Source organism: Janthinobacterium sp. GW823-FHT06H09, from assembly GCF_058794735.1.
This window is the reverse complement of sequence record NZ_JBXAHC010000018.1, coordinates 55,743-98,400: the sequence shown is the minus strand read 5'-3', so window position 1 is coordinate 98,400 and position 42,658 is coordinate 55,743. Positions and strand designations below refer to the sequence as shown.

Sequence of the window (42,658 nt, the reverse complement as noted above, 5' to 3'; positions counted from 1 at the left end):
CTGGTGGCGCCGCTGCTGTTCGACAGCGCGCTGAACCTGGCGTATGGCGTAATGGCGGGCCTGCTGGTGAGTTTGGTTTGCTGGGTGTTTGCGCAAGGGAAGGCAGAAGCGTAGGTCGGATTAGCGCGCAAGCGCGTAATCCGACTGCATCTGCCAACCATGTTGTCGGATTACGGCCCTTCGGTCCTAATCCGACCTACAACCAAGATAGAGGCACGATGACGGCCAAGGTTACGGCCACGGTGCCGGCGTCACATCCTGGTATTGCGCCCCGCCCTGCTCCGGTTCCGCTTCATTGTTCAGCGATGGCTGGTTCAAGGAACCAGCCGACGAACGCAAGCTCAAGATTTCCTTGCGCGTCTCGACGAAGTCGGCGGAACTCAAGGGGTGCTGCTGATCGGGCCAGTGGCTGACGGCCCATTCCTGCAAGGCTTCGAAGCGCCGCCACAGTTCGGCGATGAATTCGCGGCGCGCCTCTTCCTCCTGCTGCGGCGTCTTTTCGGCGCCTTCCCCGATATGTACTTGCATGGCTGCTCCCTGGCTGATCAATCGTCCTGCCAGCCTACACAGGGACCAGCCTATCGTCTGTTCGCGAACGAACAAAGAGCTTATTCAGGCATCTTGCGAAAGCCCACGGCCAGGCGGTTCCAGGTATTGATGGAGCCGATGGCCAGAGTGACGTTGACCATCTCGGCCGGCGTCAATTGCTGCGCCAGCGCCGCATAGTCTTCGTCGGACGCATGATTTTGCGGCAGCAGGGTCAGCGCCTCCGTCCAGGCCAGCACGGCCCGCTCGCGCGGCGTGAAGAACGGCGTTTCGCGCCAGACGGAGACGGCATACAGGCGGCGCTCCGTTTCGCCCGCCTTGCGCGCATCACTCGTGTGCATGTCCACGCAAAAGGCGCAGCCATTGATTTGCGACGCGCGCAGGCGGATCAGCTCGAGCAGCGAATGTTCCACGCCCAGTTTGGCGATGGCCGCTTCCAGCGCATACATGGCCTTGACGGCGTCGGGCGAGGCTTGTACAAAATCAATACGTTGCTGTGTCATGATGCATTCCTTGATAATGAGAGATGCATCATTGTAGAAGCGCAGGAAGTACGCGCGGCAGGCCAATCCCCCCGAAAAACAGCAGACCACCAACAGATACTCCATGGAATTACATATCCTGATCGACGGCACGCGCGACCTGGGCGGCCAGCTGTACCGCCAGCTCAGCGAAGCCATCCGTTCGGGCCGGCTGACGGATGGGCAGCAATTGCCGCCCTCGCGCCTGCTGGCCAGCCAGCTGGGCCTGTCGCGCAAGACGGTGTCCGACGTATATGAAAAGCTCGGCTATGAAAAGCTGCTGGTCGGCAAAGTGGGCGTGGGCAGCTTCGTGCAGACGCCGCATGCCTCACCGCAGCGCCGCCATGCGAGCACGCTGCTGGCCAGCGCGCAGCGCATCGCCCGCTGGGAAGCGACACCCACGCCCCTGCGCCGCGCCAGCCAGGAAACGCCGGCACGCTACGCCTTCATCGGCGGACGTGCCACGCCCGCGCATTTCCCGCAGGATGAATGGCGCGCCTGCATGCTGCATGCACTGCGCCAGGGCGGCCAGGCGCGCGGCCGCTATGGCCCCGCGGAAGGCTTGCCCGCCTTGCGCGCGGCGATCGCCGGCCATGCCGCCTTCAGCCGCGGCATCCATTGCACCGAGGAACAGGTGCTCGTCACCAGCGGCGCGCAGCAAGCCTTGCACCTGCTCGCGCTGACCCTGCTCGAGCCGGGCGACACGGTTGCCGTGGAAGAACCCGGCTACCCCGTGGCGCGCGCCGTGTTCGCCAGCCAGGGCGCGCGCGTGGTGGGCGTCGAAGTGGACGAGGATGGGATCATCGTCGCGCAAATCCCGGACGGCACGCGACTGATCTATGTCACGCCCGCCCATCAATTTCCGCTGGGCATGCCGATGAGCATGGCGCGCCGCCATGCCCTGCTGGAACGGGCGCAGCAGCTGGGCGCCATCATCATCGAGGACGATTACGACAGCGCTTTCCGCTACGAGGGCCGGCCCGAGGATGCGCTGCAAAGCATGGACCGCTACGGCATCGTCGCGCACGTGGGCAGCTTTTCCAAGATCATGCTGCCGGAATTGCGCCTGGGCTATGTCGTGCTGCCGCAAGCCATCGTGGCCGCCATGCAGACGGTGAAATACCTGAGCGATTGCCATACGGCCAGCCTGGGCCAGCATGCGCTGGCCAAGTTCATCGGCGATGGCCATTTGCTGCGCCATATCCGCCGCTGCCACGACATCTATGCGGGGCGGCGCGAGCGGCTGCAGCACTGGTTCAACGGCCCCTTGGCCCCATGGTTCCGCCTGGTGCCGGCCAGCGCCGGCTTCCACGTGGCGGCGCTGGCGCAGGCGCCGTTCGATATCGCGGAATTGCTGCGCCGCGCGCGCCTGGCCGACGTCAGCCTGTATGCGCTGGCCGGTTTTTACCACGGTCCAGCCCGCCATGAAGGCCTGTTCCTCGGCTATGGCGCCATCGACAAGCTCGATATCGACACGGCGCTGGCCAGGGTGCTGGCGATCCTGCAAGAGATCGCGCCCCTGCCCCTCAGCGGGGTTGCCAACGATAGTGCCCCGTAATCGGATAACTGAATAAAATATTTTCCTCGCGCGCGCCCTCGCCGATGTTGTGGATGATCAGCGGCACGCCGCCCCACGACTGCTTGTCGCTGACGATGCCGATATGGGTCAGGTTGCGCGGCAGGCGCCAGGTGACGATGTCGCCCGCGCGGTAAGCGTTCGCTTCTTTGCTTGGCGGCAGGCTGGTGCCGTGGCGGGCAAAGTAGGTCCCCAGGTTCGGCACGCGCCGGTGATCGATATTGCGGTCCGGCCCCTTCATCTGCCAGCGTCCCTGCTGCTGGTACACCTGCCACGCCTTGCGCATGTCTTCGTGCACGAGCACCTGCAAATCCTGCCCAAGTTTACGGTAGGCACGCACGACCACGTCCGTGCACACGCCGCGCTCGAGCGGCACGTCGCCGCCCGGATAGGCGAGGCGCTCGTAGCGCGGGTCGTACTGCACGGTCACGCCCACCTGGCTGCGGGCGGCGACGACGAGGGCTTGCGGGCCGGGTGCCGGCGCGGCGTGCAGCGCCAATGGCAACAGGGCAAATAACACAGTGGACAGCAGTTTGAACGGCATGACAGTCAGGTAATTGTGGCAATACAGCAAACTTTACCCTATGCGCGGGAAAAGCGCCGCTTCAGCGCCAGGCAATCGGCTTGGCGCTGAAACGTCAGGCCAGCGAGCGCTGCGCCCGCTTGCAGATGCGTCCCGTGGCGGCAGCGGGGCTGTCCAGCAGCCATTGCGCGCACAGGCTGCGCACCCAGTCCGGCTGGCTCTTGGCCGCATCGTTGAGCCAGTTGGCCACGGAATCCTGCACGTAGACGGCCGGGTCGGCGCGCAAGGCTTGCAGCAGGGGCAAGGCCAGCTGCGGCTCTTCCTTTAGCCGGGCGATATGCGTGCACCACACACCGCGCGGGCGCAGCGCTTCGCAGGCAAAGCGGCGCACTCTTTCCGACGGGTCCGCCGTCCATGGGACCAGCAAGGCAATGGCCGCGTCAAGACGCGCCGCCAGATGGGGACGCAGCGCCAGCCAGGCCCATTCGCGCACGCCGAAATGGCCATCGTCGGCCAGCGGCCGCATGGCGGCCAGCTGTTGCGGCAAGGTCAAGCCCGCTTGGGCGGCGATGGCAAAGCAGGCCCAGCCCCGCACCGTGTCGGACGGGTGCGCTTGCAGCATCGCCAGGTCGGTGCCGGCATCGAGCAGCAATTGCGCCGCCAGCGCCATGCGCCCGGTGATGCCGGCGGCGGCCTGCGCGCGCATCCGCTCCAGGCGGGCCACACCGATAGCGGGCACGACTGCAGCCAGCAACTGGGCAAAATCGATGGCCAGCCCTTCCGTCAGGGTGGCGCTGGCCACCGCTCCCTGGTTCAGCAGGGCCAGGCGCGCGGGCGCGATGTCGGCGACGCCACGGCTCATGCAGCACCCTGCATTTCACCCTTATCCGTCTTGCGCCAGGCTTTTTCCAATAGTCCACTCAACAACTGCATCTCGTCCGGCGTGAAATCGGCAAACAGGCTGGCGATCCATTGCGCGTGCTCATCGACCAGGGTGGCGGCCGCCGCTGCTCCCTTGGCACTGAGGCGCACCAGCAGCTTGCGCCGGTCGAACTGGTCCGCATGGCGCGCCAGGAAGCCGTCGCGTTCCAGGCCGTCGAGCAAACCCGTGATGGTGCCGCGCGTCACGCCGGCCCGCTCGGCCAGTGCGTGCGGCGAGAGTCCATCGGGCACGTCGCGCAGCAGGGCCAGCAGCACAAACTTGCCTTCCGACAAGCCATGCCGGCCCAGGCGCGCGGCGCAATCGCCATCGATGGCCGATGCCAGGCCCAGCACTTCAAAGCACAGGCGCAGGCGTTCGACGGATGCCGGCATGTCGGGGCCGGGCGCGCGGCGCTGCACGTCACCGAGCAAGGCCGTGTATTTCTGTTCGAGTTTTATCATATGGCGCAATATAATATGGCGCCGTAGTAAATGTCAAATGGAAAACCTGAACGGCTTTCCCTCGTGCCTAGAAACGCGCCTTGTCCCTCGCCCACGCAACGATGGCATTGGCATCGATGGCGCCCGGCTGGCGCGCCACTTCCACGCCGCGCAAAAACAGGGCCAGGGTGGGAATGCTGCGGATATTGAAACGGCTGCCCATGTCCGGCGACGCTTCCGTATTTACCTTGACGACGCGAAAAGCCGGTTCCAGGGTCCTGGCGGCTTGCACATAGAAGGGCGCCATGCTGCGGCACGGGCCGCACCATGGCGCCCAGAAGTCCACCAGCACGGGAATGTCGCTGCGTTCGATATGCTTGAGGAAACGGGCGCTGGCCAGGTCCACTGGCTGGCCCGTGAATAGCTCCTTCTGGCACTTGCCGCACGTGGGCTGTTCCGTGAGCCGGGCCGCCGGCAGGCGGTTGACGGCGTCGCAATGGGGGCACACGATGTGCAGGGAGTCTGGCGTTGTCGAGGTCATGGCATTCCTGGAAAGCGTAGCGTCAAGTTGACGGACATTTTACGGGGTATCGCGCGGCAGCGTCGGCTCGCTGGCGGCACATTTGCCAATACTCGCCTATAGTGCGCTGGAACGGCGCGCGTATTGCCCGGCCGGCCAAGGAGCAACATGCCTGATGTCGCAAACAACATGGAACTGAAGCACGCCGAACTCGCTGCCGCCCTGGCCTTGCAGCGCGCCGCCTGTCTGGCCCACCCCGTGCCGCCCCTGGCCGAGCGCAAGCGCGACCTGCAAACCCTGCAGCGCTACATCCGCGACCACAAGCTGGCATTGTGCGAGGCGATCAGCGCCGACTATGGCAACCGTTCCCACCATGAAACCTTGCTGGCGGAGATATTCCCCGCCATCGACGGCATCGATCACGTACTGAAAAAGTTGAAAAAGTGGATGACACCGCAGCGCCGCAGCGTGGACTGGCGCAATTTTCCGGGCGCCCGCAACCGCGTGCTGCCCCAGCCCTTGGGCGTGGTAGGCGTCATCGTGCCGTGGAATTTCCCCGTCAACCTGAGTCTGGTGCCCCTGACTTACATTTTTGCCGCCGGCAACCGCGCCATGGTCAAGATGAGCGAGAACTCGCGCCACCTGGCGCGGCTGCTGATCGAGACCATGCCCGCCTATTTCCCGCCGGAAAAGCTGCAGTTTGTTGACGAAACGGGCGGCGTGGGCATGGCGTTTTCGCAACTGCCGTTCGACCATCTGCTATTTACGGGTTCCGGGCAGACGGGCCGGGCCGTCATGGCGGCGGCCGCACGCAATCTGTGCCCCGTCACGCTGGAGCTGGGCGGCAAGGCGCCGGCCATCGTCTGCGCCGATTTCGACGTGCGCACGGCTGCCGAGCGCATCCTGTTCGTCAAGTACCTGAATGCGGGGCAAATCTGCACCAGCGTCGACCACGCCTGGCTGCCCGAAGCCAGCATCGCCGCCTTCGTCGAGCATGCGCGCCGCATCATGCCCACGCGCTACCCGCGGCTGGACACGCCCGACTACACCTCCATCATCGACGAAGCCGCCTTTGAGCGCCTGCTGCAGGCCCTGGATGAAGCGCGGGAGCGGGGCGCGCAAGTGATTTCGCTGCTGCCGGGGCCCGCGTACGACCGGGCCACGCGCAAGATCGCGCCGCACATCGTGCTCGGCGCGCCCGCAGACAGCCTGCTGCTGACACGGGAAATCTTCGGCCCCATCCTGCCCCTGCGCGGCTATGCGAAGCTGGAGACCGTAGTCGCCAGCATCAACGGGGGACCGCGCCCGCTGGCCATCTATCCGTTCAGCAACGACAAGCAGACCGTGCAGATGCTGATCGACACGGTAATGTCGGGCGGCGTGTCCGTCAACGACGCGCTGTTCCACGTGGGCCAGCATGATCTGCCCTTCGGCGGCGTGGGCGAGTCCGGCATGGGCCACTACCACGGCGTCGAAGGTTTTCACACTTTCAGCAAGCTGCGGCCCGTGTTCTACCAGGCACGCTACAGCCCTTTGACGCTGCTGCGGCCGCCTTACGGCAAGCTGGCCAGCCGTGTATTGAACTTCCTGACCCGCTGATTACAGGAACAGCGAGGCGGCGATGGCCCACATGACGAGGGCGATGATGCCGTCGAGCACGCGCCATGCCATGGGCTTGGCAAACACGGGCGCCAGGTAGCGGGCGCCAAAGCCCAGCAGGAAGAACCACAGGGCCGAGGCCATGATGGCGCCGCCGGCGAAGTAAAAGCGTCCCACGCCTTCATGCTGGCCGCCGATCGAGCCAAGCAAAATCACCGTATCGAGGAAGGCGTGCGGGTTCAGCAGGCTGAACGCCAGCGCCGCGCCGATCACGGCCCAATAGCCTTCGGGCGCCTTGGCGGCCGATACCGTCAGGGCCGTCGGGCGCCAGGCCGACTTGGCCGCGCGCAAGCCGTAGGCGATCAGGAAAGTGGCGCCGCCCGCCTTGGCCCACAGCAGGAAATTGGGGTTGTCGGCAATGAAGGTGCCCATGCCGGCCACGCCGGCCGTGATCAGGATGGCGTCGCACAGCAAACATACAAGAATGCAGGTGAGCACGTAGTGACGCTTCAAGCCCTGCTTGAGCAAGAAGGCGTTTTGCGTGCCGATGGCCACGATCAGGCTCGCGCCGAGCCCCATGCCTTTCAAGAAAATTGCGCTGTCCATATCGATTCCTTTCCATTGCTTTCCATCACGCGCACGGCCGCCCACGCTCTGCCGGCAACGGCAAAGTCATCAGAGGTAGGTGGAGGGTGGTGCGGAACCAGGAGGACCGCGCGGGAGAGTGGAGTTGTTACCCTATTTCAACAGTGTAAAGAAAAAGTAAATATAAGTATAATGAATGATTCTAAACATATATAAGAGAAACTTATGCGCGTCGTCGATTACCGTGGATTGGCAGCCCTCGACGCCGTGATCGGCCTGGGCAGCTTTGAAAAGGCCGCGCAGGCGCTGGCGATCAGCCAGCCGGCCGTGTCGCAGCGCATCCGCACCCTGGAAAACCTGGAAGGCACGTTATTGATCATCCGCAGCCACCCGCCCCTGCCGACGGAAGCGGGCCAGCGCCTGATCGCCCACTACCGGCAAGTCAAGCTGCTCGAAGCGGCGCTCGACGCCCAGCCCGGCCCCACGACGCAATTGCCGGCGCTGGCCATCGCCGTCAATGCCGACAGCGCCGCCACGTGGATACCGGAAGCGCTGGGGCCGCTGCTGTCGCCGCCGTCCTGCCTGCTCGATATCCGCCTCGACGACCAGGACCATACCTTGAGCCAGCTGCGCGAAGGACGCGTGTTTGCCTGCGTCACCAGCGCCAACGACCTGGTGGCCGGCACCACGGCCACGCCGCTGGGCGGCATGCGCTATCTGTGCGTGGCGTCCCCCGCATTCGCGCAGCAGTGGTTTCCCCATGGTTTTACGGTGGAAGCCGTCAGCCAGGCGCCCGCCATCACCTTTGGCAGCAAGGATGCGCTGCACGAACGCTACCTGCAGCACCGCCTCGGCTACACGGGCCGCTATCCGCACCATGTGCTCGGTTCGGCGCGCGACTTCGTACGCTTCATCGAAGCGGGCTATGCTTATGGCATGGTGCCCTTGCTGCAGGCGGAAACGGCGCTGGCCGCTGGCAGGCTGGTCGACGTGGCGGCCGGGCAGGCGCTCGACGTGCCCCTGACCTGGCATGCCTGGGATATCCAGACCCCCCTCACGCGCACCCTGTCGGACGCCGTCATCGCCACGGCGCGCAAATGGCTGTTACAGGATTGATTGACGCATGCAACATTTATCTATACCAAACAGCAACTTCCCCGTGTGCACCCTGCCCAGCCTGGCCTACACTGCAAGCATCCACCATCACCATCGGGAGCCCGCATGACGATCCTGCGCACCACCCTGCTCGGTTTGCTGGCGGCCATCCCGCTCGCTGCCGGCCTGGCCGCCTGCTCGCCCTTGACCGCCATCAATGCCTTGTCATCCGGCAGCACCTCGCACGTGACGCGCGGCCTGGCCTACGGCCCCCTGCCACGGCAGAAACTCGATGTGTACGCGCCCAAGACCCGCACGGGACCCGTGCCCGTGGTCGTGTTCTTTTATGGCGGCAACTGGACGACGGGCGAGCGCGCCGACTATGCCTTCGTCGGCCACGCGCTCGCGGCGCGCGGCTACCTGGCCGTGATCGCCGACTACCGGCTGTATCCGGACGTGCATTACCCCGAGATATTGCAGGATGCGGCCCGCGCCGTGGCCTGGGCCGCGATGGAATCGAGCCGCCATGGCGGCGACCCGACGCGCTTGTTTGTCATGGGCCATAGCGCCGGCGCCTACAATGCGGCCATGCTGGCGCTCGACGCCAGCCTGCTGGCGCGCCATGGCATGCGTCCGCACGACTTGCGGGGCTGGATAGGCCTGGCCGGCCCCTATGATTTCCTGCCGATCGAAAACACCATCACCCGGCCCGTGTTCTTTTACCCGGACACGCCCGCCGCTTCGCAGCCCATCCACCACGTGACGGCCGACGCCCCTCCCGCCCTGCTGATCGCTCCAAAGCCCGGCAAGGACAAGCTGGTCGATCCACAACGCAACACAGGCGGCCTGGCCAGTGCCTTGCGCGCGCTGCACCGGTCCGTGACGGAAACCTATTTCGACCATGTGGGCCACGCCACCCTGGTCGCCACGCTGGCCGCCCCGTTGCGCAGGCTGGCGCCCACGCTGGACGCCGTCAGCGCCTTCATCGATGCGAACAGTGGCGCCGGCAACGCGGTCTCGTCAGCGGTCTTGCCCGCAGTCTTGTCAGATACTGGCTCGCCGGCAGGGCCAGCCTTGCCGCCCCGCTCACCTGGCTCAGGCACGCCAGCCCCGGAGCTGCACGCATACGACAAAACGCCCGCCCCGTGAAGGGCGGGCGCTCTGCCCAAACCAATACGCACAATGCCGCGTGCCGGCTGGCCGCATAGCAAGGCTCGGCCCTCGCGATGCGGCTCAGCTGCAAGCAGCTTCGTACTTACTCTTTACGGCTGGCGCTGCTGCTCTTGCTTTGAGCGGAGCCCGCTTGCGATGCGCTGCCGCTGGCCGAGCTTTCGCTGCCGGACGACTGCTGGCTGCCCTGGTGGCTGGCGCTTTGCAGGCTTTGACCGTCACGGCTTTGCGCACCGCGCTGCTGGTCGCGGTTAGCGCCGTTTTGCTGATAGGCCTGGAACGGTTCGGCCATGCGCTGCATCGCTTCCTGCTGCTTGCGCACGTTTTTCTCCGTTTCTTCCGAAGCGGTGCGGGCCACTTCTTCAGCCAGTGCCTTGGCGGTACGGCTCGTTTCATTCACATGACGCTCTGCCACATTGGCCAGTTCGACCTGCGTATCGGCAGCCAGGCGCGACACCTGTTGCTGATACTTGCGCAGTTGCTCGGCGGCTGGCTGGCCCGAGGCGGCGGCCACCTGGAATACATCTTCGGCGCGCTCGACCGTCAACAGGTTCTGGCTGGTGACCGTGCTTTCTTCCAGCAAGCCTTGCGCCAGTTGCATGTTCAGGTCACTGAAATGCTGCATCGATTGAAACAGCGACTTCGACAGGCCATTGAAGAAAGCCAGCTGCGCTTCCAGGTGATTTTTGGCGGCGGGGGTAACACTACGGGAATATGGATACATGGAGTTCCTCATTAATAGCGGTTGGGTGGACATAAACAGATGGCGATACCACCGGCTGTCGAACGGTGAGACAGACAGCCGGGCTACGCCACGAAACGCGAAAAAACATATCCGATTGGTGGGAAGATGCTTTGCAACGCGAGTCCCAAGGCTACGTGAGCACCGCAGGTGAGGCATGATCTGGATCAAAGGTGCGCTAGGCTGCGCAAAAAGTTTGGGCTGGACGGCTTGCTCTTGGCAAACGTCAGTAACGGAAAGGGAAATCTGTGTCAGGCAAGCTCAGCCAGCGGCGCCCGTGCCCGGCACGACGGGCTTGTAGCCATGGCTGCGCAGCGACGCTTCCAGCCAGCGGTTGCCGTACCAGCCGCGCGCCAGCAGGTAACTGAGTTCCGCGCCGGCCATCAGCAGCATCATCGGGCCGATGCGCATTTCGGTGGCGAGATGGCTGCCAAACCACAGGCACGCATCCATTGCCAACATGAGCAGCACCAGCCACCAGCGGCGCTTGGCGACGGCCCAGAACGAGCCCAGGAACAGGGCCGGCCAGGAGAAACCCGCTTTGACGTAGGCATAGCGGCCGGCATCATCGGCAAACAGGGTGGCGCTGTGCTTCATGCTGCTCTCTTCAGGTAATGCCCGGCATCAAGGCTCGGGACGGTGGCAGACGGCTTCGACATTGTGGCCATCGGGCCCCAGCACGAAAGCGCCATAGTAATTCGGGTGATAGATGGCGCGGATGCCGGGCGCGCCATTGTCCTTGCCGCCCGCTTCCAGCGCGGCCTTGTAGAACGCGTCCACCTGGGCGCGGTTGTCGGCCGCGAAGGCGAGATGCATGCCGGCATGCGCCGCGCCGCCCACGCCGAACCAGAAATCGGGCTTGCCATCCTTGCCCATGCCAACCCAGCCCTGCTCTTCCATCACCACCGAGACGCCCAGGGGCGCCAGGGCGGCGGAAAAGAAAGCCTTGCTGGCCTGTGCATCGCTGACAGTCAAACCGATGTGATCAAGAATCATGATGGCGCTCCTTGCAGGTAGTGGGAAAGGAAGCACAGTATGCGCCAGCATTGCCTTTTAGGCAAGCAAAGCTACAGATCCTGCGCGTAGCGGGCAAGCATCTGCTCCTGTGTTTCCAGCGGGCCAATACTGCCCGTCTGGTCCCCGATCATCCGGCCCATCGTCGGCAAGACGGAGCGTTCGACCTGGGCCGTGCTATCCCATAGGCGCGAACGCATGAGGGCCTTGGCGCAGTGCAGATAAGCCTCGGCCACGCGCAGGCGCATGAGCAGGCGCGGCGGGTTGCGCTCGCCGGCAAAATACGCCAGCAGCGCCGCATCGTCGCTGAGGCTGGCCTCGCCATTCACGCGCAAGGTTTCATCGACGCCGGGAATCATGAACAGCAGTCCCGCCCTGCCCGTCTCGGCAATATTGCTGAAACTGTCCAGGCGGTTATTGCCCTTGGCATCGGGCAGCAGCAGGGTATGGGCATCGAGCACATGCACGAAACCGGGCGCGCCGCCGCGCGGCGAGGCGTCGAGCTGGCCGCCAGCCCCGCCCGTGGCCAGCACGGCGAACGGCGACAGCCCGATGAAGGCGATGCAATGCGGGTCGAGGTGGTCGAGCTGCTTGCTCAGCGCCCGCCCCTGCGCGGGCGGATAATGCGCGCGCAGTTGCTCCAGCGAATCGATTTCCATGCGCCCCCCGCTTAGCGCAGATTGCCCGTATGGCCCAGCGAATAGCGGCCCGGCTGCGGCCAGACGGTCAGACCGTGCGGTTCCTGGCCGACTTTCACTTTGGACACGTCGCCGCTGTTCGTATCGATGCGGTACACCACGTCGTCAAAACGGCCGGACAGCCACAGATACTTGCCGTCGGCGCTCACATTGCCCATGTCGGGGCTGCCGCCGCCGGGAATCGGCCAGTTCGACACGACTTTTTCCGTGGCGAAATCGATCACGCTGACGCTGCCCTTACCCTTCGGCTTGCCGTGGATGCGGTGCGTGCCGCGGTTGGCCACGTACAGCTTTTTACCATCGCGGCTCGGGTACAGGCCGTGCGCACCCACGCCCGTCTGGATGAAGCCGATTTCCTTCAGGGTGGCGCCATCGACGATGTGCACGCCGTCGGCGTCCATGTCGGCGATAAAGAATTTCTTGCCGTCCGGCGAGATGCGTATGTCTTGCGGCATGCCCTTCTTGACGCTGCAGATTTCATTCGCCGGGCCGCCCACGGGGCCGGACTCGGCAAAGCGCTTGGCCGGCATCTGCAATTTCAGGTAACCGTCGACCTTGCGGCCCACCAGGTCGATCTTGGCGATGGTGCCGTCGAATTCGCAGGTGAACATGGCGTAGCGGCCATCGTTCGAGAAATCCGCATGGTTGATGCCGCCGCACTGGGGCGTATCGATCGAATACTGCACCGCCATGGTTTTCGGATCGCGGAAATCGAGGCGGTGGCGCGCTTCGGCCACGACGATGGCCGACTTGCCGTCCGGCGTGAAATACATATTGTAGGGATCATCGACGGGCACTTCCTTGCCCGGCTTGCCCGTCAAGGGGTCGACTGGCGTCAGGCTGCCCTTGTCCGTGCGCTCGGCATTGTTCGCCACCCACAGGGTGCGCAAGTCCCACGACGGCACGACGTGCTGCGGGCCGCTGCCGACCTTGAACTTGTCGACCACTTTCAGGCTGTCCTGGTCGATCACGTAGACGTCGTTCGAGCGCAGGTTCGGCACATAGACCCGGCGCAGGTGATCCTTGACGACGGGGCTCATATTGCTGCTGGCGATGCTGCCGTACACGTTTTTCGGGTCCACCAGCGGCGGCATGCCCGGCAGCGGCGAATAGGCGGCCGCCGGCGCCGCGGCGACAGCGGCCGGGGCCGGCGTGCTGGCGCCGATGACCTGGCTGGCCACGCCCAGGCCGGCCAGTGCGGCAGCCAGGGCGGACAAGGTGACGATGGTGCGTCGTTGAGATTTTTTCATGTGTTTTCGCGTCATTTCGTTGCAAAAGCCGGAAGTTCAACACGTCCAGCGGAAGATTTACTTATTTCGTTGCAGCAATTGCTTGATGGCGGCCACCGAGGTGTCCACCTGCAGCTTGATACCGATCTGGCCCAGCTCCTTTGTTGCCCGCGTCGCGTCGCCGCGCACGCCGTCCGCCACGCCGGGCTTCGGTCCGTGCGCCATGGCCTCGCTGCGCACGAGCGACGGGTCCGTCGCCAGCATCAAGGCCGCGTCCGCCAAGCCCGCATGCAGGCCGATCTCGGCGCTGCTGTGGCCGCGCTTCTGCAGTTCGGCAATATAGGCCGATTGCGTGATGTCATAGTAATCGAGCAAGGCGTAGGCGCGCGCTTCCTTGCCCGCAGGTGTCTTGCCCCAGGCGCGGTTGAGTTTATTCGCCACGTTTTGCTCGTTCTTCTGGTAACCACCGTGATCGCCAAGGAAAATGATGTCGCGGAAGCCATGCTGACGCAGGCTGGCGGCGGCCCCTTCCAGAACGGCTTCGAAGGCGGCCGGCGGTATCGAAATCGTGCCGGCAAAGCGCATATGGCCGGCCGGTGGCGAAATCGCGCCTTCCGGCACGTAGGAAACGACGGGGGCGACGATGGTGTTACCCAGCTGCTGTGCGATCTGGCGCGCCAGCAAGCCGGCGCGCACATTGTGCTTGCCCAGCGCGATATACGGCCCGCTCTGCTCGACGCCGCCGATCGGCACGAGCACGGTGGTGGCGCCGTGGTCGATACGGCTGCGCAACTCCGTGCTGGTCAGTTCTTCCAGCATGACGCTGCTGCTGGCAGGCGCGGCCGCCATGACGGGCGCCATGACCAGCAGAGACGACAACGTCAGGACGAACAGGGAAACGAGGGGCTTGCGTGAAATACGGAGCGTGGATGGCGCACACGGCGCCGTTCGCTGGGGGAACTGCAGAGTCATAAGCCAACATCTTTCCGAGGTCAAAGGCGCCGTGCCCGGCCTTGCCAGGCAAGCTGGCTGCCACGCAAGAATTGTATTCCATCATGACGGGAAGGGCACGTTAATTTGACGCGGCAGTTTGCGAGGAATTGACCTGGGGCAGCGAATGGCGCAGCGTCGTCCGCATGAACAGCGAACGCCGTGCCTGATCAGGAGGGCCATGCCGACGCGCTAAGTAACCCCCAATAAATTATTGTGATTTCTGACTGCCATAACCGGCGCTCTGCGGCGTTGCTCACTGCTAGCAGTGCCCGCACTGCGTCGCAGCGAGCGCCTTGCACAGCATCCGGTTCTGTTTGTCATAAATTCACACTAATTTCCCGAGGATTACTTAGAAATTGCCGACAAGCCGTTTGCTTCTTACGTTTGCTTATTACGTTTGCTTATTACGTTTCACGACATCGCCGCTACCCGTCAAGAACAGCCGCAGGTAGTTCGCTCGAATTTACTCAAGCGTATTGCGCCTGCGCCATGCAATAAAACGGCCCAGTGCGGCGCCCGTCATGACCGAGATCAAAAGCCAGCCTTTGACCTCTGCCTCATCCTGAGAAATAACCATCCAACTGCCCATGCCAACGACGAAACCTGCCAAGCCGCCGTAGCCGATGTACATGCGCCGATCCAGATTGTCCACGGTTTGTTGCAACGCTTCAGGACGGGCAATTGCTTCCTGTATAAGGATGGTTCCACATTCGAGGCAACGTGCACTCATGGCTGAATTTTGGGCATTACACACTGGGCAGGTCATCGGCGGCCGGAAAAGAAAAGTGGTTAATTGATATAACGTGGCCGAGGATAAAATTTCCAAGAGGCAACTTATATAATATAACATGCCTGTTAGCTGTTTTTCAAAAAATGGTCCGCCAACCGTAATGCGATACCGATATCTGAAACTTTGGCATGGCACCATATTTATTTCCACATCAGCTTGAATAACCCAAGCTTGCACCCTGGCGCTTACGCGAATGTGACAATGTGTGATGTTTCCATGTGGAAAATTTGCTATCGTTGATGGCATTCCTTCCTTATCTTCAGATTGAATCTGATTAAAACCATCCTCTCAATGAAAAGAATATCGACTGCTTTCCTTATTTATCTGACCTTCTGCTCCGCTCTGGCCTTTGTTGACTTCGATTGGGATGCGGAAAACGAACAAGCTGCAAAGTCATCAATCTATAAGCAGACGCTCTACATGAACAACGTCCAACGACAGGCATATATAGACGACCTCGAAACCATCCATTCTGCGGGCATGATGGGGGGAGTAAACGGCAGACGCCTGCATGGAAATGAGGCCAGCGATATTCACGATTTGGCGAACCTGATTCGTCAAAAAACAGGGAGGAACATCGTTGAATTTCCCTCCAAACCGTTTGGCGAGGCCATTTCCAGCTTTTTCAAAATCCCATTTATATTATTGATTAATAAATAGAAAAAACGTTTACTTGGGAATATGGCGTCGATGCGTCAAAGCAGGTGTGGAAGCCTTCCAGCACCTGCTTTGACATACGGCATGCCCGAGTTCATCCCAGCATGCGGCGCGCCGGTTGCGCAGCGCGGCGCGGGGCCGTTGCCGGGGCCGGCAAGCCGCCCGCCACCTTCAATGATTTTTCCTTGGCATCGCCGCGCAGGCGGAATACGGCCACCACATCGACCAGTTCGACGGCGCGGTCCTGCAGCGAGGATGCGGCGGCGGCCGCCTCTTCCACCAGGGCCGCGTTTTGCTGGGTGACCTGGTCCATTTGCGAAATGGCCTGGTTCACTTGCTCGATGCCGGCGCTTTGCTCGTGGCTGGCGTTGGCGATGTCGCCCATGATGTCCGTCACGCGGCGGATGCTGGCGACGATTTCTTCCATTGTCGCGCCCGCCTGGTCGACCAGCGCGCTGCCCGTGTTGACTTTATCCACGGAATCCTCGATCAAGCCCTTGATTTCCTTGGCGGCCGCTGCCGAACGCTGCGCCAGGTTGCGCACTTCCGTTGCCACCACGGCGAAGCCACGGCCCTGCTCGCCCGCGCGGGCCGCCTCGACGGCCGCATTCAGCGCCAAAATATTGGTTTGGAAGGCAATGCCGTCGATCACGCCGATAATGTCGGCGATCTTCTTCGCCGATTCATTGATCGAGCCCATCGTACCGACCACTTGCGCCACCACGGCGCCGCCCTTGCGCGCCACGTCCGAGGCGGACACGGCCAGCGAGTTCGCCTGGCGCGCATTGTCCGTATTCTGGCGCACGGCCGAGGTCAGCTCTTCCAGGCTGGAGGCCGTTTCTTCCAGCGACGACGCCTGCTGCTCCGTGCGCACGGACAGGTCCGCGTTGCCGGCGGAAATCTGCGCAGCCGCCACGCTGACCGTATCGGCCGAGGCGCGCACGGTGGCGATCACGCCGACGATGCGCTCCAGAAACTTGTTGAAGGCGGTGGCCGTGCGGCCCACTTCATCCATGCGCTCGACGGGCATGGCGGCGGACAGGTCCAGCGAGGCGCTTACTCTCTCCAGCGTATGTTCGATATTGCCCAGGCCGCCACTGATGGTGCGGTAGATATGCCAGGCCAGCGCGCCCGTCAACAGCACGGCCACGCCCAGCACGGCCAGCATGGTGTTGAACGCCGTGTCGTAGGCGGCCAGGCTTTCCGCTTTGACATCGTCGACCAGCTTGTTGTTGTAGGCGATATGGTCATCCATGCTCTTTTTCGCGGCGGCGGCCGTGATGGCCAGCGGCGTGCCGGCCAGCAAAGTGGCGCGCACGCCATCCATGTCGCCCGCGTAGGCGGCGGCAAAGAATGGCACCAGCGCGCGGCGGTACGCTTCCATGGCGGCCTGGTCGGCGTCAAGCATCTTGCTGTCCGTCGCGTCGTACAGGCGCTCGGCGCGGTAGGTGGCGATGACCTTGTCGAAATTCGTGTTGGCGTCGGCCACGGCCTTGTCCAGCGCCGTCTTGTCGGCCAGGTTAGAAAACACGGACAGGCGATAGCCGGCCAGGCGCGAATCGGCCAGGAAACCCTTGGCCGCATTCAAGCCCTGGATGCTGGGAATGATGCGGTTTTGCACGGTGTCAAAACGTTCCTGGGCGCGCTGCAGCTGGATGGCGCCGCCGGCGCCCAGCAATAGCAGGGCCAGCAAGGCGATGGTGAGGGTCAGGATTAATTGCTTGGTGATATTCATGGTGTTTCACAGTAAAAAGGTGGCCTGGCAAGGCCAGGCGGGATGAGTAGCTGCCGATCAGGTGGCCAGGACCGGTTGCAGGCGGCGCGGGCTTAGGCCGCCAGCGGGGCTGCGTCAGGCGTGCGGCGCAGCAAGTCGCCGTGCTGGCGGCAAAACGCCAGGCCCGCCTTGTGGCCCACGTCGAACAGCAGTTGCATGTTCGAGCTGGACCAGTCCAGGGTGTCGGGCCAGTGCTGTTCCGGGATGCCGCCCATCAAGTCGAGCTTCAGCAGACGCCGCTTGGGCTGGCCCGTGCGCGCATCCGTGTTGTGCTCAAGCTCAAACAGGCGCAGCTCGCTCTTGGAAATCTTCACCAGCGGCGTGATGATGGAGCGCACCCAGGCGTCGTACAGGTTGCGCGGCTTGCGCAACAGGCGCTCGTCGCCGAGGATGTCGAGGATGACCAGGGTGTCGGCGTCATGGTGCTCGCCCTTGCCTTCGATAAACGGGTCGAAATTGAGCGTGTCGAGGGCCGCGCCTTCGATGTAATCGTCGCCGTCGATGGTCGTCGGCGCATACAGGAAGGGAAACGACAGCGCGGCGCGCACGTGGATCGGCTCGATCTCGTGCTTGCCCCAGATTTGCATGCGGTGCTCGCTGAGGTTGTAGGCATTGATGTAGAAATCGGGGCGCATGCGCGCCACGCCCGAGAAGTCGACGGCTTTTTCCAGGAAGGGCAAATGCGCGCACAGGCCCAGGCTTTTCGCGGACAGGTCCGATGGCGACAGCGACGACACCATCAGCTTGCCCCAGTCCGACCAGGCCGTGGGCACGCCCGCAAACGTTTGCTGGAACGCCTGAAAAAAAGGATTGTTGGCCGGCGGCTGGAAAGCGTCGCGGAAGGTGCTCGCGTGCATGCCCGGCTTCTGGAATACCTTGTAGTTGATCGGGATCATCTTGTAGATGCTGTCGGCCACGCCCGTGTCGGCCCAGCTTTGCAAGGCCTGGCGCGGCGTGGCCTCGTGCGGCGTCGTGTAAAGCAAACCCATCAGCACTCCCGCGCCGGACGCGGAAATGACGTCGAACTCGATGCCCTCATCGAGGAAAGCGGCCAGCGCGCCGGCGATCAGGGTGGAATTTGGTGCACCGCCACCCAGCAGCAAACCCGTTTTGCGGGCCGGTTTCGCGGTCGCGGCTGGCGCCGGATCCGGCGGCGTCGTCATCACTGTCTTCATGCACACTCCCTGAACGGAACGGGGCAGTCACCCCTTAATTGTTGGTTACTACACGCTTATGGCGCCTAATCCTGCACATGTCCCGGCAACCGCCGAAGCGATGCAATGTTGCAGAAACAGATATGAAATTAACATAAATAAATTCCTTATGGCAATTTCAATAACGTATGACTGATATTCAGGAAGGGCATAAGCTGATGCTGTGCGGCATTGCTTGATGCGGCGCAGCAAATATAAATTTAGCGGATTAGGATTAATCGCTTTGGGGTAGGAATATTCCCCAACCCGCCGCCAGCGCGGGGGCCAGGGGTATCAGGCGATGGATGCAGGGTCGGGAGGGGACGCGGAAAAATGCAGGTGGGTACACAGATGGTCAACAAAGACACGGATTTTGGGCGACAGGTGGCGGCTCGACGGCCACAGCACCCAGAACTTGCTCGAGTACAGCAAGCTGTCGGCCAGCACGGCTTGCAGTTCACCGCGTGCGATGGCGTCGCGCACGATAAAGTCAGGCAAATAGGCGAGACCCACGCCCTGCGTGGCGGCACCGATCAAGGCTTCGATATTGTTGCAGGTCAATGCGGTCGGCAAGCGCAGCTCGCCGCCGCTGTCGCCCTCGGCGCGCTGCAGCGCCCATTCCTGCAACTTGCCCGTGGTGGGGAATTTATAGCGCACGCAGGCGTGCCCTTCCAGCGCGCGCGGCGAGGCCGGCACGCCATGGCGGGCGAAGTACGCGGGAGAACCGACGATGGCAAAGGCAAACGGCCCCAGTTCGCGCGCCATCAGCCGCGAATCCGTGAGCGTTCCGCTGCGCACGGCCACGTCGACGCCCTCGGCCACCACGTCGACCAGGCGGTCGTTGAAATCGAGGTCGAGCTCGATCTCCGGGTACTGGCGCGTAAAGTCGGCCAGCAGGGGCAGGATGATGCGGTAGCCGATCACGGGCAGGCTGACGCGCAGCTTGCCGCGCGGCGCCTCGGCCAGGTGCGACAGTTCCGCCTCGGCATCGCCGAGGTCGGCCAGGATGCGCTGGCAGCGCTCGTAAAACAGCGCGCCCTCGTTGCTCAGGCTGATGCGCCGCGTGCTGCGGTTGAGCAGGCGCACGCCCAGCTTTTCTTCCAGCCGCGCCACGCTCTTGCCCACGGCCGAAGCCGATACGCCGAGCAGCCGCCCGGCCGCCACATAACTGGAAGTTTCCGCCGCGCGCACGAAGGCGGCAATGCCGTTCAAATTATCCATGCGACCTCAATTAGGGAATATTTGTCCGTTATGAGTGGATTTTCAGCCACTTTCTCATGGATTGCATCCATATTATCATCGAATTCCCTCTTTCTGGAATCATTCCCATGGATACGAATCACCGCATGCAGCCTGCCTCCGCGTCCCGGCGCGCCTTCGTGCTGGCCGCCGTCTGCCTCGCTGCGCTGTGCATGCCGCTCAGTTTTACGGGGCCGGCCATCGCCATTCCCGCCATCGCCGCCGACCTGCACGGCACGCCGCTGGCGCTGGCATGGATCACGAATGCCTTCATGCTCAGCTTTGGCGGCTGCCTGATGGTGGCCGGCGCGCTGGCCGACCGTTATGGCCGCAAGCGCGTGTTCTTGCTGGGCATGGCTGTGTTTTCCGCCGCCGCGCTGGCCTTGGCGGCCGCGCCCGCCATCCTGTGGCTCGACGTGCTGCGCGCCGTCCAGGGCCTGGGCTGCGCCATGGCCCTGTCGAGCGGACTGGCGGCCCTGGCGCAGGAATTCGACGGCCCGGCCCGCGCGCGCGCCTTCAGCCTGATCGGCACGGCCTTCGGCGCGGGCCTGGCCTTCGGCCCCTTCCTGGCCGGCACCTTGATCACGCATACGGGCTGGCGCGCCATCTTCATCGTCACGGCCGTGGCCGGCCTGGCCGCCCTGCTGGCCGCCGCGCGCGCCATGCGCGAAACGCGCGACCCGCAAGCGCAAGGCGTCGATTGGCCCGGCGCCCTGACGTTTACGGGTGCGCTCTCCCTGTTTACCTATGGCTTGCTGCAGGCGCCGCACAAAGGCTGGGCCAGCGCCGCCAGCCTGGGGCTGTTCGGTGGCGCGGCCTTGCTGCTGGCTGCGTTCATCCGCGTGGAACGGCGCGCCGCGCGGCCCATGCTGGACTTGACCCTGTTCCGCCTGCCCGCCTTTGCCGGCGTGCAATTGCTGGCCGCCGCGCCCGCGTTTTCCTTCGTCGTGCTGCTCGTATTGCTGCCGGCCCGCTTCATCGGCATCGAAGGCTACAGCGCGCTGGAGGCGGGACGCATGATGATCGCCCTGTCCGCGCCCATGCTGGTGCTGCCGGTCCTGGCCGGCCTGGCGGCGCAGCGCCTTGCCGCCGCGCACATTTGCGCCAGCGGCCTGCTGCTGGCGGCGGGCGGCTTGCTGTGGCTGTCGACGTGTGCGCCGGGCCAGTCGCCCACTACCTTGATCGGGCCGCTGCTGCTGATCGGTTGCGGCATCAGCCTGCCCTGGGGCTTGATGGATGGTCTGGCCATCAGCGTCGTGCCCGTCGAACGGGCCGGCATGGCGGCCGGCATCTTTAACACGACGAGGGTGGCGGGCGAAGGCCTGGCGCTGGCCATCGTCAGCGCGCTGCTGGGCACGTTTACTGTCGCGGCGCTGGGCCACGCCGACCTTGCCGGCATCGGAGCGGAACAGGCGGCGCACGCGGGCTCCTTCCTGGCGCTGGGCGAGCTGCGCCATGCGGCCACCCTGCTGCCGCAGGCTGGCGCCGCCGAACTGGCGCAAGCGTACGGCACGGCCTTCCGCCACTTGCTGTATGTGCTGGCCAGCATTACGACGACCTCGGCCCTGCTGATTCTGGTCTTCCTGCGGCATCCTGCCCTTGCCGCAACGGACTCGACCACCCTGCCCGCCTGCGACACTCCCTCCTGATCTCCTCCTGCCATACACGGCGGCGCCCACGCGCCGTCGCCCGCCTTTGATGTTTCTCCGCAACACCCACAAAGTTTCCGAACGACGCCAAGAACAAAACGAGTTTACTTATCAAAGCGCTTTGAACTATACTCAAAGCGCTTTGAAACATAGTTAAAGCGCTTTGGTTGTGCAAAGTGATGCGCGCCGATCCCACATCTATAAAAACACTGGAGACACAATGAACAAATTTTTCTTGAAAGCGTTGCCAGCGGCAGTGCTCATGGCCTTGAGCGCGTCGGCCCAGGCAGCCCTGCCGATCGACTTCGGCGGTTACATCCGCTCGGGCATCGGTACCAGCAGCGAAGGCGGCAAGGAAGCGTGTTTCGGCCTGGCCGGCGCCTCGTCCAAATATCGTCTGGGCAATGAGTGCGAAACCTACGGCGAGCTGAAATTCGGCGGCGAAGCCTTCAAGGCAGCGAACGGCACCACCTTCCGCATCAATACCCTGGTGGCGTTCTCCGTCAACCAGAACCAGGACTGGGAACAATCGGACCCGTCGTGGCGCGAAATGAACGTGGTGGCGGACAAGATCGGCACGGGCGCCTTCGCCGAAGCGCGCGCCTGGGTCGGCAAGCGCTACTACGACCGCCAGGACGTGCACATCACCGATTACTACTTCTGGAATAACAGCGGCCCTGGCGCCGGCCTGGAAAACATCGACCTGGGCGCGGCCAAGCTGGCCTATGCCATCGTGCGCACGGCCGACGATGGCGACAGCAAGCGCATGGGCCTGTCCCACGACTTGCGCTTTTCCGGCATCAAGGTCAATCCGGACGGCGAACTGACCTTGGGCCTGCAATTCAACCAGAAACGCAACGCGCAAGGCGCAGCCCCCATCGCCAGCGGCCACTTGCTGACCATCATGCATACGCAAGGCAATCTGCTGGGCGGCTTCAACAAGGTGGCACTGCAGTACGGCAAAGGCAGCGCGGCCAACACGGGCGGCTTCAGCCTGGGCGCCAGCAAGGATGACAAGGTCGTGCGCCTGACGGAACAAATCATGATCCAGCCCAAAGGTTCCTGGTCGGGCATGGGTACCTTCGTCTACGAAGACAAGGAAACGGCAGGCGTGAGCAGCAAGTGGACGTCGATCGGCGCGCGCCCCGTCTACCACTTCACGGACAACTACAGCCTGGCCGTGGAACTGGGCCACGACATCGTCAAGCCGGAAGGCGGCGAAAGCCGCAACCTGACCAAGCTGACCTTCGCGCCGCAACTGTCGGCCGGCAACAGCTTCTGGTCGCGCCCCGTGCTGCGCGCCTTCTACACCTACGCCAAATGGAACAAGGCAGCCCAGTCGGCCGCCGCGGCGGAATCGGCGCTGTCGTCGACGGGCGTGTTCGGTGGCAAGACCAATGGCAGCTCGATGGGCTTCCAGGTGGAAAGCTGGTGGTAATCGCCGGCATCTAGAACGTCGGCAAGCGTCCCCGGACGCTTGCCGGTGGCAGCAACACCGCCCGCTTTTTCAGGGGCAAGTCATATCCGGACCCACCATTTCGCCGCTGCACGCGATGGCCGGCAGCTTCAATGTAGTGATTCAGCAGTATCCTCTTTTAGCGCGGGCGCCCCTGGGTTTGCCCGCGTATTTTTTTGGGCGCCGCCGCCGCAGGTCATACCCCTGATCATTCCGGCATTTATCAGATAAACTACCCTTCATCGCACCGCATCGCTCCCGACCCACCCCATACGCAGCATCCATGAACCTCAAAAATCTCGCCAGAACGCTAGGAATATCCGAAACCACCGTCAGCCGCGCCTTGAATGGCTATCCGGAAGTGAGCGAACGCACGCGCGAGCGGGTGCTGGCCGCCGCGCAGGCGGCCGGCTACCGCCCCAATCCCATGGCGCGCAGCCTGGCCGTGGGGCGTACGAACATCGTCGGCATCATCTACCCGCTGATGCCGAACGACCTGGCCGACCCCATGTTCATCGACATCGTGGGCGGCATGTCCGAAGCGCTGGAAGCGCAGCAGATGGACATGATGATCGCGCCCGCCTCGGCCACCAACGAATTCCACACGTATGAACGCATGGTCAAGGGCCGCCGCATCGATGGCTTGATCGTCGGGCGCACGAAACCGTTCGACGAGCGCATCGCCTACCTGGCGCAGCAGGGCATGCCGTTCGTCGCGCATGGCCGCACGCAGCTGAACCAGCCGCATGCGTGGTTCGACTACGACAACGAAGCGGGCATGCGCCTGGCCGTCGAGCGCCTGGCGCAGCTGGGCCACCAGCGCATCGGCCTGATCAGCGCCACGCCGGACCTGAACTTCGTGCGCCAGCGCGTCGAGAGTTTCCAGCACGCCATGCAGGCGGGCGGCCTGGCCATCGATCCCGACAACCTGGTCGACAATGCGCACGACCGCCGCGCCGGCTACCAGGCCATGCAGCGCCTTCTGGCCCGCTCGCCCCGCCCCACCGCCGTCATCGTCGACAACCACATGTCGGGCGTGGGCGCCGTGCGCGCCCTGCTCGACGCGGGCATCGCCATCGGCCGCGAAATGTCGCTGATCGTCTGGGGCGTGATGGAAGATTCCCTGGCTGGCCACAACGTCACCACCGTCGTCCAGCCCGACCCGCGCGGCGCCGGCGCGAAGATGATCCACATGCTGCTGGCCCTGATGGACGGCACGCCCGTCACCGACCTGCAGGAACTGTGGCCGTGCGAACTGTTGCCGGGGGAATCGGCGGGGCCGGTAATCCACGCCTGATTTCCCCCTAGAGCAAACTACAGGGGTCGGTCACTGCATTGGAATGCATCCCATTGGGACGCATTCCCCCTCAGGGTCCGACCCCAGCCTCCGCTTGGGGTTTCGTAAAACGCCCTCTTCCGCTCTGTTTTGCCCTCCTGAATCACCCTCATAAAAAAATCGTATGTCTGGCGCGTGTATCGCTTTACTTTTCAAAGCGCTTTGAACTATACTCATTTCATACCCAAAGCGCTTTGAATTTTAAAATAAGACGTTCGCCTACCAACCAGCAGCGCCGCCCTGATAGCCACGGCTACAGGCACTTTTAAGAAATCATTCATGCCGACCATCCAGAACAATCTCGCCCACCTGCCCGCCGACTGGTGGCGCAGCGCCGTCATCTACCAGGTCTATCCACGCAGCTTCCTCGACAGCAATGGCGACGGCATCGGCGACTTGCCCGGCATCACCTCCAAGCTCGATTACATCGCCGCCCTGGGCGCCGACATCGTCTGGATCTCGCCCTTCTTCACGTCGCCGATGAAAGACTTCGGCTACGACGTGGCCGACTTCTGCGACGTCGATCCCATGTTCGGCACCCTGGCCGATTTCGACCGCCTGGTGGCGCGCGCCCATGAACTGGGCCTGAAAGTGATGATCGACCAGGTGCTGTCGCACTCGTCCGACGTCCACCCGTGGTTCGTGGAAAGCCGCTCCAGCCGCGACAATCCCAAGGCCGACTGGTATGTGTGGGCCGACCAGAAACCGGACGGCACGCCGCCAAACAACTGGCTCTCCGTGTTCGGCGGTTCCGCCTGGCAATGGGAGCCGCGCCGCGGCCAGTACTACCTGCACGATTTTCTCGTCAGCCAGCCCGACCTGAACTTCCACAACCCTGCCGTGCAGCAGGCGCAGCTGGACAACCTGCGTTTCTGGCTCGAGCGCGGCGTCGACGGTTTCCGCTTCGATTCCTGCAATTTCCCCTACCACGACCAGTTGCTGCGCGACAATCCACCCGCCGCGCAGCGCGATGCGAGCAGCGTGTCGGCCATCAACCCGTACGGCATGCAGGCGCACATGTACGACAAGACGCAGCCGGAAAACATCGCCTACCTCCAGCGCGTGCGCGCCATCCTTGATGAATACCAGGCCATTTCCATCGGCGAAGTGGGCGACGACAATGCGCTGGCCACGATGGCCGCCTACACGGGCGCCGACAAGCTGCACATGGCTTACAGTTTCAACCTGCTGACGGCCGAGTTTTCCGCCGCGCATATCCGCAAGCAGGTGGAAGAATTCGAGGCGCAAGTGGCCGACGGCTGGGCTTCCTGGTCCGTGGGCAACCACGACAGCGTGCGCGTCATGACGCGCTGGGGCGGCCAGAACCCGTCGCCGTCGCTGGCCAAGGTGGTGCTGGCCGTGCAGGCGGCCTTGAAAGGCACGCCCTGCCTGTACCAGGGCGACGAGCTGGCCCTGACGGAAGCGGACATTCCTTTCGAAGCGCTGCAAGACCCGTACGGCATCCCGTTCTGGCCCCAGTTCAAGGGCCGCGACGGCTGCCGCACGCCGATGCCATGGGTGGCCGATGCGCCGCATGGCGGCTTCAGTTCGGCAAAACCCTGGTTGCCCGTGCCGCCCGAGCATCTGGCGCGCGCCGTCGATGTGGAAGAAAACGATGCCGGCTCGCCGCTGTGCTTTGCGCAAAACATACTCGCCTGGCGCCGCACCCTGCCGCAGTTGCTGCGCGGCGATATCGTCTTCTTCGATGCGCCGGAACCCGTGCTGGCCCTGCGCCGCGACTTGCCGGGACAGCCGTCCGTGCTGGCCGCCTTCAACCTGGGCACGGAGGCGGTCACCTTCGCCTGGCCTGACTCGGGGCCAGCAGCCGGCCTGGCCGGTCACGGCTTGCCAGGCAGTAAAGATGGCCAGCAGATCAGCCTGCCCCCGCATGGCGGCTGGTTCGGCACGCACGCTTAAACAGTACCCTTTGGCGGCCATGCCGCCAATTACAATAACGAGCCCCGCGCATCAGCGGGGCCAAATTGAGAGAACGAGGACGACATGGCTGGACTGAAGTTAACAGGCCTGAAGAAGGCATATGGCGACGTGCAAACCCTGCACGGCATCGACCTGGAGATCGCCGATGGCGAATTCATGGTCTTCGTGGGCCCGTCGGGTTGCGGCAAATCGACCTTGCTGCGCAGCATCTGCGGCCTGGAAGAAATCAGCGGCGGCGACTTGTTCATCGGCAAGACGCGCATGAACGACGTGCCGCCCGCCAAGCGCGGCATCGCCATGGTCTTCCAGAGCTACGCCCTGTATCCGCACATGAGCGTGGCACAGAACATGGCCTTCGGCCTGAAACTGGCCGGCATGAGCAAGGTACAAATTGCCGACGCCGTGCAGCGCGCCGCGCAAATCCTGCGCATCGAACCTTTGCTCGAACGCAAACCGAAAGACTTGTCGGGCGGCCAGCGCCAGCGCGTGGCCATCGGCCGCGCCATCGTGCGCAAACCCGACGTCTTCCTGTTCGACGAACCGCTGTCGAACCTGGACGCCTCCTTGCGCGTGCAGATGCGCATCGAACTGGCGAATCTGCACCGCGAATTGCGCTCGACCATGATTTACGTCACGCATGACCAGGTCGAGGCGATGACCCTGGCCGACCGCATCGTCGTGCTCAACGCGGGCCGCATTGAGCAGGTGGGTGCACCGCTCGAGTTGTACCACCATCCCGCCAACCTGTTCGTGGCCGGCTTCCTCGGTTCGCCCCGCATGAACTTCCTCAAAGGCAAGATCCACAGCTATATCGACGGCGTGGCCACCATCGCCACGAATGCGGGCGGCATGCTGCAGGCGGCGTTGACGCAGCCGCTGGCCAGCGGTATGCCCGTCACCGTCGGCGCGCGCCCCGAGCACGTGCAGGCATGCGCGCCCGGTGCCGCTGCCGCCATCACGGCCACCGTGCAGGCGGTGGAAAAACTGGGCGACATCAGCTATCTGTATGTGCACGTCCCGGGCGGCGACGAGCCGCTGGTGGTGCGCGCCGATGCGGATACGGACTGGGCGATTGGCCAGTCCGTATCGCTGCAGGTGTCGCCCGCCCGCGTCCACGTGTTCGACGAGCACGGCCAGACCCGCACCTGATCTATCCGCTTTAGGGGCCAGGCGCTACAGGCGCCGCCTGGCCTGGTTGCATCGTTTCAGCCTTGATACTCAACATAAACTTAGCATAAAAAAAGATACTGGAGATTGACATGTCCTTCACGCACCCGAAACGCAGCTTCATCAAAACCACCCTGATCGCCGCCGCCCTGGCCGGCATCGGCAACCTGGCCGCCGTCAGCATGGCGAACGCGGCCGAAGCAGGCACCCTGTTGATCTGGATCAATGGCGACAAAGGCTACAAGGGCCTGGCCAAGGTCGGCGAAGAATTCACCAAGAAGACGGGCGTCAAGGTCGTCGTCGAGCACCCGGAAGATGCGCCGAACAAATTCCAGCAGGCGGCCGCCGCCGGCAAGGGCCCGGACATCTGGATCTGGCCGCATGACCGCATCGGCGGCTGGATCGACGCAGGCTTGCTGCAACCAGTGACGCCAAGCAAGGAAGCGCGCGCCGCCATCCTGCCGCTGGCCTGGAATGCCTTCACCGTGGGCGGCAAGACCTGGGGCTACCCGATCTCGATCGAAGCCGTCGCCCTCGTCTACAACAAGGACCTGGTGCCGACCCCGCCTAAGACCTTCGAGGAAATCGCCGCGCTGGACAAGAAACTCTCCGCACAAGGCAAGAAAGCCATCCTGTGGGATTACACGAATACCTATTTCACGTGGCCTTTGCTGGGCGCGGGCGGCGGCTTCCCGTTTGAAGTCAAGTCCGACGGCCGCTACGATGCAGCGAAAACGGGCGTGAACAATGCCGGTTCGCAAGCCGGCGTGAATGCGCTGATGACTCTGATCAACAGCGGCGCCATGCCGAAGGGCGCGGGCTACGCGGAAATGGAAGCAGGCTTCAACCAGGGCAAGATCGCCATGATGATCAACGGCCCATGGTCGTGGGACAATGCGCGCAAATCGAAGATCAATTACGGCGTGGCGACGATTCCTACCGTGGCAGGCAAGACGGCCACCCCATTCGTGGGCGTGCTGGGTGCGATGATTTCGAAAGCCAGTCCGAACAAGGACCTGGCGACGGAATTTCTGGAAAACCAGATGCTGCAGCTCAATGGCCTGAAAACCATCAACGCCGACGTCCCGCTGGGCACGCCAGCTAATAAAGTGCTGTTCGCGGAATTGAAAGCCAATCCGAACATCCAGGCGACGATGGAAAGCGCCCAAGCGGGCCGCCCGATGCCGAACAATCCGGAAATGGGCCGCTTCTGGTCGTCGATGCAATCGGCGCTGGAAAACATCACCCAGGGCCGCCAGACGACCAAGGATGGCTTGGATGCGGCGGCGAAGCGGATTACGACCGCCAATTAATTAGCTTTAGGTAGGTCGGATTAGGCCCGAAGGGCCGTAATCCGACAACATTGTTGGCGGCTGATGTCGGATTACGCGGCGCAGCCGCTAATCCGACCTACGCCACCACGCTTGACATCCAGCATCCATCTTCACAGGTATCCCATCGTGCGCAAGTTTATCGGCCCTACGGTATTGACCATCAGCATGGCGCTGGGTCTGTATCTGCTTTTCATGTTGTACATATCCGGCCAGACCATGCTGGCCGCCGTCTTCCTCGGCTTGCTGACCCTGACGACGTTTGTCTTCACGTCGCCGCGCGCCTATGCCTGCCGTTATCTGTTCCCCGGCATCACGGCGGTAATCGTCTTCGTGCTGCTGCCGATGGTGTACACGGTGTCGATCGGCTTTACCAATTTCAGTTCACGCAACCTGCTCACTTACGACAGGGCCACGCAATACCTGCTCGACGAGACGCAGCGCGTGGAAAGCGCCGGCTATGCCATGACCGTGCATGCCGACAACAAGGAATACCGCTTGCGCCTGGAAAGCCCGGACACGGGCGAAGTGCTGCTGACGCCGCCGCTGGCCCTGAAGCGCGCCGTCCCGCTGAAGGTGGACGTGGCGCCGGCTGACCCCGTGCAGGCGCCCGTGCTAGCCCCTGCCCTGCCTATCAAGGACATCATCGCCCTGCAAAAGGATTTGAAGCTGCTGACGCTTATCCTGCCGAACAGGATCGAGCTGCGCATGGTGGGCTTGCGCGAATTCGGCCCCGTCGCGCATGTCTACAAACAATTGCCGGACAAGACCCTCAAAAAAGTCGCCACGGGCGAACTCGTGACGCCGAACTTCAAGACGGGCTTTTATGAAATGCCGGACGGCAGCAAACTGGAACCGGGCTTCAAGGTCAATGTGGGCTTTGCCAACTTCGTGAAAATCTTCTCCGATGAAGCGTTCCGCGGCCCCTTCCTGCGCATTTTCGTCTGGACCATCGTCTTCGCCCTGATCAGCGTGGCCACCACGACGGGCCTGGGCATGGTGCTGGCCGTGCTGCTGAACTGGGATGCGCTGCGCTTCCGCGGCCTGTACCGCACGCTGCTGTTCCTGCCCTACGCCGTGCCGGGCTTTATCTCCATCCTGGTCTTCAAGGGGCTGTTCAACAACAACTTCGGCGAAATCAACCTCGTGCTCGACGCCCTGTTCGGCATCAAGCCCGCCTGGTTCTCGGACACCACCCTGGCCAAGGCCATGATCCTGATCGTCAACACCTGGCTCGGCTATCCCTACATGATGGTGGTGTGCATGGGTCTCATCAAGGCGATCCCGTCGGACCTGTACGAAGCGTCGGCCCTGGCCGGCGCGGGACCGCTGACGAATTTCTTCAAGATCACCCTGCCGTTGATCATCAAGCCGCTGACGCCGCTGATGGTGGCCAGCCTGGGGTTCAACTTCAATAATTTCGTGCTGATCAGCTTGCTGACGGGCGGGCGTCCCGATTTCCTCGATACAACGTTACCGGCCGGCACGACGGACTTGCTCGTGTCCTACACCTACCGTATCGCGTTCGAGGATTCCGGCCAGAACTTTGGCCTGGCCGCCGCCATCTCGACCCTGATCTTCTTCCTCGTGGCCGCGATTTCGCTGGTCAACATGCGCCTGACGCGCATGAACAAAGCATAAAGGACAGCATATGGCTATCGTTGTCGACCGTTCCAACCGCTGGCGCATCCTGGCGGCCCATGTCGCCGTGATCGCGCTGATCGCGCTGGTGATGTTCCCCTTCCTGATGATCCTGTCGATTTCTTTGCGACCAGGCAATTTTGCCTCGGGCAGTTTGATCCCGCCCGAGATCAGCTTCGAGCACTGGCGATTGGCGCTGGGCATGTCTTACCAGGCGCCCAACGGCGCCCTGGTCGAGCCGGACTTCCCCGTGCTGCTGTGGCTGTGGAATTCCATCAAGGTGGCCAGCATGAGCGCCACCGTCACCGTGCTGCTGTCGACCACCTGCGCGTATGCGTTCGCGCGCATGCAATTCCGCTTCAAGTCGCAGACGCTCTCCGCGCTGATGCTGCTGCAGATGTTCCCCGCCGTGCTGGCCCTGGTGGCCATCTACGCCATCTTCGACGTGCTGGGCAGCTACGTGCCGTGGCTGGGCATCGACCACCACGGCAGCCTGGTGCTGGCCTACACGGGCGGCATCGCCCTGCATATCTGGACCATCAAAGGCTACTATCAAACCATCCCCGTCGAGATCGAGGAAGCAGCCAAGGTCGACGGCGCCACGCAGTGGCAGGCCTTCGTCTACGTGCTGCTGCCGATGACGGTGCCCATTTTGATGGTGGTGTTCCTGCTGTCCTTCATCGGCGCCATCATCGAATACCCGATCGCTTCCGTGCTGCTGCATGAGCAGAACAACCTGACCCTGGCCGTCGGCTCGAAACTGTTCCTGTACGAGCAAAAATACCTGTGGGGCGACTTCGCCGCGGCGGCCATTTTGTCCGGCTTGCCGATCACGGCCGTGTTCCTGCTGGCGCAAAAATGGATGATCTCCGGCCTGACGGCCGGCGGCGTGAAGGGCTGACATGAAGACCGTGCTGACCGCCCTCGCCGCTTTGCTCGTCAGCCTGCCGGCGCAGGCGGGCAGCTTTGCAGAGAACCCCATCGTCTACTTTGCCGTGACGGACCGTTTCGCCAACGGCAATCCCCGCAACGACCACAGTTACGGCCGCGCCGCCGACCCGCAAGGCGGCGACGTGGGCAGCTTTCACGGCGGCGACATCGCTGGCATCACGCAGCAGCTCAAAGCCGGCTATTTCAAGGAACTGGGCGTCAACGCCCTGTGGATCACGGCACCGTACGAGCAGATCCACGGCTGGGTGGTGGGCGGCAAGCAGCAATTCCAGCACTACGCCTACCACGGCTACTGGGCGCTCGACTACACCACGATGGACGCCAACATGGGCACGCGCGACGAGCTGCGCGAGATGATCGCCACGGCGCACGCGCAAGGCATCCGCGTGCTGTTCGACGTGGTGCTGAACCACCCCGGCTATGCGGACTTGCGCACCCTGGCCGAATACAAGGTGCCCGTGCTGTGGCCTGGCCATGACAAGGCCGCGCTGCGCGATTATCACAGCTTCATCGACTACAACAACTTCGAATTCAAACAATGGTGGGGGCCGGACTGGGTACGCGCCGGCCTGCCCGGCTATTCCGATGGCGGCAAGGACGATTACACGATGCAGCTGGCCTACCTGCCCGACTTCCGCACGGAAAGCGGCAAGGCCGTGGGCTTGCCGCCGATTTTGCAGCGCAAGACGGACACGCGCGCCGTGGCCCTGCCCGGCACCACGGTGCGCGGTTATCTGGTGCACTGGCTGGCCGACTGGGTGCGCGAATTCGGCGTCGACGGTTTCAGGGCTGACACCGTCAAGCACGTGGAGCCGGCCAGTTGGCTGGCCCTGCGCGCAGCGGCCACGGAAGCATTGAAGGACTGGAAGACGCGCCATCCCGAACAGAAGATCGACGACGCACCATTCTGGATGACGGGCGAAGCGTGGGGCCATGGCCCCGAGCGCAGCAGCTGGTTTGATGCCGGCTTCGACTCGATGATCAATTTCGACTTTCAACACCGCGCGGGCGGCGACTGGAAAAGCATCGACGGCGTGTACCGCCAGTACGCGGGCTTGCTAGGCAAGCGCATTGGCAATGAGCCTCGCTACGACATCCTGTCGTACATCTCCTCGCACGACACCAGCCTGTTCCCGCGCGATCAATTGAAGCACGGCTTGAGCGCCCTGCTGCTGGCGCCGGGCGGCGTGCAGCTGTTCTATGGCGATGAAAGCGCGCGCCTGCCTGGCACGGCGCCCATCGGCGACGAACAGCAGGCGACCCGCTCCGATATGAACTGGTCGTCGCTCGATGCTCCCACCCTCGCGCATGCGCGCAAGCTGGGCCAGTTCCGCCTGCGCCACCCTGCCCTGGCGCGCGGCGAGCACCGGTTCATCAACGACAAGCCGTACGCCTTCGCCCGCGTGATGGATGGTGACGCCATCATCGCCGTGCCCGAGGCGCAAGGCGCCGTCTCGTTGAAAGTCCACGGTGTCTTTGCCGATGGCGCCCTGCTGCGCGACGCCTACACGCAGCAAACCTACATCGTCAAAGATGGCACCGTCGCGGTGAACGCGGCCGGCACCGTCCTGTTAGAAAAGGCTGCACCATGAGTACCTATGACATCCTGGTGGTCGGCGGCGCTGGCATCGACACGATCGTGCGCGTCCCCGACCTGCAATTGCCCGTGGCCGATTCGCTGCACGTGCCCCCCATCCGCGACTACGTGGCGCACACGGGCAATGGCGTGGCGCTCGGTTGCCACGCGCTGGGCCTGCGCTGCAAGTTCATCGACTTCATCGGCGACGATGCGCAAGGCGCGGCCATCCTGCAGCGTTACAAGGAAGCCAAACTCGATTTTTCGCACATCGTCGAACCGTCGGGCACGCGGCGCAGCGTCAACCTGGTCGACCCGCAGGGGCGCCGGCTGTCGCTGTACGACGGCCGCCACCCGGAAGACCTGCGCATGCCGGCCGCTTTCTATCTTCCCTACCTGGGACCGGCGCGCCACGCGCACTTTTCCATCATGGGCTGGGTGGCCGCACTGTTTGACGACGCGCAAGCGTGCGGCACGACGGTATCGACCGATCTGCACGACTGGGATGGCGTCAACCCGCACCACAAGGTCTTTGCGCTGCGCGCCGACCTGGTTTTCCTCAGCACGGCGGCGCTGGGCGAGCGTCGGGACGACGTCATGCGCGAAATTATTTCGCAAGGCCGCGCGCAGGCCGTGATCGCCATGGCCGGCGCGCACGGCGCCTACCTGCTGGAACGGGGCAGCGCGTCCGTGCGCCACACTCCGACGGCGGGATTGAAGCTGCCCGTGGTGGACACGAATGGCGCCGGCGACTCGTTCGTCGCCGCCTTCCTGCACGCCTGGCTGGCAGGATTGCCGCTGGAGGACGCCATGCGCCGCGGCGCCATCGGCGGCGCGTTTGCCTGCGCCCAGCATGGCACGCATGAACGGTTCATCGGCCAGGCAGAGCTGGATGACTTATATCAAGACAGCACTAGCTTATGACTTAATATTCTATCAAGCGTAGCAAGCAGTTAACGGGGGCATGGCACAATGGCTGCGAATTTCAAACGCTTCACCACCGCAGCCCATTCGAACCGGAGACCACATGAGAATCGAAACCCTGGCCGTGCACGCCGGCTACACCCCCGACCCGACCACCAAGGCCGCCGCCGTCCCCATCTACCAGACGGTGGCCTACGCCTTCGACAATGCCCAGCATGGCGCCGACCTGTTCGACCTCAAGGTCGCTGGGAATATCTACACGCGCATCATGAATCCCACGCAGGACGTGCTGGAAAAGCGGGTCGCTGCACTGGAAGGCGGCGTGGCCGCGCTGGCCGTCGCTTCCGGCATGGCGGCGATCACTTACGCGATCCAGACCATCGCCGAAGCAGGCGACAATTTCATCTCCGCCAGCCAGCTGTACGGCGGCACCTACAACCTGTTTGCCCACACCCTGCCGCAGATCGGCATCGAAGTGCGCTTCGCCGACGCGCGCCAACCCGAGACCTTCGCCGCCCTGATCGACGCGCGCACCAAGGCCATCTTCTGCGAATCGATCGGCAACCCGCTGGGCAATGTGACGGACGTGGCCAAGCTGGCCGAAATCGCGCATGCGCACGGCATCCCGCTGATCGTCGATAACACTGTGCCGAGCCCCTATCTGTTCCGCCCCATCGAGCATGGCGCCGACATCGTCGTCCATTCGCTGACCAAATACCTGGGCGGCCACGGCACCACCGTGGGCGGCGCCATCGTCGACAGCGGCAAATTTCCGTGGGCCGAGCACAAGCAGCGCTTCAAGCGCCTGAACGAGCCGGACGTGTCCTACCACGGCGTCGTCTACACGGAAGCGTTCGGCCCCGCCGCCTTCATCGGCCGCGCGCGCGTCGTCCCGCTGCGCAACATGGGCGCGGCCATTTCGCCGCTCTCCGCCTTCCAGCTGATCCAGGGCATCGAGACGCTGGCCCTGCGCATGGACCGCATCTGCGACAATACGCTGGCCCTGGCCAAGCACCTGAAGCAGCATCCGAAAGTCGCGTGGGTCAATTACGCGGGCCTGGAAGACCACCCGGACCACGCGCTGGTGAAAAAATACATGCACGGCCGCGCCTCGGGCATCCTGTCCTTCGGCCTGAAACTGGCGGCAGGCGAAGACCCGCGCGCGGCCGGCGCCCGCGTGCTCGACGCCCTGCAGCTGTTCACGCGCCTGGTCAATATCGGCGACGCCAAGTCGCTGGCCACCCACCCGGCATCGACCACGCACCGCCAGCTCAATCCCGAGGAACTGGCCAAGGCGGGCGTGTCCGAAGACATGCTGCGCCTGTCCGTGGGCATCGAGCATATCGACGACTTGCGCGAAGACCTGGAACAGGCCTTGAACGCGGCGTAAGGCTTTTTTTCGCGCCGTTCCCAGGGGAGTTCATGCCATAATCGGCGGCATGTCTTCCCCTCCTATTCCCCCTGAACAGCGGGCGTCCGGGCTGTTCCGCGCCGAATACGCGCGCCGCATGAATGCCGTGCTCGACCATATCGACCGCCACCTGGACACGCCGCTGGACCTGGCCCAACTGGCCGATGTCGCGCATTTTTCCCGTTTCCACTTTCACCGCGTGTTCGCCGCCTGGATGGGTGAAACCTTGGGCGATTATGCGCGCCGCCGGCGCCTGGAATCGGCCGCCTTGCGGCTGGCCTGCCGTCCCGGCGAGTCGATACTCGACATCGCGCTGGCGACGGGCTTCGGTTCCGGCGAAGCGTTTGCGCGCGCCTTCAAGCTGAAATTCGGCTGCACGCCGACAGCCTGGCGCGCCGGCATTGCCGCGAAAAACGCCGCCATGCTCGCGGCCATGCGCCTGCGCCGGCAAGATAGCAATCCGGATCAGGCCATGCGCAATACCGATCAGGAATACGGACCGAACTTCCCGCACCATGGGCACTCCAATCCACTTGATAGAGAGAGTCCCATGCAAGTCACCATCCTCGACCTGCCGCCCGTCACCGTCGCGTGCCAGCGCCATATCGGCCCCTACGGCCCCGCCATCAGCGCCTTCTGGCGCGACACCGTATCACCGTGGATGCAGTCGCACGGCCTGGGCGACGCCACCTGCTACGGCATCGGCCTTGACGATCCCAGCATCACGCCGCCGGAAAAATGCCGCTACGACGCCTGCGTCGCCGTGCCCGACGGCTTCCAGTCAGCCGGACGCGCCAGCCTCGCCACCCTGCCAGGCGGGCGTTACGCGGTGGCGCAATTCAAGGGACCGTCCAGCGCCATCCCCGACGCGTGGACGCGCATGGCGCGCGAATGGCTGCCGGCCAGCGGCCTGCAGTGGGACGAGCGCCCCTGCTTCGAGCGCTTTGCCGCCGCCACGGCGATGGACCCGGCCACCGGCGAATTCTCTTGCGAGATCTGCATCCCCGTGCGGCCGCTGTAGCAATGTCGTCGGATTACGCGGCATGCGCCGCGAATCCGACCTACCCTGCGGTATCCGCGTGCGCCGCCGTAGCAACAGCGTAGGTCGGATTAGCGCAGCGTAATCCGACACCGCCGCGTACGCCACGCATCCGCCATTAAGGTCCCGTCAGCACCTGCGCCACCTGCCTGACCCTGTCACCCACGGAACCTGACACATTGACATAGGCGATCCCCCGCCGCGCCAGCTCGGCCTGATACCACGCATGCTGGCGCGCGCGGAAATCCTCGTCGCGGCGGGTACCGTCCTGGATGAAGGGGAAATCAGGGGCGCACAGCAGCATCAGGTCATAGCGGTGTTCGGCCAGCTGCGCCAATTCCTGCTCGGCCTTGCCGAACATCTCGATGCAGTAAAAATACGTGGTCATGGGCGAGGTATCGCAAAACAGCCAGCGCCGCGCAGCCAACAGCGCCTGCGCTTCGCGGCGCAGCTGTTCCCGGCCGATCTTCAGCAGATCGTCATAGTGCAATACGCCATCCTGGCGCTCCCATAACTCTCGGCCATATTCGGCCACCCAGGCCGTCTCGAAATGCCGCGCCAGCGCTTGCGTCAAAGTCGTCTTGCCGCTCGACTCGCCGCCGAGCACGCACACGCGCGTGACGAAATCGGCGCGCACAACGGGCGACAGGAAGGCGCTGCGCGCATGCGGGTCTTGCCGCACGAGGGTGCCGGACACGGGCACCAGGGTTCTTGCCTGGTCCACGCTCACGTGCGCCACCGCACCAGCTGCATAATGCCGTTCCAGCACCTGCGCAAAGCCGGGACCATACTCTTCGCTGGTGAAGACGGCGTCGACGGGCAAGTCCAGCACCGTCCAGCACAGCCAGCCCATGAAGTGGCGATGGTCGTCGCCATCGGCGTCGTTGTGCGGCAGCGCGCGCGCCGGCACGCCGCGCGCCGCGCACAGGGCGGCCAGGCGCGCATCGTCGAGCACCACGATGTGCGCTTGCGGGAATTGCGCGCGCAGCCACCGTTCCCGGCGCGCCGGTTCCAGGCCGGGAAATTCAGGCTTGGTGTAGCTGACCACCAGCAGCTCTTCGCAGGCGTCTTGCGCACGGTTGATCAACAGTTCATGGCCCTGATGCAGCGGGCAAAATTTGCCGACCACAAGGCCGCGTTTATGGAGCTTCATGCTGCCGCTTCCCGCAAATCCGAGGTGTATTGAATGATCTTGTCTTCCGCCAGCAAGGTCTCGACCGTGATGGCGCCGAAAAAAGGCGCGAGCAAGGCGCGAGCACGGTCAGCCTGCGGCATGGCGTTCGGCGCCAGGCGCAGCGCGACGGCGCCGTCGCCATGCTGATGCACGCCGAACAGGGCGATGGCCAGGGGTTTCAGGGCATGCGTGATGTCGATATTGTTGATCCACTCGTCGTTGACCGTCCTGTAGCGCAAGGGGCTGCGGCCAGCCAGGCCCACCAGCACGGGGCCATGCGGGCCATGCAGCAGCGACGCGTAATCGCCCGTGCGGTAGCGCACGAGGGGCAGGCAAAAGTTAAAACCGCCCGTCACGGTGATTTCGCCGCGCGCGCCATCGGGCACGGGCTGTCCCGCAGCATCGAGGATTTCCACGTACAAGCGGTGCTGCAGCAGCACATGGCCGCCCGCCCGCTCGTCGTAGACGGCGACGGGTCCCACTTCATTGAGCGAATAGATATCGAGCACGGGGCAGCCAAAAGCCGCTTCCAGCCGCGCGCGCATGCCGGGCAACAGCATCATCGAGACGGACAGCAGCGCGGCAGGCTTGTGCGTCATGGACAAGGTCAGCAGCTCGGCAAACGAGATGGGGTCGCCCGCGATCAGCTCGGGCGCCATGGCGTCCAGGTAGCGCGCGCGGTCTTCAGGCTGGCGCCAGTCGTCCACGTGCAGATTGATCTTCGCCAGGCCTGATTCGTTCATCGTGGGCGTGACGGAGACATAGGTGAAGCAGCGGCGCTGGTGCCCCAGCAGCATCACGCCCACCTGGCCCGCGCCATGGCGCAGGGTCACGCCGAAGCGGCGCAGCGCGCGCTTGTGGAAGGCCAGGTAGCGCCCCGCCACCAGCGGGTGCGAGGCGATCAGCAGCGGATGGCCCGTGGTGCCCGTCGTCTGGAAATTGATCATGCGCGCCAGGTCCGCATCGTCGGGCACGAAGGCGGCGATGTCGTGCGCCAGTTCGGCGCGGCTGACGGGCGCCACGTCCGCAAGGCGCGCGGGGGGCGAGCCGCAGGCGCGGTAATACGGCACCGTGGCGTAGGTCGTCCTGAAAAAATCCGCCAGCCAGGACGGCGGCGCATCGGCGCTCCAGCCGATCGCGGCATCCATGACGTCCTGTTCATAGGCGCGCAGCGCTTCGACCTCCGCGGCCAGCAGCTTGTTGCCGCTGCGGTTGCGGTACCGGGGCGCGCACGGATGGCTGCGCAGTTTGTCCAGCATGCGTGCGCCCGCCGGCGTCAGGGTGGGACAATAGTCGCGGTCCGATTCCCAGGCACCGCCCGGCAGGTTGACGTCAGGTTTGCCAGCGAGCATCATTCGCGCGACCACTTGTCGGCCGATTCCTCGGCCGCCTTCTTCGCCAGCGCCTCGCGGATCTCGCGCGAACGCTGCTCGGCCAGGCGGCTCGCTTCGAGCAGGCGGCGGCGCTCCGTGCCGCTGATGGCGGACAATCTGTCCGTGGCCTGCGCCACGCTTTCATCGCGGGGCCGAAAACCCAGGCGCGCCAGCACGATGCGCGCCAGTTCCTCGCGCCGCTCCGGGTCTTGCGTGAACTGGTGCGCGGGCGTGGTGGCGGCCAGTTCGCGCGCCGCCTCGCCCAGCACCTGCAGCAGGTCATGCTGCGGCAACCGCTGTGCGATGAACCACTCGTCAGCCAGCAGCCAGCACAGGATCATGGCCAGCGCCAGCCGGTTGCGGTCCGCCTTCACCTGGGCGCCGATAAAACCCTGCAGGGACGCGGCAGGCGCACGCGCGCCATGCAGCAGCACAATGTCGTTGACCAGCGCGGCCACCGCCACCGCCTGCGCATTGGCGACACCGGCGATACGGGGCTCGGCGAAGAATTCGACGGGCGTGTCGGCCAGGCGGTGGGTTAAGGTTTCGAGGTGGGGACCAGAGATATTCATGGGCCTTTTCTTATACAGTGATGTGCAAATTTAGCCCGAAAAGCAAAGGCTGGGGTCAGACCCGGCGGGTCTGACCCCGGATTTAAACATAGTGGCGCCGGCTGAACGCCCGCGCAAAGTCCAGCAAGTCCTCGTAGCGCTCGACGGCGTGGATATCCCAGCCCTGCTCGCGGCGCGCGCGTTTCAGGTCGTCATAGGTTTGCTGCAGCCACTTGTGGCTCGCCGCGCCATCCCAGTCGCGCGCCAGGTTCAGGGCCATGGTGCCCCCCGCGCCGCCCTGGGCCAGCGCCTTGGCGGAAATATCCCAGCCGCTGTTGCCCAGTTCATCCTTGTCGAACATGGTGGTGATGCCATCGTCGGAAATCATCAGGATGTGCGCGGGCCGTTCGCGCTTGCCCGCATAGGTCTTGCGCAGACAGTGGATGGGGAAACAGGTGCCGCCGCCAAAAAACTCCGTCAGCACGCCCAGGATCAGGTCTTCATCGCGCACGAAGCCGGGCGTCTGCATCACCTCGTTCTTGCCGCTCCACAGGGTCACCTGCACTTTCGCGCCGGCGCGCAGGGCGGACAAGGCGATGACGGCGCCGGCCAGGGTCAGGAACGAGGTGTGCGCCTGCGGGTTCGGCATGGAGCCTGAACTGTCCACGTACATGTCCAGGTCGACGGGCACGGCGTCGATGGCGCGCGCCGGTTCGCGGCCATACACGCGGCGCACGGTCGTCACGCCGGGCACGGGGCGCGGCGACTGCATCACGGATTGCAGCCAGTCGATTTCCTCGAGCGGATCGCCGATCTCCCACGCTTCCAGCCCTTCCATCTGCGGCTCCTGCGACTCGGGCGCGGGGCGGCTGGGAAACGCCACCAGGTGCGGCAAGGCCCGCTCGCGGTAGTAGCGGATGGCGATTTCATGGTCGCTCAGATCGATGCCCGAGGCCTTCAGAATGTCGCCCAGCTCGAACGGTTCGCGCAGCTGGCCGCCGCCCTGCCTTGCCGGCGCCTCGCCTTGTGGCTCCTCGCCATCGAGGCCGGAAATGCGCTTGTCGTGCACCGGGTGGATGGCGCCGCCTTCCTCGTCATCCTCGATCTGCTGCGCGCCATACGTCTGGCAGCCCCGGGCCGCGTCGCGCGTGTCCTGCAGATAGCGGCTCGGGCCCAGAGCGTCCGTATCGTCGACCAGGTAGGGCAGCAGCAAGGTGGCGAAACGGCCCGCCGCCAGCATCCAGTCGTTCGCATACACGCGTATCAGGCGCGCGCCCAGCCAGGCGTCCGTGTCCAGGCGTTCGTCCGCCTCGTTCTCAGCCCCTGCTCCGCCCAGCTCTCCCTTTTCCAGCTGCCACAGGTTTTCATAGATGCGCATGTACAAGGTCCATACGCCGCCGCTGCCCTTGGCGCGCGCGTCCACCGTGCGCCCCTGCTGCAGCTTGCGGTAGATGTCGGCCATGCGCAGATTTGCCTGGCGCTGCAAGCGGTCGTTGATGAACAGGTCCGTGTACAGATTGGCCACCATGGGCGCGTGCTGCTCCAGTGTGGGCAAGGCGCGGCGCATGCGCGCCAGCAAACGGAACTGGTCGCCGGCGCTGCCCGGCGCGAGGATATGGTGGCCGATTTCATGGGCGAGGATTTCCAGCGCATAGTCGTCCAGCCCCAGTTCCGTCACCAGCGGCAAGTCCACCACCACGCTCTGGTCCAGCAAACGGATCATGGCGAAGCTGCCGGACAGGCCCTGCTTGCTGGCCTCGACGCGGCTGGCGCACAGGCTGGGGTCACGCAAGCGTGTAAATTTGCTCCACACGGCCAGGGCCTCGGGCCAGGCGGCGCGCCAGGCCTCGATCAGCGCCGTGTCGGTGATCTTCTTCATGCGAGTGGCAGCAGGCGGATCGCGTGCGTCCATGGCGACGTGACGGCGACCGTATGCGCATTGGCGGCGATGGCGATGTCGCCGGCCGGCACATCGAGTTCGATGCGGCGCGCGCCGATCTGCAGGGTCGTCCCATCGAGCCGCACGGACGCCGGCGCGCCCGTTTGCGCCTGCTCGAACTCCTGCGCCGTGGCGCTGTGCAGCACGGCGCCATAGGCGTCGGCCACCAACAGGTAATGGCGTTCGCCGCTGCGCACGATAAAACCATCCGCCGCAGCGCGCACCTGCGGCGGCGTGCCGAAGTCGCCGCCGAGGCCTGTGAAGCTGCCGAACTCGCGGCCCTCCGCATTGCCGCGCCACGGATACTCCACCAGCTGCGCATGCACCTGCGGCCATGGCGCACCGGGTTCGCCAAAGGCGGCCAGCGCCAAGTCCGGCGGCAAGGTATCGGCGGCGGCCAGCGCGCCCTGGCGAAAATGCGCGACGCCGGCGCGCCAGGCCAGCACCTGGCCCACGGCGCGCAGCTGCGCCAGCGTGGCGATCTGCGGCGCCAGGGCGGCCAGCTCGCGCTGCCACTGCGCGGGACGCGCCCCCGCCACGGAGGCGATGTGGACGGCGGCGTTGCTGAGCATGCCCAGCACGTCGATGGGCGCCGTCGCCAGCAGCGGCGCAAACTGCGGCGCCAGCTCGCGCCAGACGGTATTGAGGAAGGGATTTTTCGCGGCCGGACCGGCCAGGCCATGGCCCACCAGTTCCAGGGCCATGTCGTAGGCGGCCAGGGTCACGCTGCCCGCTCGCTCGGGCGCGGCGGCGGCCACGGCGACCACCAGCGGATCGACGCCGTCGTGCAAGAAGGCGCCGAAGGCGGCCATGTCGAGCGAGGGAAAGCGCCGGCGCGCTTCCGCCGCGCGCGCATTGAACTGGGCGCGGCCGCTGGCAAGTAGCGAGGCAAAGGCAGGAGAGATCATCGCGGCCCGTCAGTCGCTGTGCGAAAAGTGCAGCAGATAGCGTTCATCGCTCAGTTCGAACGCGATCTCGTCCCAGTGGATGGCGTACCAGAAACCGGCGGGCGGCGTCATCGTCACGGCATACGTGGAAAAACCGCCCAGCGCCTCGTCGAGCGATGCGAGGAAGGCGGCCACCAGCTGCGCGCGGAAGCGTCCCGGTGGCGCCGCCTGCATGTGCCGCGACGAGAAAAACCAGCGCTGGCACACCTGCTCCAGCTGCGCGCGCCCGCACGTCGCCGCATTGATATGCCACAAGGGCGCAGGCAAGTGGCGTGCCGGTTCGATGACGTGCAATGCATGGTCTTCCACGCGCAGGCCCAGCGCCGTGGCAAGATCGGGCGCGTCGGGCAGGCGTGATAATTCGTAGCTCGCGCACAGGTCGCTCGCTTCGCCATTGAGCATGGCCAGCGCTTCCAGGAAGCCTTGACA

The 42,658-nt window shown here is 64.2% G+C and carries 40 protein-coding genes (1 of these 40 running past the window's edge); 17 read left to right on the top strand and 23 right to left on the bottom strand.

The window, feature by feature from the left end; translation table 11 throughout:
* Nucleotides 1–231: 231 nt before the first annotated feature.
* Nucleotides 232–528, bottom strand: coding sequence for a hypothetical protein (locus AC1Q6X_RS24635; RefSeq protein WP_492498676.1), 297 nt, complete (start codon nucleotides 526–528; stop codon nucleotides 232–234).
* 80 nt (nucleotides 529–608) lie between these two features.
* Complete coding sequence (locus AC1Q6X_RS24630; protein ID WP_409026672.1) at nucleotides 609–1,049, bottom strand: carboxymuconolactone decarboxylase family protein; 441 nt, start codon at nucleotides 1,047–1,049, stop codon at nucleotides 609–611.
* A 103-nt stretch (nucleotides 1,050–1,152) separates the two neighbouring features.
* On the opposite strand from AC1Q6X_RS24630, the gene pdxR reads away from it, so the two are divergent.
* The gene (gene pdxR, locus AC1Q6X_RS24625; protein WP_492498675.1) at nucleotides 1,153–2,625 is read left to right on the top strand and encodes a MocR-like pyridoxine biosynthesis transcription factor PdxR; all 1,473 of its coding nucleotides are present in this window, start codon (nucleotides 1,153–1,155) and stop codon (nucleotides 2,623–2,625) included.
* Here pdxR and AC1Q6X_RS24620 read toward each other — a convergent pair.
* The 4 genes from AC1Q6X_RS24620 to trxC all read right to left on the bottom strand — a co-directional run bounded on the left by AC1Q6X_RS24620 (nucleotide 2,594) and on the right by trxC (nucleotide 5,069).
* Nucleotides 2,594–3,187 carry a DUF1287 domain-containing protein gene (locus tag AC1Q6X_RS24620; protein WP_492498673.1) on the bottom strand — a complete coding sequence of 198 codons (594 nt, stop codon included), beginning with the start codon at nucleotides 3,185–3,187 and terminating at the stop codon, nucleotides 2,594–2,596. The genes pdxR and AC1Q6X_RS24620 overlap by 32 nt on opposite strands.
* Before the next feature lie 94 nt (nucleotides 3,188–3,281).
* Nucleotides 3,282–4,028, bottom strand: coding sequence for a HEAT repeat domain-containing protein (locus AC1Q6X_RS24615; RefSeq protein ID WP_492498672.1), 747 nt, complete (start codon nucleotides 4,026–4,028; stop codon nucleotides 3,282–3,284).
* Nucleotides 4,025–4,546: a MarR family winged helix-turn-helix transcriptional regulator gene (locus AC1Q6X_RS24610; protein ID WP_492498680.1), complete on the bottom strand. Its 522-nt coding sequence runs from the start codon at nucleotides 4,544–4,546 to the stop codon at nucleotides 4,025–4,027. Before AC1Q6X_RS24610 ends, AC1Q6X_RS24615 begins: the two co-directional genes overlap by 4 nt.
* Nucleotides 4,547–4,616: 70 nt before the next feature.
* A complete protein-coding gene (gene trxC, locus AC1Q6X_RS24605; protein ID WP_492498671.1) occupies nucleotides 4,617–5,069 on the bottom strand; it encodes a thioredoxin TrxC in 453 nt (150 codons plus the stop codon).
* Nucleotides 5,070–5,216: 147 nt separating this feature from the next.
* On the opposite strand from trxC, the gene AC1Q6X_RS24600 reads away from it, so the two are divergent.
* Entirely contained in the window at nucleotides 5,217–6,647 is a 1,431-nt protein-coding gene (locus AC1Q6X_RS24600; protein ID WP_492498670.1) for a coniferyl aldehyde dehydrogenase, read from the top strand.
* Here AC1Q6X_RS24600 and AC1Q6X_RS24595 read toward each other — a convergent pair whose 3' ends face one another.
* Nucleotides 6,648–7,253, bottom strand: a complete 606-nt coding sequence (locus AC1Q6X_RS24595) for a LysE/ArgO family amino acid transporter (protein WP_070218259.1) — start codon at nucleotides 7,251–7,253, stop codon at nucleotides 6,648–6,650. It lies immediately after the preceding gene.
* Between the two features lie 204 nt (nucleotides 7,254–7,457).
* On the opposite strand from AC1Q6X_RS24595, the gene AC1Q6X_RS24590 reads away from it, so the two are divergent.
* Both AC1Q6X_RS24590 and AC1Q6X_RS24585 read left to right on the top strand, forming a co-directional pair.
* Nucleotides 7,458–8,348, top strand: a complete 891-nt coding sequence (locus tag AC1Q6X_RS24590; RefSeq protein ID WP_035817600.1) for a LysR family transcriptional regulator ArgP — start codon at nucleotides 7,458–7,460, stop codon at nucleotides 8,346–8,348.
* A gap of 105 nt (nucleotides 8,349–8,453) precedes the next feature.
* Complete coding sequence (locus AC1Q6X_RS24585) at nucleotides 8,454–9,476, top strand: alpha/beta hydrolase (protein WP_492498669.1); 1,023 nt, start codon at nucleotides 8,454–8,456, stop codon at nucleotides 9,474–9,476.
* Nucleotides 9,477–9,582: 106 nt separating this feature from the next.
* Here the strand turns inward: AC1Q6X_RS24585 and AC1Q6X_RS24580 are convergent, their stop codons facing one another.
* The 7 genes from AC1Q6X_RS24580 to AC1Q6X_RS24550 form a co-directional block, all read right to left on the bottom strand.
* Nucleotides 9,583–10,221, bottom strand: coding sequence for a phasin family protein (locus tag AC1Q6X_RS24580; RefSeq protein WP_070218260.1), 639 nt, complete (start codon nucleotides 10,219–10,221; stop codon nucleotides 9,583–9,585).
* A gap of 279 nt (nucleotides 10,222–10,500) precedes the next feature.
* Nucleotides 10,501–10,836, bottom strand: a complete 336-nt coding sequence (locus AC1Q6X_RS24575) for a hypothetical protein (protein ID WP_070312362.1) — start codon at nucleotides 10,834–10,836, stop codon at nucleotides 10,501–10,503.
* Between the two features lie 27 nt (nucleotides 10,837–10,863).
* Entirely contained in the window at nucleotides 10,864–11,235 is a 372-nt protein-coding gene (locus tag AC1Q6X_RS24570) for a VOC family protein (RefSeq protein ID WP_205602343.1), read from the bottom strand.
* Nucleotides 11,236–11,306: 71 nt separating this feature from the next.
* Nucleotides 11,307–11,912 carry a pyridoxamine 5'-phosphate oxidase family protein gene (locus tag AC1Q6X_RS24565; RefSeq protein WP_492498668.1) on the bottom strand — a complete coding sequence of 202 codons (606 nt, stop codon included), beginning with the start codon at nucleotides 11,910–11,912 and terminating at the stop codon, nucleotides 11,307–11,309.
* An 11-nt stretch (nucleotides 11,913–11,923) separates the two neighbouring features.
* Nucleotides 11,924–13,201, bottom strand: coding sequence for a YncE family protein (locus tag AC1Q6X_RS24560; protein WP_070218263.1), 1,278 nt, complete (start codon nucleotides 13,199–13,201; stop codon nucleotides 11,924–11,926).
* Nucleotides 13,202–13,258: 57 nt separating this feature from the next.
* Nucleotides 13,259–14,152, bottom strand: a complete 894-nt coding sequence (locus tag AC1Q6X_RS24555) for a creatininase family protein (protein ID WP_492498667.1) — start codon at nucleotides 14,150–14,152, stop codon at nucleotides 13,259–13,261.
* A gap of 484 nt (nucleotides 14,153–14,636) precedes the next feature.
* Nucleotides 14,637–15,209, bottom strand: coding sequence for a hypothetical protein (locus tag AC1Q6X_RS24550; protein WP_492498665.1), 573 nt, complete (start codon nucleotides 15,207–15,209; stop codon nucleotides 14,637–14,639).
* Nucleotides 15,210–15,254: 45 nt separating this feature from the next.
* Between AC1Q6X_RS24550 and AC1Q6X_RS24545 the strand changes: the two genes are divergently transcribed.
* Nucleotides 15,255–15,623: a hypothetical protein gene (locus AC1Q6X_RS24545; protein ID WP_492498664.1), complete on the top strand. Its 369-nt coding sequence runs from the start codon at nucleotides 15,255–15,257 to the stop codon at nucleotides 15,621–15,623.
* 91 nt (nucleotides 15,624–15,714) lie between these two features.
* On the opposite strand, the gene AC1Q6X_RS24540 is transcribed toward AC1Q6X_RS24545, so the two are convergent.
* The 3 genes from AC1Q6X_RS24540 to AC1Q6X_RS24530 form a co-directional block, all read right to left on the bottom strand.
* Nucleotides 15,715–17,355 (bottom strand): methyl-accepting chemotaxis protein, encoded by a 1,641-nt coding sequence (locus AC1Q6X_RS24540; protein WP_070311955.1) that lies wholly within the window; start codon nucleotides 17,353–17,355, stop codon nucleotides 15,715–15,717.
* Between the two features lie 92 nt (nucleotides 17,356–17,447).
* Nucleotides 17,448–18,569: a patatin-like phospholipase family protein gene (locus tag AC1Q6X_RS24535; protein ID WP_409026680.1), complete on the bottom strand. Its 1,122-nt coding sequence runs from the start codon at nucleotides 18,567–18,569 to the stop codon at nucleotides 17,448–17,450.
* Nucleotides 18,570–18,881: 312 nt separating this feature from the next.
* Nucleotides 18,882–19,808: a LysR family transcriptional regulator gene (locus tag AC1Q6X_RS24530; protein WP_099408719.1), complete on the bottom strand. Its 927-nt coding sequence runs from the start codon at nucleotides 19,806–19,808 to the stop codon at nucleotides 18,882–18,884.
* 107 nt (nucleotides 19,809–19,915) lie between these two features.
* Here AC1Q6X_RS24530 and AC1Q6X_RS24525 point away from each other — a divergent pair, with 107 nt between their 5' ends.
* From AC1Q6X_RS24525 to AC1Q6X_RS24470, 12 genes are all read left to right on the top strand, one after another.
* A complete protein-coding gene (locus AC1Q6X_RS24525) occupies nucleotides 19,916–21,475 on the top strand; it encodes an MFS transporter (protein ID WP_492498662.1) in 1,560 nt (519 codons plus the stop codon).
* A gap of 220 nt (nucleotides 21,476–21,695) precedes the next feature.
* Nucleotides 21,696–22,913, top strand: a complete 1,218-nt coding sequence (locus tag AC1Q6X_RS24520; protein WP_070218271.1) for a maltoporin — start codon at nucleotides 21,696–21,698, stop codon at nucleotides 22,911–22,913.
* Between the two features lie 301 nt (nucleotides 22,914–23,214).
* Nucleotides 23,215–24,228: a substrate-binding domain-containing protein gene (locus tag AC1Q6X_RS24515; protein ID WP_121669083.1), complete on the top strand. Its 1,014-nt coding sequence runs from the start codon at nucleotides 23,215–23,217 to the stop codon at nucleotides 24,226–24,228.
* Nucleotides 24,229–24,546: 318 nt separating this feature from the next.
* Entirely contained in the window at nucleotides 24,547–26,184 is a 1,638-nt protein-coding gene (locus AC1Q6X_RS24510) for an alpha-amylase family glycosyl hydrolase (protein ID WP_492498661.1), read from the top strand.
* 84 nt (nucleotides 26,185–26,268) lie between these two features.
* On the top strand, nucleotides 26,269–27,354 hold the full coding sequence (locus AC1Q6X_RS24505) for an ABC transporter ATP-binding protein (protein WP_492498660.1): 1,086 nt from the start codon (nucleotides 26,269–26,271) through the stop codon (nucleotides 27,352–27,354).
* Nucleotides 27,355–27,464: 110 nt separating this feature from the next.
* Entirely contained in the window at nucleotides 27,465–28,685 is a 1,221-nt protein-coding gene (gene malE / locus AC1Q6X_RS24500; RefSeq protein ID WP_070218275.1) for a maltose/maltodextrin ABC transporter substrate-binding protein MalE, read from the top strand.
* Between the two features lie 147 nt (nucleotides 28,686–28,832).
* Nucleotides 28,833–30,344: a maltose ABC transporter permease MalF gene (malF, locus tag AC1Q6X_RS24495; protein ID WP_492498659.1), complete on the top strand. Its 1,512-nt coding sequence runs from the start codon at nucleotides 28,833–28,835 to the stop codon at nucleotides 30,342–30,344.
* A gap of 10 nt (nucleotides 30,345–30,354) precedes the next feature.
* Nucleotides 30,355–31,245, top strand: a complete 891-nt coding sequence (malG, locus tag AC1Q6X_RS24490) for a maltose ABC transporter permease MalG (RefSeq protein WP_070218276.1) — start codon at nucleotides 30,355–30,357, stop codon at nucleotides 31,243–31,245.
* A 1-nt stretch (nucleotide 31,246) separates the two neighbouring features.
* Nucleotides 31,247–32,887 carry an alpha-amylase family glycosyl hydrolase gene (locus AC1Q6X_RS24485; protein ID WP_492498658.1) on the top strand — a complete coding sequence of 547 codons (1,641 nt, stop codon included), beginning with the start codon at nucleotides 31,247–31,249 and terminating at the stop codon, nucleotides 32,885–32,887.
* Nucleotides 32,884–33,795, top strand: coding sequence for a carbohydrate kinase family protein (locus AC1Q6X_RS24480; RefSeq protein WP_492498657.1), 912 nt, complete (start codon nucleotides 32,884–32,886; stop codon nucleotides 33,793–33,795). Before AC1Q6X_RS24485 ends, AC1Q6X_RS24480 begins: the two co-directional genes overlap by 4 nt.
* A 103-nt stretch (nucleotides 33,796–33,898) precedes the next feature.
* Complete coding sequence (locus AC1Q6X_RS24475; protein ID WP_409026688.1) at nucleotides 33,899–35,185, top strand: O-acetylhomoserine aminocarboxypropyltransferase/cysteine synthase family protein; 1,287 nt, start codon at nucleotides 33,899–33,901, stop codon at nucleotides 35,183–35,185.
* 49 nt (nucleotides 35,186–35,234) lie between these two features.
* Nucleotides 35,235–36,227 (top strand): AraC family transcriptional regulator, encoded by a 993-nt coding sequence (locus AC1Q6X_RS24470; RefSeq protein ID WP_205602341.1) that lies wholly within the window; start codon nucleotides 35,235–35,237, stop codon nucleotides 36,225–36,227.
* A 136-nt stretch (nucleotides 36,228–36,363) separates the two neighbouring features.
* On the opposite strand, the gene AC1Q6X_RS24465 is transcribed toward AC1Q6X_RS24470, so the two are convergent.
* The 6 genes from AC1Q6X_RS24465 to AC1Q6X_RS24440 all read right to left on the bottom strand — a co-directional run.
* Entirely contained in the window at nucleotides 36,364–37,398 is a 1,035-nt protein-coding gene (locus tag AC1Q6X_RS24465) for an AAA family ATPase (protein ID WP_492498656.1), read from the bottom strand.
* On the bottom strand, nucleotides 37,395–38,774 hold the full coding sequence (locus tag AC1Q6X_RS24460) for a phenylacetate--CoA ligase family protein (protein ID WP_492498655.1): 1,380 nt from the start codon (nucleotides 38,772–38,774) through the stop codon (nucleotides 37,395–37,397). The genes AC1Q6X_RS24465 and AC1Q6X_RS24460 overlap by 4 nt, the downstream gene beginning before the upstream one ends.
* A complete protein-coding gene (locus AC1Q6X_RS24455; RefSeq protein ID WP_230506253.1) occupies nucleotides 38,771–39,364 on the bottom strand; it encodes a hypothetical protein in 594 nt (197 codons plus the stop codon). The genes AC1Q6X_RS24460 and AC1Q6X_RS24455 overlap by 4 nt, the downstream gene beginning before the upstream one ends.
* An 82-nt stretch (nucleotides 39,365–39,446) precedes the next feature.
* Entirely contained in the window at nucleotides 39,447–41,222 is a 1,776-nt protein-coding gene (locus AC1Q6X_RS24450) for a VWA domain-containing protein (protein WP_492498654.1), read from the bottom strand.
* Nucleotides 41,219–42,190 (bottom strand): hypothetical protein, encoded by a 972-nt coding sequence (locus tag AC1Q6X_RS24445; protein WP_492498653.1) that lies wholly within the window; start codon nucleotides 42,188–42,190, stop codon nucleotides 41,219–41,221. Before AC1Q6X_RS24445 ends, AC1Q6X_RS24450 begins: the two co-directional genes overlap by 4 nt.
* Before the next feature lie 9 nt (nucleotides 42,191–42,199).
* Nucleotides 42,200–42,658, bottom strand: the 3' portion of a protein-coding gene (locus AC1Q6X_RS24440; protein WP_492498652.1) for a hypothetical protein. It continues 9 nt past the right edge of the window; the window shows 459 of its 468 coding nt (coding positions 10–468); its start codon lies off the right edge, out of view — the gene reads right to left on this strand; the stop codon is at nucleotides 42,200–42,202.

Bases quoted from the DNA above. Each gene is read 5' to 3' on its own strand.
- AC1Q6X_RS24635 (WP_492498676.1), bottom strand. From the start codon at position 528: ATGCAAGTACATATCGGGGAAGGCGCCGAAAAGACGCCGCAGCAGGAG.
- AC1Q6X_RS24630 (WP_409026672.1), bottom strand. From the start codon at position 1,049: ATGACACAGCAACGTATTGATTTTGTACAAGCCTCGCCCGACGCCGTC.
- pdxR (WP_492498675.1), top strand. From the start codon at position 1,153: ATGGAATTACATATCCTGATCGACGGCACGCGCGACCTGGGCGGCCAG.
- AC1Q6X_RS24620 (WP_492498673.1), bottom strand. From the start codon at position 3,187: ATGCCGTTCAAACTGCTGTCCACTGTGTTATTTGCCCTGTTGCCATTG.
- AC1Q6X_RS24615 (WP_492498672.1), bottom strand. From the start codon at position 4,028: ATGAGCCGTGGCGTCGCCGACATCGCGCCCGCGCGCCTGGCCCTGCTG.
- trxC (WP_492498671.1), bottom strand. From the start codon at position 5,069: ATGACCTCGACAACGCCAGACTCCCTGCACATCGTGTGCCCCCATTGC.
- AC1Q6X_RS24600 (WP_492498670.1), top strand. From the start codon at position 5,217: ATGCCTGATGTCGCAAACAACATGGAACTGAAGCACGCCGAACTCGCT.
- AC1Q6X_RS24595 (WP_070218259.1), bottom strand. From the start codon at position 7,253: ATGGACAGCGCAATTTTCTTGAAAGGCATGGGGCTCGGCGCGAGCCTG.
- AC1Q6X_RS24590 (WP_035817600.1), top strand. From the start codon at position 7,458: ATGCGCGTCGTCGATTACCGTGGATTGGCAGCCCTCGACGCCGTGATC.
- AC1Q6X_RS24585 (WP_492498669.1), top strand. From the start codon at position 8,454: ATGACGATCCTGCGCACCACCCTGCTCGGTTTGCTGGCGGCCATCCCG.
- AC1Q6X_RS24580 (WP_070218260.1), bottom strand. From the start codon at position 10,221: ATGTATCCATATTCCCGTAGTGTTACCCCCGCCGCCAAAAATCACCTG.
- AC1Q6X_RS24575 (WP_070312362.1), bottom strand. From the start codon at position 10,836: ATGAAGCACAGCGCCACCCTGTTTGCCGATGATGCCGGCCGCTATGCC.
- AC1Q6X_RS24570 (WP_205602343.1), bottom strand. From the start codon at position 11,235: ATGATTCTTGATCACATCGGTTTGACTGTCAGCGATGCACAGGCCAGC.
- AC1Q6X_RS24565 (WP_492498668.1), bottom strand. From the start codon at position 11,912: ATGGAAATCGATTCGCTGGAGCAACTGCGCGCGCATTATCCGCCCGCG.
- AC1Q6X_RS24560 (WP_070218263.1), bottom strand. From the start codon at position 13,201: ATGAAAAAATCTCAACGACGCACCATCGTCACCTTGTCCGCCCTGGCT.
- AC1Q6X_RS24555 (WP_492498667.1), bottom strand. From the start codon at position 14,152: ATGACTCTGCAGTTCCCCCAGCGAACGGCGCCGTGTGCGCCATCCACG.
- AC1Q6X_RS24550 (WP_492498665.1), bottom strand. From the start codon at position 15,209: ATGCCATCAACGATAGCAAATTTTCCACATGGAAACATCACACATTGT.
- AC1Q6X_RS24545 (WP_492498664.1), top strand. From the start codon at position 15,255: ATGAAAAGAATATCGACTGCTTTCCTTATTTATCTGACCTTCTGCTCC.
- AC1Q6X_RS24540 (WP_070311955.1), bottom strand. From the start codon at position 17,355: ATGAATATCACCAAGCAATTAATCCTGACCCTCACCATCGCCTTGCTG.
- AC1Q6X_RS24535 (WP_409026680.1), bottom strand. From the start codon at position 18,569: ATGAAGACAGTGATGACGACGCCGCCGGATCCGGCGCCAGCCGCGACC.
- AC1Q6X_RS24530 (WP_099408719.1), bottom strand. From the start codon at position 19,808: ATGGATAATTTGAACGGCATTGCCGCCTTCGTGCGCGCGGCGGAAACT.
- AC1Q6X_RS24525 (WP_492498662.1), top strand. From the start codon at position 19,916: ATGGATACGAATCACCGCATGCAGCCTGCCTCCGCGTCCCGGCGCGCC.
- AC1Q6X_RS24520 (WP_070218271.1), top strand. From the start codon at position 21,696: ATGAACAAATTTTTCTTGAAAGCGTTGCCAGCGGCAGTGCTCATGGCC.
- AC1Q6X_RS24515 (WP_121669083.1), top strand. From the start codon at position 23,215: ATGAACCTCAAAAATCTCGCCAGAACGCTAGGAATATCCGAAACCACC.
- AC1Q6X_RS24510 (WP_492498661.1), top strand. From the start codon at position 24,547: ATGCCGACCATCCAGAACAATCTCGCCCACCTGCCCGCCGACTGGTGG.
- AC1Q6X_RS24505 (WP_492498660.1), top strand. From the start codon at position 26,269: ATGGCTGGACTGAAGTTAACAGGCCTGAAGAAGGCATATGGCGACGTG.
- malE (WP_070218275.1), top strand. From the start codon at position 27,465: ATGTCCTTCACGCACCCGAAACGCAGCTTCATCAAAACCACCCTGATC.
- malG (WP_070218276.1), top strand. From the start codon at position 30,355: ATGGCTATCGTTGTCGACCGTTCCAACCGCTGGCGCATCCTGGCGGCC.
- AC1Q6X_RS24485 (WP_492498658.1), top strand. From the start codon at position 31,247: ATGAAGACCGTGCTGACCGCCCTCGCCGCTTTGCTCGTCAGCCTGCCG.
- AC1Q6X_RS24480 (WP_492498657.1), top strand. From the start codon at position 32,884: ATGAGTACCTATGACATCCTGGTGGTCGGCGGCGCTGGCATCGACACG.
- AC1Q6X_RS24475 (WP_409026688.1), top strand. From the start codon at position 33,899: ATGAGAATCGAAACCCTGGCCGTGCACGCCGGCTACACCCCCGACCCG.
- AC1Q6X_RS24470 (WP_205602341.1), top strand. From the start codon at position 35,235: ATGTCTTCCCCTCCTATTCCCCCTGAACAGCGGGCGTCCGGGCTGTTC.
- AC1Q6X_RS24465 (WP_492498656.1), bottom strand. From the start codon at position 37,398: ATGAAGCTCCATAAACGCGGCCTTGTGGTCGGCAAATTTTGCCCGCTG.
- AC1Q6X_RS24460 (WP_492498655.1), bottom strand. From the start codon at position 38,774: ATGATGCTCGCTGGCAAACCTGACGTCAACCTGCCGGGCGGTGCCTGG.
- AC1Q6X_RS24455 (WP_230506253.1), bottom strand. From the start codon at position 39,364: ATGAATATCTCTGGTCCCCACCTCGAAACCTTAACCCACCGCCTGGCC.
- AC1Q6X_RS24450 (WP_492498654.1), bottom strand. From the start codon at position 41,222: ATGAAGAAGATCACCGACACGGCGCTGATCGAGGCCTGGCGCGCCGCC.
- AC1Q6X_RS24445 (WP_492498653.1), bottom strand. From the start codon at position 42,190: ATGATCTCTCCTGCCTTTGCCTCGCTACTTGCCAGCGGCCGCGCCCAG.